This window comes from Streptomyces sp. NPDC001530, assembly GCF_042894545.1.
Classification (GTDB): Bacteria; Actinomycetota; Actinomycetes; order Streptomycetales; family Streptomycetaceae; genus Streptomyces.
In genome coordinates this window covers 55,952-113,196 of the sequence record NZ_JBIAVS010000013.1, presented here as the reverse complement: position 1 = coordinate 113,196, position 57,245 = coordinate 55,952, and the positions used below count along the sequence as shown (strand labels likewise).

Below are 57,245 nucleotides of genomic sequence, written 5' to 3'. Positions count from 1 at the left end.
GCCGAGCAGGCCCTGCTCCGTGGCAACATCAACGCGATCTTCACCAACCTCTCGCGCCGCAACCAGTCCCTGATCGAGGGCCAGCTGACCCTCATCACCGACCTGGAGAACAACGAGGCCGACCCGGACCAGCTGGAGAACCTCTTCCGCCTGGACCACCTCGCGACCCGTATGCGCCGCAACGGCGAGAACCTCCTGGTCCTCGCCGGCGAGGAGCCCGGCCGCCGCTGGGACCAGCCGGTCCCGCTGGTCGACGTGCTGCGCGCCGCCTCCTCCGAGGTGGAGCAGTACGAGCGCATCGAGCTCTCCGGCGTCCCGGAGGCCGAGATCCACGGCCGCGCCGTGACCGACCTCGTGCACCTGCTCGCCGAGCTCCTGGAGAACGCCACCACGTTCTCCTCCCCGCAGACCAAGGTCCGCGTCACCGCGACCCGTCTCCCGGACGGCCGCATCATGGTCGAGATCCACGACAAGGGCATCGGCCTCACCGCCGAGGACTTCGCGGACATCAACCACAAGCTGGCCAACCCGCCGACCGTGGACGCCGCGATCTCGCAGCGCATGGGCCTGTTCGTGGTCGGCCGGCTGTCCGACCGGCACGGCATCCGCGTCCAGCTGCGCCCCTCGGGCGAGCAGGCCGGTACGACCTCCCTGGTCATGCTTCCCGACGCGATCACCCACGGTGGTGGCGGCGGCGAACAGCAGCTGCAGCGCGACGAGTTCACCGTCTCGCAGATCATCCCGGAGCAGCAGTCGTTCCCGGGCGAGGACTTCGGGGGCCAGCAGCAGCCGCTGCGCACGGCCGCGGAGCTCGGCTTCGACGACAGCCGCTACGCCGAGGTCCCGGACGACATCCGCGAGTTGGACCCCGTGGGCCGCTCGCTGATGCGCGAGGAGCGCCGTGCGGCCCTGGAGGCCCAGGCACAGGGCCCGGAGGCCATCGAGGGCCCGCAGGGCTACCAGGACGACTTCGGGGCCCAGCAGCCCGCGTACGACAACGGCCCCGCGTACAACGACGGTCAGGGCGCCTACCAGGACCAGCAGGCGTCGTACGACCCGCAGACGGCGTACGACGAACCGCAGCAGCCGTCGTACGACGAGACGTACTTCCCGTCCAACGGCGGCTATCCGGAGCCCGCTTATGCGGAGCCGGTCCAGGAGGAGCACTCGGGTGCCCGGGGCGCCGCCTCGGAGACCTTCTCCGCCTTCGAAGAGCCGTCCTACCAGGACGACTGGCCGCAGCAGGACACGTATCAGGGCGCGTACCGGTCCGATTACGCTCCGGAAACGGAATCCTCGCAGGCCCCTGACGTGAGTGAGCAGGACCGCGTAGGCTTCACCCGTCCGGGACCGGCTTCCTCCGGCGCCCACGAGCTGACCGACGCCGGTCTGCCGCGCCGTGGATCCACCGCGAGCGGCAACCCCAACGGCAACGGCCAGCGCCCCGTGGACCACAGGGAGCAGGCGGCGCCGGCGGCCACGGCTTCGGCCGCGCAGAGCAACGGCGACTGGCGCTCGAACAACGACGACCGGTGGCAGCGCGCCGAGCAGCTCCGCAAGCCCAAGGCGGGCGGGGTCACCTCGTCCGGTCTGCCGCGGCGGGTGCCCAAGGCCAACCTGGTCGAGGGAACCGCGGAATCGACCCCCCAGGGCGGCCCCCAGGTCTCCCGCGCTCCCGAGGACGTCCGGGGCAGGCTGAGCAACCTGCGCCGCGGCGTACAGCGGGGACGCAATGCAAGTAGTGACACGAACGGCCAGGGCTTCGGTCCTGACAGCACCTACAACCAGGAGCGTTAGTGTGAGCCCGATGAGCCAGGCGGCACAGAACCTGAACTGGTTGATCACCAATTTCGTGGACAACACCCCCGGGGTGTCGCACACGGTGGTGGTCTCCGCCGACGGACTCCTTCTGGCGATGTCCGAAGGCTTTCCCCGTGACCGCGCCGACCAGCTGGCGGCCGTCGCGTCCGGCCTGACCTCGTTGACCGCGGGTGCCTCCCGCATCTTCGAGGGCGGCCACGTGAACCAGACGGTTGTGGAGATGGAGCGAGGATTCCTCTTCATCATGTCCGTTTCTGATGGTTCATCGCTCGCGGTCCTTGCACACCCGGAGGCGGACATCGGTCTCATTGGGTACGAGATGGCGCTTCTGGTGGACCGCGCGGGTACCGTCCTGACCCCGGACCTTCGAGCAGAGCTCCAGGGGAGCCTTCTCAACTAACAAACAGACGGTGCGTTTTGGCGTCCCGGGGCCGTAAGGTTTCGGGACGCGCTCCCACAGCGATGGGTGACCGGCGCAGTCGGAGGAGGAGAGAAAGTGGCAACACCCCCAGGCGGTTCGTCTTCGGGTAACTGGTCGTACGGCCCCGGCCAGGGGCAGGGCGGCCAGGGCGACGGTTCGCAGAACCCGAACCGGTACAACTTCCCCTCCGCGCCGAGCCAGCGGCGTCAGCCGTACGCGCCCCAGGGCCCCCAGGGTCCCGGTCCGTCGCCGTACGACCAGCCGCCGGCGCCGCGCATCCAGCCTGTGCAGCCGCAGCGACGCTCCCCCGAGCCGTCGCCCGCGGGGGCGTCGCACAACCCCCTGGTGCGCCCGTACGCCATGACGGGCGGTCGCACCAGGCCCCGGTACCAGCTCGCCATCGAGGCGCTGGTGCACACCACCGCGCAGCCGCACCAGATGCAGGGCCAGCTGCCCGAGCATCAGCGGATCTGCAACCTCTGCCGAGAGATCAAGTCGGTAGCCGAAATCTCGGCTCTGCTCACGATCCCCCTCGGCGTGGCCAGGATCCTCGTCGCCGACTTGGCGGAGGCGGGCCTGGTCGCCATCCATCAGCCCGGCGGCGACGAAAACGCCGGTGGCCAGCCAGACGTGACTTTGCTCGAAAGGGTGCTCAGTGGACTTCGCAAGCTCTAGCGGAGGGCCTTCCCGCTCCACCACGTCCGCGAAGATCGTGGTGGCGGGCGGCTTCGGCGTGGGCAAGACCACGTTCGTCGGCGCCGTCTCGGAGATCAACCCGCTGCGCACCGAGGCCGTCATGACGTCCGCTTCCGCGGGCATCGACGACCTCACGCACACCGGAGACAAGACGACGACCACCGTCGCGATGGACTTCGGCCGCATCACCCTGGACCAGGACCTGATCCTCTACCTGTTCGGCACCCCCGGTCAGGACCGCTTCTGGTTCATGTGGGACGACCTGGTCCGCGGCGCGATCGGTGCCGTCGTCCTGGTGGACACCCGCCGTCTCGCCGACTGCTTCCCCGCGGTCGACTACTTCGAGAACAGCGGCCTGCCGTTCGTCATCGCGCTGAACGGCTTCGACGGCAACCAGCCGTACAACCCCGACGAGGTCCGCGAGGCCCTGCAGATCGGTCCGGACGCCCCGATCATCACGACGGACGCCCGCCACCGCGCGGACGCCAAGTCGACGCTGATCACCCTGGTGGAGCACGCCCTGATGGCCCGCCTCCGCTAAGCGCTGCGGCGCGCGCTATCGCGCAAGCAGTTGGGGCCCCTCCGAGTCCGGAGGGGCCCCAACTGTTTGCGCCGCGACGGTGAGAAACCGAGACGGCGCATGACGGCGGCACCGAGTTCATCGGAACCCCGGACATGGGAAGAGGGCCCGCACTGTGAAGTGCGGGCCCCCTCCCCAACTGCTCAAGCGGCGCAGCCTTAACCGTGCCAGCTGTGCGGCGCCCGGAAGCCGGGCTCGCGCTCCAGTCGCCGCCAGCCGGCCTTCGCACGGCCGCGGTGGGTCGGGGTGGTGTCCGGCTGGGCGGCGGCGCGGGCCAGGAGGATGGCCGTTATGGCGGCGACTTCCTCGGGCTCGGCGTGGCCCTTCTCGACGCGAATGTCAGGGGTGCTCATAGGTGTCAGTCTCCGTGAGAGAGGTTTCCGCGGGGCTGCCGCGGAGGATCCGCAGGGTTACTGCGGGGGGTTGCCGTGCTTGCGCGAGGGCAGGTCCGCGTGCTTGGTGTGCAGCATCGCGAGGGACTTGATCAGGACTTCCCGGGTCTCCGCCGGGTCGATGACGTCGTCGACCAGGCCACGCTCCGCCGCGTAGTACGGGTGCATCAGCTCGGCCTTGTACTCCTTGACCATGCGCACCCGCATCGCCTCGGGGTCGGACGCCTCGGCGATCTGACGGCGGAAGATGACGTTGGCGGCACCTTCCGCGCCCATCACGGCGATCTCGTTCGTAGGCCAGGCGTAAGTGAGGTCGGCGCCGATGGACTGGCTGTCCATGACGATGTAGGCACCTCCGTACGCCTTGCGCAGGATGAGCGAGATCCTCGGCACCGTCGCGTTGCAGTACGCGTACAGCAGCTTCGCGCCGTGCCGAATGATCCCGCCGTGCTCCTGGTCGACACCGGGGAGGAATCCGGGGACATCCAGGAGGGTGACGATCGGAATGTTAAAAGCGTCACACATCTGGACAAAGCGCGCAGCTTTTTCGGAGGCCTCGATGTCCAGCACGCCCGCGAGGGTCTGCGGCTGGTTGGCGACGATGCCGACGACCTGACCGTCGAGACGGGCCAGCGCGCAGATGATGTTGCGCGCCCAACGCTCGTGGACCTCCAGGTAGTCGCCGTCGTCGACGAGCTCCTCGATGACCTTCGCCATGTCGTACGGGCGGTTGCCGTCCGCGGGGACCAGGTCCAGCAGGACCTCGCTGCGCCGGTCGGCCGGGTCCTCGGACGCGACGTGCGGCGGGTTCTCGCGGTTGTTCTGCGGGAGCATCGACAGGAGGTAGCGCACCTCGGCGATGCAGGTCTCCTCGTCGTCGTACGCGAAGTGGCAGACGCCCGAGGTCTCGGCGTGCACGTCGGCGCCGCCCAGGCCGTTCTGCGTGATCTCCTCACCGGTGACCGCCTTGACGACGTCCGGGCCGGTGATGAACATCTGCGAGGTGTCGCGGACCATGAACACGAAGTCCGTGAGGGCGGGGCTGTAGGCCGCGCCGCCCGCGCACGGGCCGAGCATCACGCTGATCTGCGGGATGACACCGGACGCCTTGGTGTTGCGCTGGAAGATGCCGCCATAGCCGGCGAGAGCGCTGACGCCCTCTTGGATACGGGCGCCCGCACCGTCGTTCAGGGACACCAGCGGCGCACCGGCCGCGATGGCCATGTCCATGATCTTGTGGATCTTCGTGGCGTGGGCCTCGCCCAGGGCTCCGCCGAAGATCCGGAAGTCGTGCGCGTAGACGAAGACCGTGCGGCCCTCCACCGTGCCCCAGCCGGTGATGACACCGTCGGTGTACGGCTTCTTGGCCTCCAGGCCGAACCCGGTCGCCCGGTGCCGGCGCAGCTGCTCGACCTCCTGGAACGAGCCCGCGTCCAGCAGCAGCTCGATGCGCTCACGGGCGGTCAGCTTGCCCTTGGCGTGCTGCGCCTCGGTGGCCTTCTCACTGGGGCCCCGCAGCGCCTCCGCACGGATCGCGTGCAGTTCGGCCACACGCCCGCGCGCGTCCGCGGGTTCGTCGGTGGCGCTCGTGGAGCTTGCGGATCCGGCCTCGTCCAAAACGGTCATGTAGTGACCTTACGAAGTGCACCAAGGAAAGCGAGCCGTTGACTCCGTACAGTCTCCGGCCCGTTTTCCTGGTGCCCCTGAACAGAACCGCGACCACATGCAGGCGATCTGACTGCTCAGAGGGCCTCTGGCTTGTAGAGGTCACACAAAGCAGTCAGCTGAGAGCCACCTCACATTCATGGGTTGCGCATGCCATCCTTGGGGTGACACGGACCCTCAGTCGGCGGCCCGTACCGAGTACTTCGACCGTCGGATCCGCGCTGACGACCCGGCGTACCGGCCGGTCCCAGACGATCTCCAGCGGCTCCCCGGTACGCGGCGGCTCGCTCACACACAGGGTAGCGGTGCACCGCCGACGCCGTACGAGCACGCTCGCGCCGGCGGAGGAGCTGAGCGGACCGGCCGTACCGGCCTCCCAGAAGTTCGCGGCCGTCAGGCCGAGCGCGGGCACCCGGATGGCTTGGCAGCGGCCGTCGTTGGCGAGGACGTACAGCCACCCGGGGTCCGCGGCACGAGCCGCGACGGCGTCGCGCGAGGCGCCGGGCATCAGGACATAGGCGTACGTCGCCCCGGTCGGATCCGTGCCGTGGTCCAGCCAGAGCGTCTGCCAGCGCCGGGTACGCCGTTCGGTGGTGCTGGTGGTGTTGATGCCGGACCAGGCGCCGGTGCGGTCCTCGCGGAGGGTGCGCAGCGTGGACGTACCCCCTGGGAACACCCATCCGCCGTCTCCGTCGAGATGAGCCCAGCCGTGCGGGAGGGTGAACACCTGCGTGCCGCCCTCCCCCAGGTTGCGGTTGTCGACCACCGTCTCGACGGGCACACCGTCGGCGGCCGTGATCCCCGCGCCCAGGCAGACGACGGAATCCGCAGTGCAGAACCACGACTTGCGGGCTTCGAGGGTGGAGCCGAGCCCCGGCTCGTTCGCGCCCGCTCCTTCTGGGCCGGCAGCGCGATCGCGGCGATCAGCGCCTGCCCGTGGAAGTGGTCGCTGCGCATGACGTGCCGGTCGTCGCTCTTCAGATAACCCCCGCTGATGGCCCGCCCGTTGACGCTGCAGGCCGACCCGGCGAGCAGCGCGAACAGCCGCTCTGGGTGATGCCGGAGGGTGGGTCGAGGGGGTGGCCCGGCCAGAGGAATGTGGGCGTGGGGGCCATGGTCGCCCGGAAGCCGCAGGCGAGTTCGCCGGTTTCGCGCAGGCGGGAGGCCTAGGGCTCGGCGGTGAGGGTCGTAGCCGGTGCCGAGGGCGAGGTCGATCCAGCGGCGCCGGAGGACGGCGTACTCGTCGTCCTCGTCGACGGCGCCGGCCGGGGGTGCCGCGGCCGCCAGCGGGCGGCCGCGAACAGGAAGGCGCGACGGGTGGAGCGGATTCTCATGGACGTCCAACCAACCCAAAGTAACTCCGCAAACACGTTGCGGATGATGTTGAAACTTGAACGGAATAGGTTTACAGTCGACGACGTTGACCTCGTTGAAGATTCAACAGAATCGACGACCCGTCCCCCAAGGAGCACGTCATGGGCATCTTCGGCCGCAAGAACAACACCACCGACTCCAGCGTCGCCGCGGCACCCGCCGCCGTGACCCCCGGTCTGGCCGCGCTGACCGGCGACTACACCATCGACCCGGCGCACTCGACGATCGGCTTCGTCGCCCGCCACGCGATGGTGACGAACGTCAAGGGCAGCTTCAAGGAGTTCGAGGGCACCCTGCACCTGGACGGCACGGACCCGTCCAACTCGACCGCCTCGATCGACGTCACGATGGACAGCGTCGACACGCGCTCCGCCGACCGCGACGGTCACCTCAAGAGCTCCGACTTCTTCAAGACCGACGAGTTCCCGACGATGACCTTCCGCTCCACCAAGGCGGAGGCCCTGGGCGGCGACGACTACCGGATCACCGGTGACCTGGAGATCCTCGGCACGACGAAGCCGCTCACCATCGACCTGGAGTTCAACGGCTCCGCGAAGGACCCGTTCGGCAACGAGCGCGTGGGCTTCGAGGGCAACGCCGAGATCCTGCGCTCCGAGTGGGGTCTCACCTGGAACGCGGCGCTGGAGACCGGCGGATTCCTCGTCTCCGACAAGATCAAGCTGAACTTCGACATTTCGGCGATCAAGAACGCCGGCTGAACCGGCTGAGCCTTTCGCTTCCGTCGGCATCCTGAGCGCGCCCGCCTTCCAACTCCCCTTATGCGGAGGGCGGGCGCTCCGGCATGTCCGGGCGGTCGCGCGTCGAGGCCGGGCGCTCCGGCAAGTCCGGGCGGGTGCCCGTCGAGGCGGCCGTCACCTCACACGCTGCCCCGCCGCCGGCTTGGCGATCACCGTGCGCAGCCGTGCCGCCCTGCTCTCGGGTGTCCTCGCCCTCAACAGGGCCACCACGGCGAGGTACTGATCGGTCTTGCCGAGCTCTGCCGCCGCCGACCGCGACGTCGAGCCCTCCGCACAACTGGGGCTCGGCGTCGCGGCGTTCAGGGTTCTCTCCCCCGCGATAACCCGGTGCGCGGTATCCCCCCAGCGGCTAGCCTCCGGGCATGACCTGGTTGCCCGGTGACTTCGTTCACCCGTTGCGAGTCGAAGTGCCCGGCGGGTATCACCTGCGCCCGATCAGCGGGGCGGACGCGGCCATTGACTACCCGACCGTCATGGGGTCGCGGGAGCGGCTGTGGTCCATTTTCGGGGAGGCGTGGGGGTGGCCTGCCGAGACGATGACGTACGAGGCGAATCTGAAGGATCTGGAGCGGCACGCGGCGGAGATCGCCGCTCACCAGTCCTTCAACTACGTGTTGTTCGACGACGCGGGCACGACCGAGTTCGGGTGCGTCTACATCGATCCGCCCGAGAAGGCCGGCGCCGACGCCGAGATCTCCTGGTGGGTGGTGGACGACAAGGTCGGCAGTGACCTGGAGCGCGAGCTGGACTCGCTCGTGCCCCGCTGGATCGCCGAGGCCTGGCCCTTCGAGCGACCGCGGTTCATCGGGCGCGACCTGTCCTGGAGCCAATGGCTCGCCCTGCCGGACGCCTAGGCGGCGGGCACGGCGCCGCCCAAATCCGCCGCGGCATCGTGCGGCTCAACCGTCGGCTGCGGCAGGAGCGGAGCGACGGTGGGCTCAGCCCGAATCAGCTGGGGGTGCTCGGGCATCCGCGGCGGCACGGGGCCGCGACGCCGGGCGAGGTCGCGGCGGCCGAGCGGCAGCGGCCGCAGTCGCTGACGCGGGTCTTCGCCGAAGCTGGAGGCGGAGGGGCTGATCGCCCGCGAGCCCGGCACGGCCGACCGGCGTCAGTCCGTACTCACGCTCACCCCGGACGGCCGCCGCGCGCTGGAGCGGGACATGGCCGAGCCGACGCCTGGCCGGCCACGGCGCTCGGCACGCTGAGCGAGACCGAGCGGGAGCTGCTGCGTCTGGCGGGCGCGCTGGTGAACCGCCTCGCGGACACGGACGTGAGCGCCTGAACCGCCGGGCCCCGTGCGGGGCTCACCTGGCGTCGTAGTCGGCCCGCGCCTCCTCGACCTTGTCCAGGTTGAGCGCCGCCCACTCGGCGAGGGTGGCGAAGAGCGGCGCCAGACTGCGGCCCAGTTCGCTGATCTCGTACTCCACGCGCGGCGGGACCTCGGGGTGGTACGTGCGGACGACGAGCCCGTCGCGCTCCAGCTGCCGCAGGCGTTGGGTCAGCACCTTGGGAGTGATCTTGTTGATGCGGCGTTCCAGCTCCACGAAGCGCTGGCGCCCGTATTCGTTCAGCGCCCACAGGATCGGCGTGGTCCAGCGACTGAAGACGATGTCGACGACCGGGGCGATCGGGCAGGCCACCTCCGGGTCGACCTCGATACCGGCGGGCACCCGCATACCGGCGGGCACCTGAAATGTGGCGTCGGTCACAAGAAGCCCCTCCCTCCATTACTTTCCTCTAGGTACCTACTATGCCAGCGAAGGTAGCTTCCGTTGTGACCACAGGGAAACGTGACACACGTGACGCATGGGACACAGGGGAGCGATCATGATCGTGGTGACTGGAGCTACGGGCAATGTCGGGCAGCCGCTCGTGCGGGCGCTGGCCGCGGCGGGCGAGCGGGTGACAGCGGTCTCGCGCGGGGCGGCGGCGCCGGACATGCCGACGGGGGTACGGCATGTCCGGGCCGACCTGAGCGAGCCGAAGAGCCTGGAGCCAGCGTTCGACGGGGCCGAGGCGCTGTTCCTGCTGACCTCCGGGGACTTCGTGTCGGCCGGAGGGAGCGTCGGTGACGTCCTCGATGTGGCGCGGGCGGGCGGGATCCGCAGGGTTGTCCTGCTGTCCTCCCAGGGCGTGACCACGGGACGCCATCCCTCGATCCTTGAGGACGCCGTCACCACGTCGGATCTGGCCTGGACACTGCTGCGGCCAGGAGGTTTTCACTCCAACACGTTCGCGTGGGCCGAGACGATCCGGGCGCGGCGCACGGTCGCCGCACCGTTCGGCGATGTCGCGCTGCCGACCGTCGATCCGGACGACATCGCCGAGGTCGCCGCCGTGGCGCTGCGGGACCCCGGCCATGCCGGCAAGGCCTACGAGCTGACCGGTCCGGCGCCGATCTCGCCTCGGCAACAGGCATCCGCGATCGGCGATGCGCTGGGCGAGCCGGTGCGGTTCGTCGAGCAGACCCGCGCGGAGGCCAGGGCGCAGATGCTGCGGTTCATGCCCGAGCCGGTCGTGGAGAGCACCCTCGGCATCCTGGGCACGCCCAAGGCCGCCGAGCAGCGGGTGAGCCCGGACGTGGAGCGGGTTCTCGGCCGCCCGGCCCGTACGTTCGCGGAGTGGGCGGGGCGGAACGTGGCGGCGTTCAAGTGAAGTGAGCCGTGCCCGGCCCTACGTGAGCAGGGGTGGCCCGCCCGGCAGAACTCCGGGCGGGCCGTACGTGAGCAGGAGTGCCCCGTCCGGAGTTTCTACCGGGCGGGCCGCGCCGGGTCCTCAGAAGCCGCCGCCGAAGTCCCCTCCCCCGCCGAAGTCGCCGCCTCCGCCGTCACCGAAACCGCCGCCGAAGTCGCCGGGCTCGAAGTCGGCGCCCGAGACGTCGCCGCCGTCGTAACCGGCGCCGCCGAAGTCGCCGTATCCGGAGCCGTAGTCGGCCGCGTACGAGGGGCTGGACATGATGCTGCCGAGCAGGGTGCCGACGAGGAGGCCGGGCAGCAGGCCGCCGCCGAAGTAGCCGCCCGCCCAGGGGCCGTAGGCCGGGCCCGCGTCCCAGTACGGGCGGCGGCCGTAGTCCGTCTCGACCTCACGGATCGCCGGGTCGGCGCCGTCGGCGAGGCGGGCCCGGTCCGCCGCGCAGACCGGGACCTCGCGGGACGCGCCGCCGGCGGGCGTCCAGGTCGCGTCGGCGACGGACGGGCCGTGGCGCGGGTCGAAGAAGCACGGGGCGCGGCGCTCGGGGATCGGGCGGCCCTCGCGGCGCGCGGCGAGGACCGCGAGCGAGAAGCGGCCGTCCTCCAGGGACTGGGTGACGCCTCGTACGTCCTCGGGGCGCTGGGCCGCGGCCATGTTCGACTTCGCTTGTTCATAGGCGTCCAGCGCGCGTTCGTAGTCCGCGCGCATCGTGTCGTCCGCGCCCGCCTCCGCGGGGTGGAAGTCGAGGCGGTCGAGTTCCTCACCGAAGGCGGTGATGTCCTCGTCCACGACCACGCGGAGCTTGTCGAGCGCCTCCTGTTGTTCCTGTGCCCTACGGTGGCGGTTGCGGCGTACGAGCGTGTACGCGCCGGCGCCGCCGGCCACGACCACCGCGGCGACCGCGATCAGGGCGCTGGTGGAGACGCCGCCGCTTCCTGTGTCATTGCCCCAGGTCGCGGGGGCCGAGCCGCCCATGTTGGGGAGTGCGCGGTCCGTGAAGTCGTTCAGCTGGGTCTTCGTCGTCTCGCCCTGGACGCTGGTGACGAGGTTCTGCACGGCGGTGCGGGACATCACCGAGGAGTCGGCCCTCGCGTCGAAGCGGTCGCCGAGCCGGATGGCGTAGAGGCCGGTGATGCCGGTGGCTGTGCGGAGGTTCTGGAAGAGGTTCTGGGTGGGGAAGTCGGCGGGGAGGACTGCCACGAAGATCGGCTTGTCCGCCTTTTCGATCTTCTTGGCGAGGGCGCCGGCGTCCGTGGGGGACAGCTGGGCGGAGGCGGCGGGGTCTACGTAGACCGGGCTCTCGCGGAGGGCTGCGGCGACTGTTCCGACGTCGGTGGTCGCCTGGGCGTGAGGAGTGGCGGCCGTGAGTGCCACCAGGGCGGCGAGGGTCAGTGCGATCAGCAGGCCTGGGAGTCCTCGGGCGAGTACGGCCTTCATGTCTTCGAAGCTACCTGAAGCTACGCAAATGTGGGCGTTATGGCTGGTGGGAGGTGGTTGCGGTGAGGTGTTTTTCGCCCCCTCCGCCCCTACCCGTCCCATTACCTGGGGGCTCCGCCCCCAGACCCCCGTACCGCGCTTCGCGCTCGTCCTCAAACGCCGGACGGGCTGAAATCAGCCCGTCCGGCGTAGGGGCGGCGGGGGCGAGAAAAGGTCGCCTCAGCCCGCTCGGTAGGCCTCCGTCAGGCTCGCCACTGCGTCGGCGTAGCGGCCGGTCAGGAGGAGGTGGTCGGCTTCGGCGAAGCGCTTGGCGGTTGTCGGGGTGAGGGTCGAGGCCAGTTTGTGTTGGACCAGGAGGCGGGCCTTGGTCACGGCGGTGCGGCCGGCTTCGGCAGAGCCTGTCCTGTCCGCCGCCGCGGCGAGGAGGGCGAGGGCCTTCAGGGTCGTCGCGCCGCCGGTCGGCACCTTCGTGAGAGTGGTGAGGCCCCAGCCGTACGGGAACTGCGGATCGTACGACGTGTCGCCGACGTTGATCGGCAGTTGGGACTCCGACTTCGGCCAGGTGACGGGAAGTTGCCCGGTGAAGCCCCGCTTCCCGTACAGCACGTCCGCGACGCCGTCGCCCTCCGTGCCCGGCAGCCAGGAGGCGACGAGCGCGTCGATCGAGCCCAGGCGATCGCCGATGAGCTGGGGGCGCCCGGAGACGATCAGTACCGCGCACTTCATGGCGGCGCACACCTTGTCCACGGCCGCCTTGTCGGCGGCGGTCAGCTCCAGGTCGTTGCCGTTACCCACGTCGCCGACGCCTTCGGCGTACGGGGTCTCGCCGACGACGACCACACCCACGTCGTAGCCGGCCGTGGGCTCCGAGGCGTCCTTCGAGTAGGTGACGTCACCGCCCGCGCGTCGCATGCCCCGCAGGATCGTCGTGCCGTCCGTGACGGGACCCGGCGAGCCCTGCCAGGTGATCGTCCAGCCGCCCGTCTGGTTGCCGATGTCGTCGGCGTTCGAACCGGCCACGTACACCTTCTGGGACTTCTTCAGGGGGAGTACGCCGTCGGCGTTCTTCAGCAGGACCTGGGACTTGGCCGCCGCCTCGCGCGCCACCGCCCGGTGCTCGGGCGAGCCGATCCGCGACGCGCCGCTCGTGTCCGCATACGGCTTCTCGAAGAGGCCGAGTTTGAACTTCTGGGTGAGGATGCGGGATACGGCGTCGTCGACGCGCTTCTCGCTGACGCGCCCCGCCTTCACCTCGTCGATCAGCGTCGTGCGGAAGTCCTTGTACGCGTACGGGACCATGATCATGTCGAGGCCCGCGTTGACGGACGTACGGACGTCGGACGCGTAGTCGCCGGGGATCTGGTCGATGGCCGCCCAGTCGCTGATGACGAAGCCGTCGAAGCCCATGCGGTCCTTGAGCACGCCGTTGATCATGTCGGCGCGGGCGTGCATCTTCACCGGGCCCTGGCCGTCGCCGAGGAGGTCGAGGGAGGAATAGGACGGCATGACCGAGCCGACGCCTCGGTCGACCGCGGTCTGGTAGGGGGCCAGGTGCACGGCCTCCAGCTGCTGCCGGGTGACCTTGGTGACGCCCTGGTCGATGGTGTACGAGCCCGTCGTGGACGAGCCGTACTCCGTGCCGCCGTCGCCGACGAAGTGCTTCGCGGTGGCCAGCACCTTGTCGTCGTCCTTCAAGTCCTTGCCGCTGCGGGCGCCTTGGAGGCCCTGGATGATCGTCTCCATGGACTTGACGAGCGCCGGGTCCTCACCGAAGGACTCGTACGAGCGGCCCCAGCGTTCGTCGCGGGTCACGCAGAGGCAGGGGGCGAAGTCCCAGGGGACGCCGGTGGCGCGGACCTCGGACGCCGTCACCGCGCCTGTCCTCTCCGCCAGTTGGGGATCGCGGGTCGCGCCGATGCCGATGTTGTGCGGCATGATCGTCGAGCCGATGAGGTTGTTGTGGCCGTGCACTGCGTCCACGCCGTAGATCAGCGGAATCTGGAACCGCGTTGCCTGGGCGCGGAGTTGGAAGGCGTCGATCATCTTCGCCCACGCCTCGGGGGTGTTGGGCGTCGGGGTCGAGCCGCCGCCGGAGAGGAGCGAGCCGAGGTCGTACGACGCGATGTCACCCTGCGCGGTGAGCGCGCCGCGCTCGGCCTGGGTCATCTGCCCGGCCTTCTCCTCCAGGGACATCCGGGACACGAGGTCGGCGACCCGCTTCTTCACGGGCAACTTCTGGTCCAGGTACGGGAGTCCATGGGCGTCGATGACGACCTGTGGGGTCTCGGCGGGGGCCTTCGCGCCGGTGACCGTGAGCTTGAGGGGGACCGTCTCGGCGGGTTCGGCGGACCTGTCCTTCACGGTGGACACCTGGATCGTGCGCGAGGTGCCGGACGCCGTGCCCGCCGGGAAGGTGAGCTCGCCCTTGACCGGGGTGTAGTCCTTGCCGGATTCGGCGGTGCCGCCGCTCGTCTCGTACGCGACGGTCACCGGCTCCTCGATCGGCGCGGAGCCCGTGGTGGCGACGGAGACCTTCACGGCGGCCTCGCCGCCCTCCTTCACCGGGTACACGGCGGAGTCCGTGACGACGGAGGCGCGCAGCGATGGGTCGGCTTTTCCGTACAACTCGACGCCGTCCATGGCGAATTGGCCCTTGATGCCGACCGGAAGCGTGACGGCGTATCCCCACATCTGGGTGAGGCCGAGAATCTGGTCGATACCGCCGACGGGCTGGTAGTCCGTGCGATACGTGAAGTCGGTGAAGGGGATTTCGATCTGTTTCCAGCCGGTCCAGTCGTCCGTGAAGGAGGTCGTCCACAGCTCGGAGGCCTCGCCGTTGGCGCCGCCGTCCTTGATCTCGAAGCTGACCTTCTTGGCGTTGTTCCGGCCGTCCCACCAGAAGCGGATGCCCTGGTGGGCGGACCAGTCGTGGGCGGGCCGGTCGAAGGCGAAGTCGTGGGTGAAGCCGCCGTACCCGCTGATGTCGTAGCTGCCGGTGAGGACCTTGGCGCCCTCGGGGGCGTCGGACCGTGCGGTCAGGGCGAGTGGGGGCGGGTCGTCGGCATCGCTTCCCCAGGCGAAGATGCCGTCCGCGGGCGGGTTCGCGAAGGGCACCTCGCCCTCGAAGGCGTCGACGGTCACGGGTGCCGGGTCGTCGGCCGCGGCGGCCGAGGCCGACGCGAGCGGCAGCAGCCCGGTGAGCAAGGCGGCGGACACGAGCAGGGCGGTTCTTCGCATGGACCTTCCCTCGACTCTCTCAGTCCTTTACGGCAGTTCTTTACGGCACTCACTCAGTCCTCTTACGACTTAGATCACGGCGTGAGTTAACTGGCGTCCCGGGGAGCCGTCAAGACTTCACGTCAGAACCGGTACACAGCCAACGTGCGTCCGGATCAGGGTCGTTGTTCCTTCAGCCTGTGAACGCGCAACCCCTTGACGCGCGTCCACAGCCGTCATTTACTCACGCCTCGCACGCCCCACTCCCCCACCCCCAGAAGGGCGGCGCACCATGAGGAGATCCATGCGGGCGGCCCGGCTTCTCGTCGCCGGGCTGCTGACGACCGCCGGGCTGACCACCGTCACGGCGGCGCCCGCGCACGCCGCGGGCGAGTCGGTCACGGCCTGGCTGACCACGACGGACGACGACGGCGGGCGCCATGTCGTCCGCGGACTGCAGGCCCAGACGCCGTTCGCCTTCCAGACGGGCAGCGGCGGAAGCGGCGAGAACATCACCGTCGACGAGAACACCCGCTACCAGACCTTCACCGGCGGCGGCGCCTCGTTCACCGACACCGCCGCCTGGCTGATGAACAGCAGCGGGGCGCTCACGCAGACCACGCGGGACGCGACGATGCGGAAGCTGTTCTCGCCGACGGACGGGATCGGGCTTTCCTTCCTGCGCAATCCGATGGGTGCCTCGGACCTGGCGCGGTACGGCTACACCTACGACGACGTTCCGGCCGGGCAGACCGACCCGAACCTCGCGCGGTTCTCGATCGCGCACGACCTGGCGGACGTGGTGCCGCTGACCAGGCAGGCCCTGCAGCTGAACCCCTCGCTGACCGTGATGGCCTCGCCGTGGACGGCGCCGGCCTGGATGAAGGACAGCGAGCAGCTCAACGGCGGCTGGCTGAAGGCGGAGGACTACGGGGCGTACGCCTCGTACTTCGTGAAGTACCTCCAGGCCTACCGGGACCAGGGCGTGCCCGTCGCGTATGTCACCGCGCAGAACGAGCCGACGTGCTGCTCGGGGTACCCCTCGATGAGCTGGAACGCCTCAGGTCTCGCGTACTTCACGAAGAGCGAACTGCTGCCGAAGCTCCAGGCGGCGGGGCTGTCCACGAAGGTCCTCGCGCACGACTGGAACTGGGACGTGTACGACGCGTACGCCGCCCAGACCGTCGACGACGCGGCGGTCCGCTCCCACCCGAACTTCGGTGGGATCGCCTGGCACGGGTACGGCGGGGACGTGACCAAGCAGACCGGCGTGCACCACCAGTATCCCGGCCTCGACGCCTTCGGCACCGAGCACTCCGGTGGCACCTGGATCGCCGACCAGCAGCGCGAGGACATGCTCAACATCGTGGACTACACCCGCAATTGGGCGAAGTCGGTGACGAAGTGGTCGCTGGCCGTGGACCAGAACCGGGGGCCGCACAACGGCGGGTGCGGGACATGTTCCGGGCTGATCACGGTCCACAACGGGGACGGGGCGAGTGGGACCGTCGACTACACGATCGAGTACTACACGATGGGGCATCTGACGAAGTTCGTACGGCCGGGGGCGCAGCGGATCGCCTCTACGGCGTCGTCGTCCGTGCCGAACGTGGCGTGGCGGAATCCCGATGGCTCCAAGGCGCTGATCGCGTACAACGACGCGTCGTCCGCGAAGACCGTCACCATCAACTGGGGGTCGCAGCACGCGACTTACTCGCTGCCGGGCAAGACGTCGGCCACCTTCACCTGGTCGGGTGCGCAGTCGGGCGGGGGCAGTCAGTCGGGATCCTTCGTCGGGCTCGCGGGCAAGTGCCTTGACGTGGCGGGCGGTACGAGCGCCAACGGGACGGCGGTGCAGCTCTATGACTGCAACGGTTCGGCGGCCCAGCGGTGGACCGTGATGGCCGACGGGTCGATCCAGGCGCTGGGCAAGTGCCTGGACGTGACCTCGGGTTCGACGGCGGACGGGGCGAAGGTGCAGTTGTACGACTGCAATGGGACCGGTGCGCAACGGTGGTCGTACAACTCTTCGACCGGTGATGTAGTCCATACGGCGGCGGACAAGTGCCTCGACGTGACGGACAACTCGTCGGCGAACGGAGCGCGGGCGCAGATCTGGTCGTGCACGGGTGCCGCCAACCAGAAGTGGCATCTGCAGTAGGGCACCGGGCCCTGCTGCCCGGCCGAGGGGGCAGGGGCCATGAGACGCAGGGGTTTGGCCGTGGCGGGAGTGCTGGCGGGGCTGGGGCTGCTGAGCGGATGCAGTCCGGCCGCGCTGTCGCTCTCCGCGGTGTGGCTGGGCACGGACGGGCAGCCGGTCGTGGCGGTGCGGCCGTGCGACGGCGATCACGCGACGCACCTGAACCTCTCCAGCTGGGCCGAGGACGCGTACATCGAGGACAAGAAGAACGGCGGGGTGGTCGCCAACCCCTCCAGCACGGCGTCCCCCGGGCAGGTGAACACCCGCTGGTGGGTGGGGAGCGGGGTCGAGGTCGGCAGGACCACCTTCCCACTGTTCTCTCCCCCGTCCGCCTGGCGCACGCAGAAGACGGGGGAGCAGCGGCTGCTGCCCGGTCGCTCGTACTCCCTGCACTTCATGGGCGCACGCCAGAGCTGGGACCCGTACGACGGTTACCTCAGCTTCAGCGCCGCCGACCTCGCCTCGCTGCGCCCCGGCCAGGCCTGGGCCGACGGCCGCGCGATGAGCCGGGCCGCCTTCGACGACCTCGTGGACGACCAGTGCTGAGGGGGCGGCCGGGCACAGGCACCCGTGTGCGCCGGCGATGGGCGGCGGTACTGGGCGTGTCGGCCGGGACGGTTCTGCTGAGCGGCTGCGCGGCGGTGGATCTGCCGCTGGCCGGGGTGCGGGTCGCGGCGGACGGGGTGCCGTACGCCCTGATACGGCCGTGCGGGGACGACCGCTACCAGGGGCCGTCGCTCGACGGGCGGGCGCGGGGCGCCGAGAACGGGCCGGCCACCACCGGCTGGGACGTGAAGAAGGACGAACTCCGCGGGGACGCCGACTTCCCCCTGTTCTCACCGCCGGACGCCTGGAAGGCCCGGCATCGGGGCGAGCAGCGGCTCCTGCCGGACCACGACTACGTCCTGCGCTTCGGGCACTACATCACAGGCGACTCGTACAACGGCATCGTCGAGTTCTCGGCCGAGGACATCGCCGCGCTGAAGCCCGGCCAGGTCTGGGCCGATGACCGGGCCATGAGCCTCGGCGAGTTCGAGAAGCTCGCCGAGGACTCCTGCTGAGCGTCGGCTACGCGGCGGGTTCGACCCCGGCCCGCAGCAGCCCGTACGTGTACGCGTCCTCCAGGGCCTGCCACGACGCGGCGATGACGTTCTCGGCGACGCCCACGGTGGACCACTCGCCGGCGCCGTCCGAGGTGGAGATCAGGACGCGCGTCGTGGACTGGGTACCGTGCTTGCCCTCGAGGATGCGCACCTTGTAGTCGACGAGCTCCAGCTGGGCGAGCTGGGGGTAGATCCTCTCCAGGGCGACACGGAGGGCGCGGTCGAGGGCGTTGACCGGGCCATTGCCCTCGGCGGTGGCGACGATGCGCTCGCCCTTGGCGAAGAGCTTGACCGTGGCCTCGTTGGCGTGGGTGCCGTCGGGGCGGTCCTCGACGATGGCGCGCCAGGACTCGACCTCGAAGTACGTGCGGGCCTTGCCCTCCGCCTCCGCCCGCAGCAACAGTTCGAACGAAGCATCCGCCGCCTCGTACGTGTAGCCCTTGAGCTCGCGCTCCTTCACCCGCTCCACGACCCGGCCCACCAACTCGCGGTCGCCGCCGAGGTCGACGCCGAGTTCCTTGCCCTTGAGCTCGATCGACGCGCGGCCCGCCATGTCGGAGACCAGCATCCGCATGGTGTTGCCGACCTGCTCGGGGTCGATGTGCTGGTACAGGTCCGGGTCGACCTTGATCGCGGAGGCGTGCAGGCCCGCCTTGTGCGCGAAGGCGGACACTCCGACGTACGGCTGGTGCGTGGAGGGGGTGAGGTTCACTACCTCGGCGATCGCGTGCGAGATGCGGGTCATCTCCTGGAGCGCTCCCTCGGGGAGCACCTTCTTGCCGTACTTCAGCTCCAGGGCCGCGACCACCGGGAACAGGTTCGAGTTGCCGACCCGCTCGCCGTAGCCGTTCGCCGTGCACTGGACGTGGGTCGCGCCCGCGTCGACCGCGGCGAGGGTGTTGGCGACCGCGCAGCCCGTGTCGTCCTGCGCGTGGATGCCGAGCCGGGCACCGGTGTCCGCCAGGACCGTGGAGACGACCGCCTGGACCTGGGCGGGGAGCATGCCGCCATTGGTGTCGCAGAGGACGACCACGTCCGCGCCGGCCTCCGATGCCGCCCGGACGACCGCCTTCGCGTACTCCGGGTTCGCCCGGTAGCCGTCGAAGAAGTGCTCGCAGTCGACGAAGACGCGGCGGCCCTGCGCGCGCAGGTAGGAGACCGTGTCGCGGACCATCTCCACGTTCTCGTCGAGTGTCGTGCGGAGCGCGAGTTCGACGTGGCGGTCATGGGACTTCGCGACCAGGGTGATCACCTGGGCGCCGGAGTCGAGGAGCGCCTTGACCTGAGGATCCTCCGAAGCCTTCGCGCCTGCCCGGCGGGTGGCGCCGAAGGCCACGAGCTGGGCGTGCTTGAAGTCGATCTCCTGCTGGGCGCGGGCGAAGAACTCGGTGTCGCGCGGGTTGGCGCCGGGCCACCCGCCCTCGATGAAGCCCACCCCGAAGTCGTCCAGGTGCCGTGCGATGGCCAGCTTGTCCGCCACGGTGAGATTGATGCCCTCACGCTGCGCGCCGTCGCGCAGGGTCGTGTCGAAGACGTGGAACGAATCGTCGAGCTCGCTGGTTTCGGTCATGGTGTTTCGGCTCCTGATGTCGGATCTCGGTCTGTACCGGAATGACCGGCTCCACCGTCCCCCCAATAGTCCCTCGCGCTCTCTTCCCGGCTTGAGGTGGGCCAGGAAAACGAAAAACCTCTCGCGGGTGCGAGAGGTCTGCGCGCGGGTCGAGGACGACGGTGTCCGCCCGTACGTGGTGGTACGTGGCGGTCACTGCGGACCGGCGCGCCTGCTGCCAATAATCATGGCGAACGAGAGCACGGGGGCAGTCTGGCACATACCGCCCCCGCGCTCACGGAGTGTCTCAGGATGCGAGCCGGGCGTCGGATTCCGAAGACGCCTTCCGGCCGGTTCCGATGACGCCTTCCGGCCGCCCCGAGGGCGCCTCCGACTCAGCTCAGGTGCCGTACGAACACGTCCGCCGTGCCGTTGGTGTCGTCCGCGACCAGGTCGTCGGCGTACGAGTCGAAGGCGACCGCCGTACCGTCCGGGCTGAGCGACGCGTTGCCGGCCGGGAGGTCGCCCGGGCCGCCCGCCGTGTCGACGCTGATGAGCTGTGCGGTACGGCTGCCGAGGTCGGCGAGCCACACACCCGCCAGGTCGGACACGTCGCCGAGCCTGCCGGATTCATAGGCGACGCGGAGCCCGTCGGCGCTGAGCGAGGCGCCGTAGGTGTAGTACTTCCGGCCCTGGCCCTTGACGAGTTTCGTGCGGCCCGTGTCGAGGTTGCGCACGAAGACGTTGGCACTGCCGTTGGTGTCGCCGGGTGCCAGGTTGGAGGCGTACGAGTCGAAGGCGACCGTGCGGCCGTCGGCGCTCAGGGCCGGGCCGGTGGACTCGCGGTCGGCGTCGCCGCCGTCCCGGGCGACGGAGGCTTTCTCCAGGCCGCCCGTCTCCATGTCGCGGACGTAGACGTCGCTGTAGTTGGCCGGGCCACCCGGGTGCGGAATCGTGTACTGGTACGCGATGTAGCGGCCGTCGGCGCTGATCGAGGGGCGTCCGGCGGCGCGTGAACCATCCTCGGAGGGCCGGCTGACCGGTGCGAGGGAGCCGTCGTAGACGCGGTAGCGGTAGACACGCGGCTGCGACACACTACCGTCGGTCGTGACCGGCGTGGCGACGAACGCGACCCACTGGCAGTCGGCACTGATCGTGGGCTGTCCCATCGCGGTGAGCGCGACGCCCTGATAGGTGGCCTGGATCGCGCCGATCTTGCCGACGCTGCGGTTGCGCAGGTAGATGCGCGGCTCGTGGTCGGTGCGGGGTGTCGTGGTGAGGTTCGCAGCCTCCGACACGAAGGCGACGAAGCGGCCGCCGGCGCAGACTGACGGATCGTACGAGCGGCCGTCGCCGCTGTGGCCGCCGACCGTCGCCGCATAGCTGACGAGGTGGGTGCCGGTGTTCGTCCGCAGGTACACATCGGACGCGCCGTTGTCGTCGCCGCTGAGCAGCGGTGCGTTCGAGGTGAACGCGACGGCTCGCTCGGCCGACGCCGGCCCGAAGGACGCCGCGCCGGCCTGACCACCGCTCCCGTCGACGCTGATGCGCTCGGTGTACGGCGGTACCGGGTCGTCGGCGTGCGCGGGCGTCATGGCCGCGCCGATCAGGGCGACGGTTAACAGGGATCCCGCAACGACTGTTCTCTTCTGCACGGACAAGGTGTCACTCCCCCGTTGAACGCATCTCCCCCGGCCCAGCGCCGAGGGCCCATCGGGATACAAGCGCACCACCAGGTACGGGTCAATCAGCCGTAATGCGTACAACCTGGACGCGGGTTCAGCCGTCCCCGGGGGCGCGCGGAAGGAGCCCCTCGTCCAGGAACTCCCGTACGTGGCCGAGAATCTGCCCCCGGTCCGTGCCGCGCAGACCGATCGCCACATGGATGGAGAAGCCGTCGAGGAGGGCGCGCAGCCGGGCGGCGAAACGGTCCGGGTCGACGGCCCGGAACTCGCCGTGCGAGATGCCCTCGGCGATCAGTGCCACGAGGTCCCGGTGCCAGGCGCCCTCGATGGCGACCTGCCGCTCACGGGCGTCGTCGTCGGCGTTCTGCGAGCGGTTCCAGACCTCCAGCCAGAGCGTCCAGTGCGGGTCGCGGTGGCCGTCGGGGACGTACAGGTCGACATAGGCGTCAAGGCGTTCGCGGGCCGTTCCCCGTGCGGCCAGCAGCCGGCTCCGCTCGGCGCCGAGTCGGCCCTCGCTCCACTCCAGGGTGCGCAGCAGCAGTTCGTCCTTGGAGCGGAAGTAGTAGAGCAGATGGCCGCTGCTCATGCCGACCTCGCGGCCGAGCGCCGCCATGGTGAGCTTCTCCAGACCGCGTTCGGCGATCATGTCCATGGCGGCGGCGAGCACGTCCTCCCGTGGTGGCGCGTTCCTTCGCGCACCGGCCATCCGTGACTCCTGTCGTTCTCCTCCGGCCTTCAGACCTTCGGCTGCTGCTGGGTGATGCAGTGGATGCCACCGCCCCCGGCAAAGATCGTACGTGCGTCCACCAGCGTCACCGTCCGCTCCGGGAACAGCCGGCGGAAGATGCCCGCCGCGATCTCGTCGCGCGGGTCGTCGAAGCCGCAGAGCACGACGCCGCCGTTGCAGAGGTAGTGGTTGATGTAGGAGTAGTCGGCCCAGTGGCCGTCGGCTTCCAGGACCGTCGGGGCGGGGACCTCGACGACCTCGATACGGCGCCCGCGCGCGTCGGTCTGCGCGCCGAGCAGCCCGACGATCTCCTTGCTGACCTCGTAATCGGGGTGCGCCGGGTCCTGCTGGGAGTGCGCGACGATCACGCCGGGGCGCGCGAAGGCGGCGACGATGTCGACATGGCCGAGCGTGCCGAAACCGTACGGAGGGTAGTCGCCGGTCAGCCCGCGCGGCAGCCAGATCGCCTTGCGGGTGCCGAGCTGGGCGTGGATCTCCGCCTCGACCTGCTCGCGCGTCCAGTCTGGGTTGCGCTCGGGGCCGAGCTGCACGGTCTCGGTGAGCAGCACGGTGCCCTCGCCGTCGACATGGATCGCACCGCCCTCGTTGACCAGCTTCGAGGCGTACGTACGCGCTCCGGCCAGGTCGCAGACGTACGCGGCGATCTTGGAGTCGTGCTCCCAGCGGGCCCAGTCCTGGGCGCCCCAGCCGTTGAACGTCCAGTCCACGGCCGCGAGTTCGCCCTTCCCGTTGGTGAGGAAGGTGGGGCCGATGTCGCGCATCCAGGCGTCGTCGAGTTCGCGTTCGACGGTGTGGATGCCGTCACCCAGCAGGGCCCGCGCTTCGGCCGACTGTCCGGGACCGCACACCACGGTGACCGGTTCGAAGCGACGGATCGTACGGGCCACCGCCGCCCAGGCCGCCCGCGACTCGGCGAGGTCGTCCGGGGTGTCGAAGGTGGGGTTGGCGCCCGGCCACGCCATCCAGGTGCGCTCGTGCGGGGTCCACTCGGCGGGCATGCGGAAGCCGTCGGCGGCAGCAGACATCAGTGATCCTTAGAGGCTGTGGCTTTTACAGGAAATACAGACGATTGAGGGAGACGGAGTCGGCGGGCTCGGAGCGCAACGGGTCGCCGTCGAGGGTGACGAGCCCCGTGCGCTGGTCGACATCCACCGCTCCGGTACGGGAGTTGAGCCGCAGGTCGGCGGGGCCGATGCCGCGCGTGCCGCGGACGGCGACCCGGCGGCGGCGCGTCGGCATACGGTCGTTGCCCTGGTCGAGCGCCGCCTGCGCGACGAAGGCCACCGAGATCTCGGCGGGCGTGGCGCCGTGCGCCCCGAACTGCGGCCCCAGGACGAGGGGTTCGCAGGTGTCGGTGGCGGCGCCCGGGTCGCCGACGACTCCGTACGCCGGGAAGCCGGACTTCAGCACGAGCTGCGGCTTGGCGCCGAAGTACTCGGGCCGCCACAGCACGATGTCGGCGAGCTTGCCGACCTCGAGGGAGCCGACCTCGTGCGAAAGGCCGTGCGCGATGGCGGGGTTGATGGTCAGCTTCGCCATGTAGCGCAGGACGCGTTCGTTGTCGTGGTCCTCGGGGGCGCCGAACTCGGCCTTCATCTTTCCGGCCATGGCGAAGGTCCGGCGTACGGTCTCACCGGCGCGCCCCATGCCCTGCGCGTCCGACGAGGTGATGCCGATCGCGCCCAGGTCGTGCAGCACTTCCTCGGCGCCCATGGTCCCGGCGCGGATCCGGTCGCGGGCCATGGCGGCGTCACCGGGCAGGTCGGTCTTCAGGTCGTGGACGGAGACGATCATCCCGTAGTGCTCGGCGACCGCGTCCCGCCCGAAGGGCAGGGTGGGGTTGGTGGAGGAGCCGATGACGTTCGGAACTCCCGCCATTTTCAAGACATTCGGCACATGTCCGCCGCCGCAGCCCTCGATGTGGAAGGCGTGGATGGTGCGCCCTTCCAGGACGCGCAGCGTGTCCTCGACCGACAGGCACTCGTTCAACCCGTCGCTGTGCAGGGCGACTTGGACGTCGTGCTCCTCGGCGACGCGCAGCGCGGTGTCGAGCGCGCGGGTGTGGGCGCCCATGTCCTCGTGGACCTTGAAGCCACTCGCGCCACCCTCGGCGAGGGCCTCGACCAGCGGTGCGCCGGAGGACGACGAACCCCGGCCCAGGAAGCCGATGTTGACCGGCCAGGCGTCGAAGGCGTTGAAGGCGTGGCGCAGCGCCCAGGGGGAGTTGACGCCGACACCCCACACCGGCCCGAACTCCTGGCCGATGATGGTGGTCACGCCGGAGGCGAGCGAGGCCTCCATGATGCGCGGCGACAGCAGGTGGACATGCGTGTCGACGGCTCCTGCGGTGGCGATGAGCCCCTCGCCGGACACGATGGACGTGCCCGTACCGACCACGACGTCGACGCCGTCGAGGGTGTCCGGGTTCCCGGCCCGCCCGATGGAACAGATCCGGCCTTCCCGGATGCCGATGGAGACCTTCCGGATCCCCTGCGCCGCGTCGATCACCACCACGTTGCTGATGACGACATCGCAGGTCTCGCGGACGGCGGCGGCCTTGAGGTGCAGCCCGTCGCGGGCGGTCTTGCCGAAACCGGCGAGGAACTCGTCGCCGTACCGCTGGGCGTCGGACTCGACGCGGATCGTCAGCCCGGAGTCACCGAGCCGGATGCGGTCACCGGCGCGCGGGCCATGGGTGGCGGCGTACTCGTACGGATTCACAGCTGAGCTCCCAGATATCCGCAGGCGGCGGCCCTGCGCAGGGCCTCTTCCTTCGCCCCCGGCGCGTCCAGCGCCCCGTCGACCAGACCGGCGAAGCCGATCGCGATCCGCTCGCCCCCGATCGGCACGAGCCCGACCTCGACGCTCTCGCCGGGTCCGAAGCGCACGGACGACCCGGCGGGTACGGCGAGCCGCATGCCGTAGGCCTCGGCCCGCGCGAAGTCGAGCCGCGGGTTGGCCTCGAAGAAGTGGAAGTGCGAGGTCACGGAGACGGGCACGGTGGCCGTGTTCGTGACGAGCAGCCGGACGACCGCCTCGGGCTCGGCGTGCTCCGGACCCGGCAGCAGCGCGCCCGGGGCCTGATCCCCGAGGCCTCCGCCGATGGGGTCGCTGACGACCGCGAGCCGCGAACCGTCGTCGAAGACCGCCTCGACGTGCACCTCGGTGACGACGTCCGCGACGCCCGGCAGGACGTCGTCGGGGCCGAGCACGGACCGGGCCGCCTCGATGGCCTGCGCGAGCCGGCGCCCGTCGCGGGCAGCCTCGCACACGGTGTCCGCGATGAGCGCGGTCGCCTCCGGCACATTGAGCCTGAGGCCGCGCGCCTTGCGGGCCCGGGCCAGTTCGGCGGCCGAGAACAGCAGCAGCCGGTCACGCTCCGTAGGGGTCAGTCGCACGCCACGAAACCTCCTTGCCTTCCTCGCTTTAGAGCATCACTCTAAACGGCAGATTCATGAAACGGAAAGATTGACGAGTCAGCTTCGAAGGCGCCACATTGAACGTCGCTCAAACTTCCAGGCGGCCGATCGAAGGAGACCAGCCATGCCGATAGAACAGCGCGGAGTCGACACTATCCCCGACGAGGAACGCACCAGCGGGCCGCGCGACCTCGTCTCGATCCTGCTCGGCTCCAACCTCTGCCTGGGAGTGATCATCTTCGGCTGGCTGCCGCCGTCCTTCGGGCTCGGCTGGTGGGCGTCCGTGAGCTCGATCGTGGCGGGCACGGTGATCGGCACGGCCCTCACGGCGCCGCTGGCCCTGGTGTCGCTCCGTACGGCCACGAATCTCTCCACCTCCTCCGGCGCCCAGTTCGGCGTACGCGGCCGCCTGGTCGGCTCGATCGTCGGCCTGCTCCTCGCCCTCGGCTACACCGCGCTGACCGTCTGGATCGGCGGCGATGTGATGGTGGGCGTGCTGCACCGCCTGTGCGGACTGCCGGTGTCGGGCGTCTCGTACGGCGCGGTCTACGGGGTGCTGGCCGCGGCGACGGTCGCGGGCGCGGTGTACGGCTACCGGGTGCTGCTGGCCATGTCCCGCGTCCTGGCGATCGGCATGACGGCCCTGCTGGTCGTGGGCGTGATCGCCTACGCCCCGCACTTCACCACCTCCGCCCTCCCGGAGACCGGCGGCTATCTGCTCGGCTCCTTCTGGCCGACCTGGCTGCTCGCGGCGGTGGCGGCGGGCCTGTCGGGCCCCATCGCGTTCATCACCCTGCTCGGCGACTACACGCGCTACATCTCGCCGGCCCGCCACACCTCCCGCACCGTCCTGCACGCCACCTGGCTGGGCCTGATCGCCGGTCTCCTCGTCCCCCAGCTCTTCGGCACCTTCACGGCGTACGCGGCGCGCGCGGCCCTCGACTACGCGGGGCCGCTGGTCTCCGCCTCCCCCACCTGGTACCTGATCCCGCTGCTGCTGGCCGCCTCCGCGGGCTCGGTCGGCAACGCGGGTCTGATGCTCTACTCCATGGGCCTGGACCTCGAGGCGATCCTGCCCCGCGCCTCGCGGGCCCGTGCCACCTACACCGTCGCCGTCGTCGCCACGGTCTGCGTCTTCGTCGGCCACTACGCCTGGGACGCCCAGTCCGCGATGACGTCCTTCGTCCTCCTGCTGACCGCCATCGGCACCCCCTGGGCGGTCATCACCCTCATCGGCTTCGCCCGCTGCCGCGGCACCTACGACCCAGACGCCCTCCAGGTCTTCAACCGCCGTTCACGGGGCGGCATTTACTGGTACCGCGGCGGCTGGAACGTCGCTGCCGTGGCGTCGTGGGCCCTCGGCGCGTTCATCGGCCTGCTGGCGGTCTCCCTCCCGTCGTACGAGGGCCCGCTGCTGTCGCTCACCGGCGGGGTGGACTGCAGCTTCCTGCTGTCGGGGGTGGTGGGCGGTGTCGTCTATCTGGCGCTGACCGCGCGGACGGCGCGGGTGCCGGTGGCCTCGGGCGCGGAGGAGCACGAGCGGGCTTCGGTGGCGTAGCGGGACAAAAGGCGGGGCCCGCGCCGGTGTTGTGCACCGGCGCGGGCCCCGCCTCCCACAGGTCAGCCCAGCGGATGCATCCAGCCGTGCTTGTCCTCGGTGACACCCCGCTGGATGTCGAGGAGTGCCTCGCGGAGCCTCAGCGTGACCTTGCCGGGCTCGCCGCCCGACTGCTGCCACTCGGCGCGAGCCCGCTTGACCGTGCCGACGGGGGTGATGACCGCTGCCGTACCGCAGGCGAAGACCTCGGTCAGGGTGCCGTTCTCGGCGTCGCGGTGCCACTGGTCAATGGAGACGCGGCCCTCCTCCGACTCGTAGCCCAGGTCGCGGGCGACGGTCAGGAGGGAGTCACGGGTGACGCCTTCCAGGATGGAGCCCGTCAGGGACGGCGTGATGATCTTGTCGCCGTACACGAAGTACAGGTTCATGCCGCCGAGTTCCTCGACCCACTTGTGCTCGACCGCGTCGAGGTAGCAGACCTGGTCGCAGCCCTTGGCGGCGGCTTCGGCCTGGGCGAGGAGGGAGGCGGCGTAATTGCCGCCGGTCTTGGCGTCGCCCATGCCGCCGGGGACGGCGCGGACGCGGTCCTCGGACAGCCAGATCGACACCGGCTTCACGCCGCCCGCGAAGTAGGCGCCCGCCGGGGAGGCGATGACCAGGAAGAGGTACTCGTTGGCGGGCTTCACGCCCAGGCCGACCTCGGTCGCGATCATGAACGGGCGGAGGTAGAGGGACTCCTCGCCGCCGTGCGCCGGGACCCAGGCGCGGTCCTGCTGGACCAGCACGTCGCAGGCCTCGATGAACGTCTCCACCGGCAGCTCCGGCATGCCCAGCCGGCGGGCGGAGGCCTGGAAGCGCTTGGCGTTCTTGTCGGGGCGGAAGGTGGCGACGGAGCCGTCGGGCTGGCGGTAGGCCTTGAGGCCCTCGAAGATCTCCTGCGCGTAGTGCAGGGTCATGTTCGCGGGGTCGAGGGAGAGCGGGCCGTACGGAACGAGCTGGCCGTCGTGCCAGCCGCGGCCCTCCGTCCACTTGATCGTCACCATGTGGTCGGTGAAGTGGCGGCCGAACCCCGGGTTGGCCAGGATCGCCTCGCGCTCGGCGGCGGAGAGCGGACTGGCGGAGGGCTTGAGCTCGATCGTGGGCTGCGTCATGAGTGGTTGTCCTTCACCGGTTGTGTGTGACGGGCCGCGCTCACGCCCCGAACTGCCAGTGGCCAGTGTTAGGACGTCCGAGCATTCCCTCATTCCGCGGCTCCGCGTTCGATTATCGCCTGCGGAGGACCGAGGACGAAAACGGCGTGAATGCGGCCCTTGGGATGGCCCAGGGATTGATGGTGGCACCCGGCGAGGGCATAGGAAAAGCCGCCGGGTGCGGATGCGACCCGGCGGCTACTTCGTTGCATAGGTAGCGCGGCGGGTCAGCCGGCTACTCGTACGGCGAGTGCGTCGCCGATTTCCTCGGTGCTGCGGGCGGGCTTGCCCCCGCGCTCCGCGAGGTCGGCGGAGACCGCGGCCTCGATGCGGGCGGCCTCGGCCTCGTAGCCGAGGTGGCGCAGCAGGAGGGCGACGGACAGGACGGTGGCGCTGGGGTCGGCCTTGCCCTGGCCCGCGATGTCGGGCGCCGAGCCGTGCACGGGCTCGAACATCGAGGGGAACTCGCCGCTCGGGTTGATGTTGCCGGAGGCGGCGACGCCGATGCCGCCGGAGACGGCCGCGGCGAGGTCGGTGATGATGTCGCCGAAGAGGTTGTCGGTGACGATCACGTCGAAGCGCCCGGGGTCCGTGACGAGGTAGATCGTCGCGGCGTCCACGTGGATGTAGTCCGTGGTGACCTCGGGGAACTCCTTGGCCACCTGGTTGAAGATGTTCGTCCAGAGGTGGCCCGCGAAGGTCAGCACATTGTTCTTGTGGACCAGCGTCAGCTTCTTGCGCGGGCGGGCCTGGGCACGGGCGAAGGCGTCGCGGACGACCCGCTCGACACCGAAGGCCGTGTTCACGGAGACCTCGGTGGCGACCTCGTGCGGGGTGCCCTTGCGGATGGTGCCGCCGTTGCCGGTGTACGGGCCCTCGGTGCCCTCGCGGACCACGACGAAGTCGATCTCCGGCTGACCGGCCAGCGGGGTGGCGACACCCGGGAGGAGCTTCGACGGACGCAGGTTGACGTGGTGGTCGAAGGCGAAGCGGAGCTTGAGCAGGAAGCCGCGCTCCAGGACGCCGGACGGGACAGAGGGGTCGCCGATCGCACCGAGCAGGATCGCGTCGTGCTGCTTCAGGGCGTCCAGGTCCGCGTCGGTGAGGGTCTCACCGGTGGCGTGGTACCGCTTGGCGCCGAAGTCGAACTCCTTGGTCTCCAGCTTCACATCCTGCGGAAGGACGGCGGAGAGGACCTTGAGCCCCTGGGCCACGACCTCCTGGCCGATGCCGTCACCGGGAATCACTGCGAGATTGATGCTGCGAGACATGACGGCACCGTACTCCTTGTCCCATGGGATGACACGCCATGTCCGCCATACGGACATGTCGGTGCCGGAGCACGTCTACCCGTCGACGTCCGTTCACCCGTATGTATGGCGGCCGTTGGGACTCACTGGGAAGTTTCCCGACATGACCGCTCCTTCCAGGGGGACACCCCCCGGACCCCCCGTCCCTGACGTCGGTATTCCGCCACAGCTCGCGCAGCGTATGAGCATGGCGGAGCAGCACGAGTACCTGCGGACGAAGCTCACGCGGCGCCGCGCGCTGGTCACGGCGGGCGCGTTCGCGGGCGGCGGGCTGCTGGCCGGCTGCGCCTCGGGGACGGCGACGAGCGCGTCCACCACGACGCCCAGCCCCGCGACCAGCCGCGTACCCGGCTCGGTCGTCGCGCCGTTCGGCCGCCACCTCGCCTTCGGCGCGGACCCGAAGACCCAGATGCGGATCTCCTGGCAGGTGCCGTTCGCGGTCAAGAAGCCCTTCGTGCGTGTGGGATTGAAGCCGTGGGGGCTGAGCCGGAAGATCGAGGCCGAGGTCCGCGCCCTGCACACGCCGGGCGTCACGGGGCAGCGGCTCGCGCTGGACCAGTACTACCTGCACGCGGCGCTCGACGGCCTGCGCCCCGGGACGACGTACTACTACGGCGTCGGCCACGAGGGATTCGACCCGGCGTCCAAGGAGCGGCACTCCACGATCGGTTCCTTCCGCACGGCGCCCGCCAGTCCCGAGAAGTTCGTGTTCACCGCCTTCGGGGACCAGGGCGTCACGCCCGACGCGCTCGCCAACGACAAGGTCATCCTCGGCCGGCAGCCGTCCTTCCATCTGCACGCGGGCGACATCTGCTACGCCGATGTGATCGGCGTCGGCAAGGACTCGGACGCGTACGACCCCAGCGCCTGGGACCTGTTCCTCAAGCAGACCGAGCCGGTGGCGAAGTCGGTGCCGTGGATGGTGACGACCGGCAACCACGACATGGAGGCGTGGTACTCGCCGAACGGGTACGGCGGCCAGTCGGCCCGCTGGACGCTCCCTGAGAGCGGCTTCGACGCGCGCAACGCCCCGGGCGTCTACTCGTTCACGTACGGCAATGTCGGCATCGTGGCGCTGGACGCCAACGACGTGTCGTACGAGATCCCCGCCAACAAGGGCTACACGGACGGCAGGCAGACGGCCTGGCTCGACAAGCGGCTCGGTGAACTGCGCAAGACGGTCGACTTCGTCGTCGTCTTCTTCCACCACTGCGCGTACTCGACGTCGACGCACGCCTCCGACGGGGGCGTCCGGGACGCCTGGCTGCCGCTGTTCGCCAAGCACCAGGTGGACCTGGTGATCAACGGACACAACCACGTGTACGAGCGCACCGACGCCGTCAAGGGCGGCAAGGTGGGCAAGAAGGTGCCGGTCGGCGCGTCGACCGATCCGACGCGGGACGGGATCGTGTACGTCACGGCGGGCGGCGCGGGCAAGAGCCTGTACAGGTTCCCCATCGGGGTCAAGGACAGCTACGAGGGGAAGGTCACGCACCGCGAGTCCATCGAGACCTTCCACTGGACGAAGTCGCAGCAGCAGAACCCCGACACCGTGGAGTGGTCGCGGGTGCGGTACACCGGCTTCTCCTTCCTCTCGGTGGAGGCGGAGGCGGGTACGTCTCCCCGGCTCAAGGTGTCGGCACTCGCGCAGAGCGGCAAGCGCATCGACTACTTCGAGGTGCGGCGCGGGGCGTAGGCCTCGCGCCGCACCCCGTGCGGGCGCGGCTCCCGGTATGGGGCGGGCCTCAGTGGCCCGACGCGTGTGCCGGGCTTCAGTGGCCCGACGCGTGTGCCGGGCTTCAGTGGCCCGACGCGTGTGCCGGGCTCAGTGACCCGTAGCGCCGCCGTTGTCCCTGCGGTCGAGGGCACGCTGGAGCGCGGCGGCGGCGTTCTTGCGCTCGGACTCGCTCGTACGGGAGATGTGGCGGACTCGGCGGCGGACGGTCGTCTCGGCCATGATGAATCGACTCCTTGCCTCCGGATGCGAGGGCAGCCGGAAGTGCGGTGAGGAAATTACGAGACGCCGGAAGGGGCGGGAAGCGGTGCCGCAGGGGTTGCCTGCCAGGGGCTCCGGCTCACGACCGCCATTCGCTGGGTCGAGCGAGACGTTCGGCTCCTACAAAGCTAAGCGAGGACCGGGTATCTGTCTCCACAATTACTCGGACTTCCTACTATCTGAGACGGCGGATTGGGTCACACGCCTCTGACCTGGGACGACCGTCCGTACGGCGTCACCCGCCGCGGGGTGCAGACGGAGGGCGCCCACCGTCGGAAGCAGGCAGAGCACGCCGAGCGCCACGAACGCGACGGCGTACGCCGAGCGCGGTGCGTCCGTCAGCGCCGCGCCCCCTCGCAGGGCGACCGAGGCGATCGCCACACCGAGGCCCGCGGCGAGTTGGTGCGCGGTCGCGAACAGGGCGTTCGCGTCCCGCAGCCGCTCCGGCCGCGTCTCGCTGAAGGCGATCGTCGAGTAGCCGGTGAGACCGACCGAACGGGCGACCCCGCCGAGCGCCGCGACGACCGCGATCACCGCGACCGGCGTCGCCGCGGTGAACAGCGCGCAGCCCGCGGTCGCGGCGGCGAGCCCCAGCGTGGAGACGATCAGCAGCGGCCGGAAGCCGAACCGGTTGATCAGATACGTCGTCGCGGGCTTGATCCCGATGTTGCCCACGAAGACGAAGAGCACCACCGCGCCCGACTTCACCGCGCTCCAGCCGAACACCTCCTGGAAGAGCAGGGGCAGGAGGAAGGGAACGGCGGAGACGACCGCCATGTAGAGCGAGCCGTCGAGCGCCGAGGCCCGGAAGGACTGGACGTCCAGGGTGCGGAGGTTGACCAGCGGGTGCGGGGTGCGCAGCAGATGGCGCCCGGCCGCCGCGAGCGCGACGACGGCGATCGCGCCGGTCACGGCCGCGTCCGCCGAGGTGCTCCGGGTCTCGGAGACCAGATGCCCGGTCCAGGTCAGAGCCGCGAGACCGGTGCAGGTCAGCAGAACTCCGGTCAGGTCGAGCGGCGGCGTGGCCTTCGGTGCGGTGCGCTCGATGAGACGGCGTGCGACGAGGAGGGCGAGGGCACCGAGGGGCACGTTCAGGAGGAAGATCCAGTGCCAGGAGGCGTACGTGGTGATCACACCGCCGAGCAGCGGCGCGACGACCGGGGCGGCGAGCCCGGGCCACACGATGTACGCGACCGCGCGCGGCAGATCCTGCTTGGCGGTGCCGGCGAGGACGACGAGCCGGCCGACGGGCACCATCATCGCGCCGCCGGCGCCCTGCAGGACACGCATCCCGACGAGCAGGCCGAGGGTGGGCGCGACGGCGCAGGCCAGGGAGGCGAGGGTGAAGAGCGCGATCGCGGCGAGGAAGACACGGCGCGGGCCGAAGCGGGCGGTGAGCCAGCCGGAGAGAGGGATGAGGACGGCGAGGGTGACGAGGTAGGCCGTGATGATCAGGCCCACGGAGGCGGGGGTCGTGTGCAGGTCGCCGGCTATCTGCGGAGCGGCGGTCGACACGATCGTGCCGTCCAGCATCTCCATGAAGAAGCAGCCCGCGACCAGGAGCGCGGTGCAGCGCTGGCGCGAATCCATCATGGGACCAGGTTCGAGGCGGACCACTGTTGCACACAAGGTCCGATTGCTTCACGTAGCATTGCGTCTTATGCAGCAATCGCGGGACGGAATGGCGTACGGGGTCGCACCCCTCCCCGACATGAATCTGCTCCCCGCCCTCGACGCCCTGCTCCGCGCGGGCAGCGTGGCGGGCGCGGCGGCCGAGCTGAACGTGTCCCCCTCGGCGATGAGCCGCACCCTGGGCCGGCTGCGCCGGGTGGTCGGCGACCCGCTCCTCGTACCGTCGGGGCGCGGCCTGACCCGCACGCCGCGCGCGCAGGAGATGCAGCCCCGGGTGCAGGCGGCGCTCGCGGACGCGGTGGCGGCGCTGCGTCCGCCGCGCGAAGTGGAACTGGCCACCCTGCAAAGGGAGTTCAGGATCCGCACGAACGACGGGATCGCCCTGTCGCTGGGCGCCCCACTGCTGGAGCTGGCGGCCCGGGAGGCGCCCGGCGTACGGCTGCGGCTGCTGCCGGAGGGCGACGAGGACCCGGCGGACCTGCGCACCCATGTCGACCTGGACGTGGGCGAGTTGCCGGATCCGCTGCCGCACGACGTGCGCAGCGCGGTGCTGCACGAGCACCGCTATGTGGCCGTCGCGCGCGCCGACGCCGCGTTCGCGCGCGGGCCGCTGACCGCCGCGCGGTTCGCCGCGCTGCCGCACATCACGGTGACCCGGCGCGGCCGCACGCACAGCGTGGTGGACGAGCGCCTCGCCGAACTCGGCCTGCGCCGCGATGTCCTGGCCACCGCCCCGACCTACGGCGCGGCCTGCTTCTTCGCCCTCCGCACGGACGCGCTCGCGCTGGTCCCGTCGGAGGTCGCGACCGAGACGTCCCGCGTGCTGCCGCTCGCGGTACTGGAGATCCCCCTGGACCTGCCGACGGTCGCGACGGGCCAGGCGTGGCACGTACGGGTGGACACGGATCCGGCACACCGGTGGCTGCGGGGGGCGCTCGCCCGGGTGGCCTCGGAGGTCACCCCCGCCGCGGATGCAGCGCCCGCAGCTCCCTGATCAGCGCGCGGACGGCGACCGTCGTGGCGAGCTCCGGCGTGGTGACGTACCCGACGGAGCGTGTGGGGCGCTCCGAACCGAGATCAGTGATCTCAATCGAGAGCGGTGCACTCGTGAGGGACAGCGCGGGCATGATGGCCATTCCGAGACCACTGCTCACCATCGAGAGCACCGCTCCGTCGTCCTCGGCGTGCACCGTCGCGCAGGGGATCCAGTCCTGCCCGGCCCACCAAGTCCGCGTGTAGGACGAGCAGTTCTCGGTCCAGTCGACCAGCGGGAGCGAGCGCGGGTCCGGATGCCCGACCGGGTGCACCAAGGCGTACGGCTCCTCCAGGAGTACGTCGCCGATCAGTTCCGGCGGCACCGGCGTGCTCGTGCCGAGTGTGGCGATCCCGACGTCCGCCCGGCCCTCGGCCACCTCCCCCGCCGTACCGGGCCCGACCTCCCGTACGACGCGCACCGTCGGCTCGATCCCGGGGTGCCGGGCCGCCAGCCGTTCCAGCGCGGGCGGCAGCAGGTGCAGCGCCGCGCTGCGGAAGGCGGCGATGCGCAGCGGCCCGGCGACCGTGTCCGCACCGCCGGGCCCCGCACCCGCGCCCCGCGCCTCCGCGACAAGCGTGTCCAGCATCCGCAGCACCCGGCGCGCATGCGCCACCGCCCGCTCCCCCGCGGCCGTGGGACGCGCCCCGCCCCGCCCGCGCTCGAACAGCACGACCCCCACCTTGCGTTCGATGCCGCGCACCGCGTGCGAGACCGCGGACTGTGTCATGCCGAGCGTGACGGCGGCCGCGGAGAAGCCGCCCTCGCGGGCGACGGCCACCAGGGTGCGCAGCTCCCGCGGGCTGAGATCAGCCGTCGCCGGTCTCTGCGGGGCGAGATCAGCTGTCGCCATGAAGGGCTCCCCACCTGCTGCTATGAACACGGCTCATGGAAGTGGCCGTTCCATGAACGCAACCCTCTGCCCGGGCGCGGCATTCCTTCCTACGGTCCCGTGCCATGAACGACATCGCGCTCACCGTCCAGCAGACCGCCCGCCCGACCGGCTTCCCGACCCCGGACCACTTCCGTTTTGCCGAGTCACCCGTGCCCGAGCCCGCCCCGGGCACGGCCCTCGTCGAGAACCTCTACTGGTCCGTCGACCCCTACCACCGCGAAATGATGGACGGCGACTTCGAGCTCAACGCCCCGCTGGAGGGCCGCACCCTGGGCCGCGTCATCGAGTCCCGCGACCCCGCGCTCCCCGAGGGGGAGATCGTCTTCCATCGCGAGGGCTGGCGCACCCACTCCGTCGTACGCCCGGCGCAGACCAGACGCCTCCCGCACCACTCCGGCGTACCGCTGTCCGCGTATCTGAGCGTGCTCGGCGGCACCGGTCTGACCGCGTACGTCGGGCTCACGCGCATCGCCCAACTCCAGGAAGGCGACAACCTGTTCGTCTCGGCGGCCGCCGGCGGGGTCGGCACGGCGACCGGACGGTTCGCGCGGCTGATGGGCGCCGGACGGCTGGTGGGCAGCGCGGGCAGCCCGGCGAAGGTGGCGCACCTGAAGGCACGGGTCGGCTACGACGAGGCCTTCGACTACCACTCGGGGCCCGCGTCCGACCTCCTGACCAAGGCCGCCCCGGACGGCATCGACGTGTTCGTCGACAACGTCGGCGGCGGCCAACTCGGCGCGGCGATCGGCGCGTTGCGCGAGCGCGGCCGGGTGGTGCGGGTCGGCACGGTCGGCCAGTACAACACTCCGGACGCCCCGCCGGTCCTCTTCAACCACGCCGATGTCGTGGAGAAGAGCCTCCGCATCGAGGGCTTCCTGGTGAGCAACTACCGGGACGTGCAGGAGGAGTTGTACGCGTTCGCCGTACCGCATCTGCTCAGCGGCCGGCTCGCGCTCGACGAGAGGGTCGTCGACGGCTTCGAACGGATCGTGGACGCGTTCCTGTCGATGCTGCGCGGCGGCAACACCGGCAAGATGATCGTGCGCGACATCCGCCACGCCCGACACTCCTGAGAGACCCTCAGAGCACGTCCCCGTCACGCCAGTCGAAGATCAGCTCGTGCGCCGGGTCGAGGGGGCCGGCCGACGCGGGGCGCACGAAGGTGGTGCCCTCCTCCTCGGGCAGCCGCACCACGCCGTCCGGGCCGAGCGCGCAGATCCGGCCCGGCCAGACCTGCCAGCCCCGGGCGGTGTACAGGGTGGCGCCCTGCTCGCTCGCGGAGAGCGCCCCGAGCCCGTAGGCCCCCTCGACGATCCGCTCCAGCTCGGCCATCACCCGCCCGCCGAGGCCCGTACGGCGCGCGTCGGCACGCACCCCGACCCCCTCCACGTATCCGACGCGCAGCGAGCGGCCGCGGTGCAGGACGCGCCGCTGGATCACCGAGCCGTGGGCCGCGAGGCCCCGCTCGTCGTGCACGAGGACGTGGATGCCCCCGAGTGTGTGGTCCCAGTCGTCGTCGCTGAAGTCCCCTTCGAAGGCCTCGTCCAGGAGGTCGCGGACGGCACGGAGTTCGGCGGGGGCGAGGTCCGCCGTGTGAGCGGTACGCAGTCGGGTGGCCATCCGCCCAGTATTCACGAACCGATTGCTCCTACCTCTCGTCCAGCAGGACACCTTGACAGGCCCACAGAGCGTCTCCACCCTCACAATCATCGGATGACTGCGAGAAGGAGGCTCTCATATGGCGGTCCGCTTACGGCCCCGCTCGACCCCATCCCGGCCCTCGGCCCCGGCGCGGGCCCGCACCCTCGTGTTGACGCTCTGCTCCGCACTGCTCGCCACCGCGGCCACCGCGCTTCCGACCCGCGCGGATGCGGCGGCGTCGAGCGCGACCTGGGAGGTGAGGGGTTCCCACGGCTCACCGACGGCGGTCGTGGCACTGGATCCGGTCGACGGGCACGTGACGCTCGCGGTGAGACGCGACGGCAGGACGGTCCTGGAGCCCTCCCCGCTCGGCCTGGTCACCGAACAGGCCGACTTCTCCCGGGGCTTGACCTTCGACGGACGCTCCGACCGCACGGTCGCCGAGCACTACACGAGCTCAACAGGCAAGTCCCGCAAGCGCGTTGTCCACATGACCGAGTCCCGCTTCCGCTTCCGTACGGCGGCCGGTGCCCGGCTCGACCTGGTGACCCGGGTCGCCCCGGACGGTGTCGCGTACCGCTACGTCCTGCCACGGGCCCGAGGCGACGCGCAGGCCCACGGCACCGTACTGCGCGAGACCTCGGCCTTCACCCTCCCCACCGGCTCGAACGCCCTCCTCGGCGGCTACCGCGCGGACAACGAACTCCGCTTCTCCCGCTACGACTCGGCGGCGACGGCTCCGGCGGGCGCGTACATGATGCAGGCGCTCTTCGGAACGCCCGGCGGTTACGCCCTGATCGCCGAGTCCGACGTCAACGGCACATACGCGGGCGCCCACTTGACGCACGCCGCGGACTCGTCGACGTACGGACTGAGCCTCTGGAACGACGAGCCGGTTCAGACGTCCGGCGCGCTCGCCACCCCCTGGCGCGCCATCGTCACCGGGGATCTGGCGACCGTCACCGAGTCGACCTTCACGGACGACCTCGCCCCGGCGTCCCGCGTCCGCGACACCTCGTGGATCAGGCCGGGCCCGGCCCTGTGGACCTGGCTGGCGGGTGGCAAGGAGGCGGGGCAGAGCCTGGCGGCCCAGGAGAAGTACGTGGACTACGCGGCCGAGCGCGGCTGGCCGTACGAAGTCGTCGACGCGGGCTGGTACTTCAAGACCGACGCCTGGGACGTGGTCGATCCGAACTGGCAGACGGACAGCTGGATGCCCGAGCTGGTGCGCTACGCGGCGGCGAAGGGGGTGGGCATCCACGTCTGGCTGCACTACAGACTGCTCACCGACCCCGTCGAGCGCGAGAAGTGGCTCGGGACGCTGGAGAGTTGGGGCGTCAAGGGGGTGAAGATCGACTTCATGGACTCGGAGTCCCAGGAGCGGATGCGCTGGTACGACGAGGTACTGGAGTCCACGGCCCGTCATCACCTCATGGTGAACTTCCACGGCTCGACGATCCCCAAGGGCATGCAGCGCACCTGGCCGCAGGTCATGACGATGGAGGGCGTCGGCGGCGAGGAGAAGCGCACGAACACTCCGGAGCAGTTGGCCGCGCTCCCCTTCACGCGCAACGTCATCGGCTCCATGGACTTCACACCGGGCGCCTTCCACCGCCCATACCGCCCCAACGTGGCTTCCGACGCGGGTGAGTTGGGGCTGACGGTCCTCTACGAGTCGGGCATCCAGAACCTCTCCGGAACCCCCGAGTCGTACGACGCGCGGCCCGAGGCCCGCCGCTACCTGGAGCAGCTGCCCGCCCGCTGGGAGGAGACCCGCCTCCTCACCGGCGACCCGGGCCGCTCGGCGGTCCTGGCGCGGCGCGCCGCCGACGGCCGCTGGTTCATCGGCGGCACCTTCACCGGCCCGGCCCGCACGGTCGACGTACCGATCCGCCTGGGCGCCGGCCGCTGGCTGGTGGAGACGGTAGCGGACGGCCCGTCGGGTCTCGTGCGCGAGACGCGTCTCGTCCGGGGCGGAGACACGCTCGCCGTACCGGTGCGGGCGGACGGCGGCTTCGCCGCACTCGCCTGCCGTCCGCACCAGGGCCGCACGACCTGCGAGAACTGACCCACCCACCCCTAACCTCTGAAACTCACTTGACTGGTTAGAGGCGGGCATGATGCACTGCCCACACCACCAAAGTGACTTTCAGGGGTTAGGAGAGCGCCGCTCATGAGCGTCCACGGGATCCATCACCGCACCGCCACCGTCCGCGGCCACGAGATCCACTACCGGGAGGCGGGGCCCGCGGACGCCCCCGTGCTGCTCCTGCTGCACGGCTTCCCGACCAGCTCGCACATGTTCCGGGACCTGATGCCGCTGCTCGCGGACCGGTACCGACTGATCGCCCCCGACCATCTCGGATTCGGCCGTTCCGCGGCACCGGCGGCCACCGGCTTCCCGTACTCCTTCGCCCAACTGGCCGAGATCACCGGCGAGTTCACCGAGCAGCTCGGCCTGAAGGAGTACGCGCTCTACATCCAGGACTACGGCGCCCCGATCGGACTGCGCCTCGCACTCGCGCACCCCGAGCGGGTGACGGCGATCATCACACAGAACGGCAACGCCTACGAGGAGGGGCTGGGCTCCGAGGCCTGGGCACCGGTCCGCGCGCTGATCGCCGAGCGCACCCCCGAGACCGAGGCGCCGGTCCGCGAGATCAGCAGGCCCGACGGCATCAAGTGGCAGTACCTGCACGGCGTTCCGGACCCCACCCTCGTCAGCCCCGACGCGTACGAACACGACGCGGCCCTCATGGCCCGCCCCGGGCAGCCCGAGATCCCGCTCGACCTGATCTCCGACTACGGCTCCAACTTCGCCCTCTACCCGGCCTTCCAGGAGTACTTCCGCACCAGCCAGGTCCCCCTGCTGGCCGTCTGGGGCGCGCACGACGAGATCTTCGTCCCGGCCGGCGCCCTCGCCTTCCAGCGCGACCTCCCGAAGGCCGAGATCCACCTGCTCCCCACCGGCCACTTCGCCCTCGAGACGCACGCGGGGCAGATCGCGGGGCTCATGCGGGACTTCCTCGACCGGCACCTGACGACGGCCCACGGCTGAGCAGCGGATCGCCCACACGACTGATCCTCCGCCCGGCATGCGACATCGGGCTCCGGCAAGGGGAACGGTGACGTCATGAGCGACACGGCCAAAGCACTGCTCGAGGGCGGACCGGATGATCTGCCCGAACGGATCGTCCCGATCCCACCCCCTGGAACGGATGTGAAGATCGAGTTGCGCAATGGATACGAACACTTCAGGGCGACCCCACGGCACGCGGACACGCCGGAGGGCAGGCTGCCCGTGTACGAGTGGTGGGAGCGGACGGAGTTCCCCGGGTAACGCCACGCCCCGGCGCGGCGAGGGACGGCGGATCAGCGCACCGCCGCCGTGACCGCCTCCCGGAAGCCCTGGGGATCCTCCACCCACGGCAAGTGCCCGGCCTCCGGCAGGATCACCCGCCGTACCCGCGGCAGGGCCCGCTCCAGCGAGTCCACCGCCGAGCGCGGCCGGATGTCGCGGGCGCCGTCGACGATCAGCACCCGCAGGTCGAGCGCTTGGCAGGCGGCGTACAGCTCGGGGGTGGCCCACGCCCGTTTCCGCTCGGCATTGAGGGCCTTGCCGCACTCGGTGTTGATCCCGAACCACGGGTCGGCCATGCGCCCGGCGTGTTCGAGTGCCCGCTCGCGGTCCTCGAACTCGCTCGACCACTGGAGCACCGCCCGCTCCCGCTCCTCCTCGTCGGCGAGGTGCGGACGGTGCGCCAGTTCCTGCCACCGGGCGAGCCGTTCGGGGTTCTCCCCGAGCCGGTCGTGGAGGTTCTCCAGGTACGCGGGGTACCAGTCCGCGTCGGGGCTGATGCCTGTACCGGCCACGTACACCAGCGCGCTGACCCGCTCCGGGTGCGCCAGCGCGTAGCTCAACGCCAACTGCGCGCCCCAGGAGTGGCCGAGCAGCGCCATCCGCTCCAGCCCGAAGTGCCGTCGTACGGCGTCCAGATCGGCCACGAACCGCTCACTCGTCCACGGGCCCGCGCACCGCTCCGACCGCCCGCACCCGCGCTGGTCCCAGCGGACCACCGTGGCCGGATCGGCCAGCAGCGCGGCCACGTCGCCGAACATGTCCCACAGTCCGGGCCCGCCGTGGCACAGCACCAGCGGCGTACCACCCCGGCCCGACCGGGTCGCCCACAGCCGTACGCCGTCGTCGGCCTTCACCGTCTCCGTCTCGCTCCCCCTCCAGATCATGGTGGAGAGTCTGCCGTCCGAGGAACGGCGCGGGCCAGGTCGCCGCCCCCGAAGGTCGGCTCCCTGGCCCGTCGTCGTCCGTCCGCGGTCTCAGCCCATGTGCGGGTACCCGTAGTCGGTCGGCGGGACCAGGGTCTCCTTGATGGCGCGGGTCAGTGTCCAGCGCATCAGGTTCTGCGGGGCGCCGGCCTTGTCGTTGGTGCCGGAGGCGCGGCCGCCGCCGAAGGGCTGCTGGCCGACGACGGCGCCGGTCGACTTGTCGTTGATGTAGAAGTTGCCGGCCGCGTAGCGGAGCTTGTCCATCGTGTACGCGGCCGCCGCGCGGTCGTTCGCGATGACCGAGCCCGTCAGCGCGTAGTCCGACGCCGACTCCATCTGGGTCAGCATCTCGTCGTACTGGTCGTCCTCGTAGACGTACACGGCGAGGAAGGGACCGAAGTACTCCGTCTTGAAGACCTCGTTCTCCGGGTCCGAGCACTCGACGACCGTCGGGCGCACGAAGTAGCCGACGGAGTCGTCGTACGAGCCGCCCGCGACGATCGTGCAGGTCTCGTCCGCCTTGGCACGGTCGATGGCGGCCTTGTTCTTGGCGAACGCGCGCTCGTCGATGACCGCGCCGATGAAGTTCGACAGGTCGGTGACGTCACCCATGGTCAGGTAGTCGACCTCGGCCGCGAACTCCTCGCGGAAGCCGCTGTTCCAGATCGACGCGGGGATGTACGCCCGGGACGTGGCGCTGCACTTCTGGCCCTGGTACTCGAAGGCACCGCGGGTCAGCGCCGTCTTCAGGACCGCGCGGTCGGCGCTCGGGTGCGCGACCAGGAAGTCCTTGCCGCCCGTCTCGCCGACCAGACGCGGGTACGAGCGGTACTTCTCGATGTTGGTGCCGACCGTCTTCCACAGGTACTGGAAGGTCTTGGTCGAGCCGGTGAAGTGGATGCCCGCGAGGTCGCGGTGCTCCAGGGCGACCTTGGAGACCTCGATGCCGTCACCGGTGACGAGGTTGATGACGCCCTTGGGCAGACCGGCCTCCTCCAGCAGCTGCATCAGCAGCACGGCGGCGTGGGTCTGCGTCGGGGACGGCTTCCAGACCACCACATTGCCCATGAGGGCGGGAGCGGTGGGCAGGTTGCCCGCGATGGCGCTGAAGTTGAACGGCGTGATCGCGTAGACGAAGCCCTCGAGCGGGCGGTGGTCGAGGCGGTTCCAGACGCCCGGCGAGTTGGCCGGGGGCTGCTCGGCCAGGATCTGGCGGGCGTAGGCGACGTTGAAACGCCAGAAGTCGACGAGCTCGCAGGGACAGTCGATCTCGGCCTGCTGGGCCGTCTTCGACTGGCCGAGCATGGTGGAGGCCGCGAGGGTCTCGCGCCAGGGGCCCGCCAGCAGCTCGGCGGCGCGCAGGATGATCGCGGCGCGGTCGTCGAAGGACATCGCACGCCAGGCCGGCGCGGCGGCGAGGGCGGCGTCGATGGCGTCCTGGGCGTCCTGCTGGGTGGCGTTGGCGTACGTGCCGAGGCGGGCCTTGTGGTTGTGCGGCTGTACGACGTCGAAACGCTGTCCGCCGCCCATCCGCTTCTCGCCGCCGATGGTCATCGTCAGGTCGAGGGGGTTCTCGGCCAGCTCCTTGAGCCTGGCCTCCATACGGGCGCGCTCGGGCGAGCCGGGGGCGTAGCCGTGCACCGGCTCGTTGACGGGGGTGGGGACCTGGGTTACAGCGTCCATGTTTTCCGTAACTCCTTTATGAGCGGGTGGTTCGGGCTCAGCCCTTGGTGAGGATCGAGCGGGCGAAGAAGAGGAGGTTGGCCGGCTTCTCCGCCAGGCGGCGCATGAAGTAGCCGTACCAGTCGGTGCCGTACGCGGTGTACACACGCATGCGGTGGCCCTCGGCGGCGAGCCGCAGGTGCTCCTCGCTGCGGATGCCGTACAGCATCTGGAACTCGTACTCGTCCAGCTTGCGCCCGGCCTTGCGTGCGAGCTCCTGCGCGATGGAGATGAGTCGCGGGTCGTGGGACCCGATCATCGGGTACCCCTCGCCCTCCATCAGGATGCGCAGGACGCGGACGTACGCCTTGTCGATCTCGGCCTTCTGCTGGTACGCGACCTCGGCGGGCTCCTTGTAGGCGCCCTTCACCAGGCGGACGCGGCTGCCGTTCGCGGCGAGGCGGCGGGCGTCGGCCTCGGTGCGGAACAGGTAGGCCTGGATGACGCAGCCGGTCCCCGGGAAGTCCTTCCGCAGCTCCTCGTGGATGGCGAACATCGAGTCGAGGGTGGTGTGGTCCTCGGCGTCCAGCGTGACCGTCGTACCGATGGCGGCCGCGGCCTCGACGACCGGGCGCACGTTGGCGAGCGCCAGCTCGTGCCCGTTCTCCAGCGCCTGCCCGAACATCGACAGCTTGACGGACATCTCGGCCTTGGTGCCGAGGTCCAGGTCCTTGAGGTGCTCGATGAGTTCCAGGTAGGCGTCCCGGGCGGCGAAGGCCTGCTCGCGGGTCGTGATGTCCTCGCCGACGACGTCGAGGGTGACCTCGAGCCCCTTGGCGGCGGCGTCCCGCACGATCGGAATGACCTGGTCGACCGTCTCGCCGGCGATGAAGCGGGCGACCACCTGCTTGGTGCCGGGGGCCGCCGACACGAAGCGGCGCATTTTGTCGCTGCGCGACGCGGCGAGAATCACGGGACCCAGCACGGGGCACCTCCACGGAAAGAACGGACGGCCGCGGCCCCTGAAGAGACTTTTCGGGTACGGCACGGAGAACCACCGTGAAACCTAAGGATCCCTCCGATCGTCGACCATCGACAGCTGTCACGCATCCGTGCCCTGGATCTCAGACATCTGTATGAGGCGGCAGGGAAAATGGGGCAGAATGCCCGTGTGACGGGCGATTTCAAGGTGGGGCGAGGGGCAGGGCGCGGCGAGTACCAGGAGCTGGTCGACGAGATCTCGGCGCTCCTCGGCGCTCCCGCGACGCTGGAGAACCGCGACTTCGAGCTGATCGCCTTCGGCGTGTACGACAGCGACAGCGACTTCGACGAGGCCTCCCTCGACCCCGTCCGCACCCGCTCGATCCTCACGCGCCGCTCCACGTCGGCGGTCCGGGCGTGGTTCGAGAGCTTCGGCATCGCGCGCGCGACCGGCCCGGTGCGCATTCCGCCGACTCCGGAGGCGGGGGTGTACCGGGGGAGGATCTGCCTCCCGGTACGCCATCGGGGGGTGGTGCTGGGATACGTCTGGCTCCTCGCCGACGACCCGGGGCCCACGCCGGAGCAGCTGACCGCCGCCATGGACGTCGCCTCCCGCATCGGCGACCTGCTCGCCGACGAGGCCCAGGCCGGCGCCGACCTCACCCGCGAACTGCGCGCCGTCCTCACCGCCGAGCGCGGCTGGCAACGCGACATGGCGGTCGCCGAACTCCGCACGGCCCTCGGCCCGCGCGCCGACGGCCTGCACACCGTCGTCTGCGTCGCACCGTGGCCCTCCGCCGACCCCGACGACGCCCCTTCCCCCCGTACGGTGCCCGGGGCGACGGCGCTGTGCACCGTGCCGTGGGGGGCCACGGGGCAGAGCCTGGCCCTGCTCGTACGGCTGCGGTCGGCGGATGTACTGACGCCGGCGCTGACAGCGGCTTCCCGCTTCGTACGGGAGGCGGACGGGGGACTCGGAACGGATCGGCCGGCGGCCACTGGGGTATCGGGCGGGGCCGAGCCCGGCGGGGCGGCCGGGGCCGCGGCGGGCGGAGCCAAGACCGGCGGGACGACCGGGGCCGCCGTGGGCAAGCCGGGCGGGACGACCGGGGTTGATCGCCCGCGGCGCGCCGCGGCCGGGGTCGCCACCGCCCGCGTCGGGCTCGCCGAGCTGGGTACGGCCTGGCAGGAGGCGTCCGCCGCCGCGCGCGCCGTACTGGCCGAGCCGCGCCTCGGCCCGGTCGCCGAGTGGGCGTCCATCGGGCCCTTCCGGCTCCTGACGTCGCTCCCTCCTGAGGCGGCCCAGGACCCTGCCGTACGGACCCTGTTGGCGCCCGCCCACAGCGAACTCGCCCGCACCGCCGAGGTGTTCCTCGACTGTGCGGGCCAAGCCGGGCGCACGGCGGCGGAGTTGGGCATCCACCGGCAGACGCTCTACTACCGCCTGTCCCGCGTCGAGCAGCTCACCGGCCTGGACCTGGACGACGGGGAGGACAGGCTGCTGCTGCACATGGCGCTGAAAGGAGCGCGACTCTAGGCGACTTAGACGGCTTAGGCGGCTCTGAGCGGCTCTGGGCGGCTTGAGGGGGGCTGGCTCTGGACGGCTCTGGACAGCTCTAGGGACAGGCGCCCGCGAGCAGATCCCCGATCGCCGCGATGCCCTCCGTGATCGCCCGCTCCCCCACATCGCCGAAGCCCAGCACCAGTTGGACCGGTGTCGTCGCGCGGGTGGAGCGGCACGGGCTCATGCCGTACAGGCCGACGGACCGTTCCCGCGCCGCGATGACGACGGCCTGCTCGTCGGCCGGGGCGGCGAGATGGGCGACCGCGTGGAACCCCGCGGCGAGACCGGTGAGCCGGACCTCGGGCGCGTGGGCCGCGAGGGCGGAGACAAGGGCCGTACGCCGGGTCGCGTAGGCCGTGCGCATACGGCGCAGATGGCGGTCGTAGCGGCCGGACTCGATCAGCTGCGCGAGGGCGAGCTGGTCGAGGGTCGGGGAGCCGCGGTCGGTGAGGCGCTTGGCCTCCGCGACCGGGCCGATGAGCGCGGGCGGGCAGAGCAGCCAGCCGATGCGCAGGGCGGGGGCGAGGGACTTGCTGACGGTGCCGATGGAGATCACCCGGTCCGCGGCGAGCCCCTGGAGCGCGCCCACGGGCTCCCGGTCGTAGCGGAACTCGGCGTCGTAGTCGTCCTCGATGACGTACGCGTCCCGCCGCATGGCCCACTCGATGAGGGCGAGCCGGCGCGCGGGGGCGAGGACGACTCCGGTGGGCCACTGGTGCGCGGGGGTGACGATGACGGCCCGCGCTCCGGTCGCGTCGAGCGCCCGTACGTCGATGCCGTCCTCGTCGACCGGTACGGGCACCGCCGTCAGGCCCACGGCCTCCGCGGCGGCCGTCGCCGTGGCGGGCGCGCCCGGGTCCTCGTACGCCACAACGCGCACGCCGCCCCGGGCCAGACTGCGCAGGGCAAGGCCGAGGCCCTGCGCGTAACCGGAGCAGACCACGATCCGCTCGGGGTCAGCCGCGGCGGCCCGCACCCGGCGCAGATACCCGGCCATGACCTCGCGCAGGGCCGAACTCCCGCGCGGATCCCCGTAGTCGAGGTCCGCCGTCGGCATGGCGCGGCCCGCCTCACGCAGCGCCCAGAGCCAGTCGGCGAGCGGGAAGCTGCCCAAGTCCGGTACGCCGTGCCGGAAGTCGGCGATCAGGCGCGGGGCGGCCGGGTACGGGGAGGCGGGCGCGGGAGGCACATGGGCGCCCGCCGCGACCCGGGTGGCGGAGCCGACGCGCGTCACGAGGTAGCCCTCCGCCTGGAGTTGGGTGTAGCAGTCCTGGACAAGTCCCCTGGACAGGCCGAGCGCACGTGCGAGTTCACGGGAGGACGGCAGGCGCTCCCCGGCACCGAGCCGACCGGTGCGAATCGCGTCGCGCACCTGCCGTTCCAGCTGCGCGCGCAACTGCTCACCGCTGCTCCGGTCGACGGACAGGAGCAGCTCGGGCGACAAACCGGCCCACTGCGGAGGCATGGAATTGGAGCTTACCGGCGGTCCGGCGGGAACCTAGCGTCGTTCGCATGACGACCGACGCGACGACGCCCCCGCCGACTCCCTCGACCACTCCCCCGCCGGCGACACCCCGCCCGCCCCTCCTCACCCGCCTCCTGATGCTCCGCTTCGTGAGCATGATCGGCGCGTCGCTGAGCTTCTTCCTGCTCCTGTCGGTCGTCCCCCGCTACGCGACGGCATCGGGCGCGGGCCTGGCCACCGGCGCCCTGATGCTGTCCACGGTCCTCGGCGAACTGGCCGCTCCCCGCTTCGTGGCCCGCCACGGATACCGTGTCGCGCTGATCATCGGGCTCGCCCTGCTCGGCGCACCGGCGCTCGTCCTGACCGTCTCCCACGACATGGCCTGGATCGTGGCGGTCTGCCTGGTCCGCGGCCTGGGCTTCGCGCTCACCCTGGTGGCGGGCGGCGCGCTCACCGCGTCGCTCATTCCCGCCCAGCGCCGGGGCGAGGGCCTGGCACTGGTGGGCATCGTCACCGGCGTACCGTCGCTGATCGCGCTGCCGCTGGGCGTGTGGCTCGCCGCGCACGTGGGGTACGCCCCCGTCGCGGTGACCGCGGGCGTGGCCGCGCTGGCCGCGATCGCCTCCGTACCCGGCCTGCCGGACCGGGAGTTGGCGTCGGGGAAGCCGGTGGGCATGGTGGCCGGGCTGCGGACCGGCGCCCTGGCCCGGCCCGCGATCGTCTTCGCGACCACCGCCCTGGCGACCGGGATCATCGTCACGTTCCTGCCGCTCGCCGTGCCCGCCGCGTACACCGGGGTCGTCGCGGTGGCCCTCTTCGTGCAGCCCGCCGCGTCGACCGCGGCCCGCTGGCTGGCCGGCCGCTACGGCGACCGGCACGGCCCCGCGCGCCTGGTGCTGCCGAGCCTGGTCCTCTCCTCCGCGGGCCTGCTGATCACGGCGCTGACCGGCAGCCCGGTCGCCGTCCTCGCCGGAGTGGCCGTCTTCGGCATCGGCTTCGGCATCGCCCAGAACGCCACGCTGACCCTGATGTACGCGAGGGTCCCGGCCTCCGGATACGGCACCGTCAGCGCGCTGTGGAACCTCGCGTACGACGGCGGCATGGGCGTCGGCGCGGTCGGCTTCGGCGCGCTGGCCGGGCGGACGGGTTATGCGCCGGCGTTCGCCATCACCGCCGTACTGATGCTGGTAGCGGTCATCCCGGCGCTCCGAGACCGCCGGACGAACGCAGCGAAGGAGGATTGACCGCGCTGTACGTCGCGCTGGCCCGCGGCGATCACGAGACGGCGGTGGCAGAGGCCCGCGCGCTGCTCGACGGGCCCTTCGACTGGATGGCGACGCTCGTCGCGAGCATCGTCCTGACCGATGCGGCGGCGCTGCGGGGCGATGCGGAGGCGGTGGCGATCGCCTGCCGCGAGGGCCTGATCGAGCCGGGGACGACTGCCTCCTCCTGACGCCGTCATACGGCTGAGGGCCGGGCCACCCCAAGGTGTCCCGGCCCTCGACAGTGCACGTCAGACGAGGTTCACCGATCGCGCCGACGTCGCGCCGATCTCCTCGGCGACCTCGGAGAGGACGGCCTGCGGGACCGTGTCGTCGACGGTGAGGACCGCGAGGGCCTCGCCGCCGGCGGCCGCACGGGCGACCTGCATGCCGGCGATGTTGATGCCCGCCTCGCCGAGGATGCGGCCGACGGTGCCGACGACGCCCGGACGGTCCTCGTAGCTCAGCACGACCATGTGGTCGGCGAGCGCGAGGTCCACGTCGTAGTCGCCGACGGCGACGATCTTCTGCAGGTGCTTGGGGCCCGCGAGCGTGCCGGAGACCGAGACCTCCTGGCCGTCGCCGAGCGTGCCGCGCACGGTGACCACGTTGCGGTGGTCCGGGGACTCGCTCGACGTGGTCAGGCGGACCTCGACGCCGCGCTCCTGCGCGAACAGCGGGGCGTTGACGTACGACACCGTCTCGTCGACGACGTCCTCGAACACGCCCTTGAGCGCGGAGAGTTCGAGCACCTTGACGTCGTGCTGGGTGATCTCGCCGTAGACCTCGACGTCGAGGCGGACCGCGACCTCGCCCGCGAGGGCGGTGAAGATGCGGCCGAGGCGCTCGGCGAGCGGCAGACCCGGCTTGACGTCCTCGGCGATGACGCCGCCCTGGACGTTCACCGCGTCCGGGACCAGCTCACCGGCGAGGGCGAGGCGCACCGAGCGGGCGACGGCGATACCGGCCTTCTCCTGCGCCTCGTCCGTGGAGGCGCCGAGGTGCGGGGTGCAGACGACCTGGTCGAGCTCGAAGAGCGGGGAGTCGGTGCAGGGCTCCTTGGCGTACACGTCGAGGCCGGCGCCGGCGACGCGGCCCTCCTTGAGCGCCGAGTACAGCGCCTCCTCGTCGACGATCCCGCCGCGCGCGGCGTTGACGATGCGCACCGACGGCTTGACCTTGTGCAGCGCCTCGTCGCCGATGAGACCGAGGGTCTCGGGGGTCTTCGGCAGGTGGACGGTGATGAAGTCGGAGACCTCGAGCAGCTCGTCGAGGGACAGCACCTTGACGCCCATCTGCGCGGCCCGAGCAGGCTGGACGTAGGGGTCGTAGGCGACGACCTTCATGCCGAACGCGGACATGCGCTGCGCGACCAGGGCACCGATGCGGCCGAGGCCGACGACGCCGAGGGTCTTCTCGGCGAGCTCGACACCGGTGTACTTGCTGCGCTTCCACTCGGCGTTCTTCAGCGCCGAGTTGGCCTGCGGGATGTTGCGCGCGGTGGCCAGCAGCAGACCGCAGGCCAGCTCGGCGGCGGTCACGATGTTCGAGGTGGGGGCGTTGACGACCATCACGCCGGCCTTGGTGGCGGCGGAGACGTCGACGTTGTCCAGGCCGACGCCGGCTCGTGCGACGACCTTCAGCTTCTTGGCGGCGGCGACGGCCTCGGCGTCGACCTTGGTGGCCGAGCGGATCAGGATCGCGTCGACGTCGGCGATCGCGGGCAGCAGCTCCGCGCGGTCCGCGCCGTTGGCGTGCCGGATCTCGAAGTCCGGGCCCAGGGCGTCGACGGTCGCGGGCGACAGCTCTTCAGCGATGAGTACGACAGGTTTCGAGCTCACGTGAGTCCTCACAAGTCCAATGCGGACGGCCGTCCCGACGGCCGCAGGCGGTGGAGGGTTGCTAGCCGCGTGGAAGACGCACGACGCTGTGGGCCTGACGCGTATGTTGTGCAGCAGTCTAGTGCTGCTACGGGGGGCGTCTTGCGCCTCCACGGAAGGATCACCCGGACGTGGCTGGCCTCAATGGACAACAGCGTTACCCAGGGTTCGACGATGGGGCCGGAACGTCGCGTTCCGGCCCCATGGTCGTCAGGCTTACGCCTCGTCGTCGTTGACCCAGCTCATGAGCTTGCGCAGCTCCTTGCCGGTGGTCTCCAGCAGGGACTCGGCGTCCTGCTTCTTGTACTCGTTGTACTTCTTCAGACCGGAGTGGTACTCCTCCATCCAGTTACGGGCGAACGTGCCGTCCTGGATCTCGGCGAGGACCTTCTTCATCTCGGCCTTGGTGGCGTCGGTGATGATGCGCGGGCCGGTGACGTAGTCGCCCCACTCGGCGGTCTCCGAGACGGACCAGCGCATCTTCTCCAGGCCGCCCTCGTACATCAGGTCGACGATGAGCTTCAGCTCGTGCAGGCACTCGAAGTACGCGATCTCCGGCTGGTAGCCGGCCTCGGTCAGCGTCTCGAAGCCCGCCTTGACCAGCGCGGCCGTACCACCACAGAGGACGGCCTGCTCACCGAACAGGTCGGTCTCGGTCTCCTCGGTGAAGGTCGTCTTGATGACGCCGGCGCGGGTGCCGCCGATGCCCTTGGCGTACGACAGCGCGAGCGCGAAGGCGCTGCCGGTCGCGTCCTGCTCGACGGCCGCGATGCAGGGAACGCCGCGGCCCTCCTCGTACTGGCGGCGCACCAGGTGGCCCGGGCCCTTGGGGGCGACCATGCAGACGTCGATGCCGGCCGGGGGCTTGATGAAGCCGTAGCGGATGTTCAGGCCGTGGCCGAAGAACAGGGCGTCGCCGTCCTTCAGGTTCGGCGCGATGTGCTCCTCGTAGACCTGGGCCTGGATCGGGTCCGGCACCAGGATCATGATGACGTCGGCCTCGGCGGCGGCCTCCGACGGCGTCACCACGCGCAGCCCCTGCTCCTCAGCCTTCGCCTTGGACTTGGAGCCCTCGTGCAGACCGACGCGGACGTCGACACCCGAGTCGCGCAGCGACAGCGCGTGGGCGTGGCCCTGGCTGCCGTAGCCGATGACCGCGACCTTGCGGCCCTGGATGATGGACAGGTCGGCGTCGTCGTCGTAGAACAGCTCGGCCACTGGGGTTCTCCTTGTTTTCCGGTATTGCCGGTGTTGCGTCCCACCGTACGGCGGGCGGGGGGAGGGAAGTTTTCGGGTCTCGGTATACGGGCGGACTGTGTGCGCTGTCCGCCCGTATCACGATCGTTCACGGACTCGACTGGATCGCTTGCGGACCCAGGTCGACCGTTTACAGACTTACGCGGATCGGTCGAGCGCGCGCAGCGAGCGGTCCGTGATCGAGCGCGCCCCGCGTCCGATCGCGATCGTGCCGGACTGGACGAGCTCCTTGATGCCGAACGGCTCCAGCATCTTGAGCATGGCCTCCAGCTTGTCACTGCCGCCGGTGGCCTCGATGGTGACGGCCTCCGGGGAGACGTCCACGGTCTTGGCGCGGAACAGCTGGACGATCTCGACGATCTGGGAGCGCGTCTCGTTGTCGGCGCGCACCTTCACCAGAACGAGTTCGCGCTGCACGGCCGAGGACGGCTCCAGCTCGACGATCTTCAGGACGTTGACGAGCTTGTTGAGCTGCTTGGTGACCTGTTCGAGCGGCAGTTCCTCGATCACGTTCACCACGATGGTGATGCGCGAGATGTCGGGGTGCTCGGTGACACCGACGGCGAGCGAGTCGATGTTGAAGCCGCGCCGGGAGAACAGGGCGGCGATCCGGGCGAGGATGCCGGGCTTGTTCTCGACGAGGACGGAGAGGGTGTGCTTGCTCATGGTTCTGACTCGGCTCTCTCTCAGTCGTCTTCGTTGTCGCCGAAGTCCGGGCGGACGTCCCGGGCGGCCATGATCTCGTCGTTCGAGGTGCCGGCGGCGACCATCGGCCACACCATCGCGTCCTCGTGGACGATGAAGTCGATCACGACGGGGCGGTCGTTGATCGAGTTCGCCTCTTCGATGACCTTGTCGAGGTCGGCCGGGGACTCGCAGCGAATCGCGTGGCAGCCCATGGCCTCCGACAGCTTCACGAAGTCGGGGACGCGGGTGCCCGCGCTCGGCTCCTTGCCGGTCGCCTCGGGGCCCGAGTGCAGCACGGTGTTGGAGTAGCGCTGGTTGTAGAACAGGGTCTGCCACTGGCGGACCATCCCGAGGGCACCGTTGTTGATGATGGCGACCTTGATCGGGATGTTGTTCAGGGCGCAGGTGGTGAGCTCCTGATTGGTCATCTGGAAGCAGCCGTCGCCGTCGATCGCCCAGACCGTACGGTCCGGCTGACCGGCCTTGGCGCCCATCGCGGCCGGGACCGCGTAGCCCATCGTTCCGGCGCCGCCGGAGTTCAGCCAGGTCGCGGGCTTCTCGTACTGGATGAAGTGCGCGGCCCACATCTGGTGCTGGCCGACGCCCGCGGCGAAGATCGTGCCCTCCGGCGCGAGCTGTCCGACGCGCTCGATGACCTGCTGCGGCGAGAGCGAGCCGTTGTCGGGCTGGTCGTAGCCGAGCGGGTACGTCTCGCGCCAGCGGTTCAGGTCGTTCCACCAGGCGGTGTAGTCGCCGGCGTGACCCTCGCTGTGCTCCTTCTGCACGGCCTGGATCAGGTCGGCGATGACCTCGCGGGCGTCACCGACGATCGGCACGTCGGCGGCGCGGTTCTTGCCGATCTCCGCCGGGTCGATGTCGGCGTGCACGATCTTGGCGTACGGGGCGAAGCTGTCCAGCTTGCCGGTGACGCGGTCGTCGAAGCGGGCTCCGAGGGCGACGATCAGGTCGGCCTTCTGCAGCGCGGTGACGGCGGTGACCGCACCGTGCATGCCCGGCATTCCCACGTGCAGCGGGTGGCTGTCGGGGAATGCGCCGAGCGCCATCAGGGTGGTGGTGACGGGCGCTCCGGTGAGTTCGGCGAGGACCTTCAGCTCGGCGGTGGCGTTCGCCTTGAGGACGCCGCCGCCGACGTACAGGACGGGCCGCTTGGCCTGGGTGATCAGCTTGGCGGCCTCGCGGATCTGCTTGGCGTGCGGCTTGGTCACCGGGCGGTAGCCGGGCAGGTCCTGGGTGGGCGGCCACTGGAAGGTGGTCTGTGCCTGGAGGGCGTCCTTGGCGATGTCGACGAGGACGGGGCCGGGGCGGCCGGTGGAGGCGATGTGGAAGGCCTCCGCGATCGTCCGCGGGATGTCCTCGGCCTTGGTCACCAGGAAGTTGTGCTTGGTGATCGGCATGGTGATGCCGACGATGTCTGCCTCCTGGAAGGCGTCCGTGCCGATCGCCTTCGACGCGACCTGCCCGGTGATCGCCACGAGCGGCACCGAGTCCATGTGCGCGTCGGCGATCGGCGTGACCAGGTTGGTCGCGCCGGGGCCGCTGGTGGCCATGCAGACGCCGACCTTGCCGGTGGCCTGCGCGTAACCGGTGGCCGCGTGGCCCGCGCCCTGCTCATGACGGACGAGCACGTGCCGCACGCGCTTCGAGTCCATCAGCGGGTCGTAGGCCGGGAGGATCGCGCCGCCGGGAATGCCGAATACCGTCTCGGCCCCGACCTCCTCGAGAGAACGGATGAGGGACTGCGCACCCGTGACGTGCTCGGGCGCGGACTGCTGTCCTCCGGAACGGGGCCGCGGCTGCGGATGGTGGGCCCCGGTGGCCTGCTCGGTCATCGGCATTCTCTTCTCGATGCTGAGGGTTTTTGCGAGTTTTGTGCGGTGTACGACGGGTGCCTGTGCAACAAAAAACCCCTCGTGCCGTGAGGCAAGCGAGGGGAGCGCGCCGGGTGCGGTCGCTGGGTGTTCCGGGTCGGTCCGGTGGTCACCAGCTTCAGCCGACGCGCTTTCCAAGTACGAGAATTCGGGTGCGCATGGCATTGACCCTCTCCCCGGCACGCAGTCACTGTCAAGTAGGTGGGACGGGAGTCTCATTATGTGAACGAAGGGCTGTTCCGCCCCCGAAAACAGCGGGCACACCACTCGTATACACCCCTGCGCCGCCGCCCGCGAACGCCGGCTCCACCGGTTCGTGCGGCACCGGATAGTGGCCGGAAGACAGCGCTCGGCGCAGCCGGTACTCGTCGAGCGGTCCCGAGAAGGCCATGCCCTGTCCATGCGTGCAGCCCATCGCGCGCAAGGCGATGACCTGCTCCGGAAGGTCCACCCCGTCGGCCATGGACTGCAGCCCCAGGTCGGTGGCGATCCGCAGCAGTCCGCTGGTGATCTTGTGCAGCCGGGCGGACTCCACGACACCCTCGACGAGACTTCTGTCGAGCTTGAGTACGTCGATGGGGAGCCTTCTGAGTGCCGTGATCGCGGCGTAGCCGCTGCCGAAGCCGTCCAGGGCGACCCGGACGCCGAGCCGCCTGAGCGCGTTCAGCCTGCGCTCCAGCTCGTCCAGGGAGACCCGGGGGTCGGTGTCGGACAGCTCGACGATCAGGGCGCCGGAGGCGAGGCCGTGCCGGGTCAGCAGGGCTTCCACGGAGCCGAGCGGCAGCGAGCGGTCCAGCAGCCGCCGGGCGTTCATCCGGACGGCGACGGGCACCGCGACGCCCGCGGCGGCGCGCTGGGCGGCCTGCTCGACGGCTTCCTCGAGCATCCAGCGGCCCAGCTCGGCGGTCTTGTCGCTGTCCTCGGCGACGCGCAGGAACTCGGCGGGCGTGAAGAGCACCCCTTGGGAGGAGCGCCAGCGCGCCTGCGCGGTGACCGATGTGATCCGGCCGTTTTCCAGCGACACCACCGGCTGGTGCAGCAGAGCGAACTCGCCGCCCTGAAGAGCCGAGCGCAGCCGGGTGGCCAGCTCCGCTTTGCGTACGACGTCCTGCTGCATCTGGGGCGCGTACAACTCGACGCGTCCCTTGCCGGCCGCCTTGGCGCGGTACATGGCGAGGTCGGCGTTGCGCTGCAGCTCGCCGGCGCCCAGGCCCGGTTCGGCGAAGGCCACACCAATGGACGCGGCCACCCGGACATCGTTGCCGTCGATGGCGTAGGGCTGCGAGAGCCTGACCCTGAGCCGGTCGGCGAGCTCCAGGATGTGGTGTTCGCGCGCGGCACGGTCGCGGGTGCCGTCGCCGACGATCAGGGCCGCGAACTCGTCGCCGCCCAGGCGGGCGGCGGTGTCGCCCTGCCGTACCGAGTCCTGGAGTCTGCGGGCGGCCTGGACGAGGAGCTCGTCGCCGGCCTGGTGCCCGATCGTGTCGTTGACGGCCTTGAAGCCGTCGAGGTCGATGAAGAGGACGGCGGTGCCGCGGTCGGAGGAGCGGCGGCCGGACAGCGCCTGCTGGACGCGCCGGGTGAACAGCGCGCGATTGGGCAGGTCGGTGAGCGGGTCGTGCTCGGCGTTGTGCTGCAGCTGGGCCTGCAGACGCACCCGCTCGGTCACGTCACGGCTGTTGAAGATCAGGCCGCCCTGGTGCCGGTTGACGGTGGACTCCACATTGAGCCAGCCGCCGTCGCCGGACCGGAAACGGCACTCGATGCGGGTGGTGGGTTCCTCGATGTGGCTGGCCGCCAAGAAACGTCGTACTTCGTGAACTACACAGCCAAGGTCTTCGGGGTGGATGAGCGAGGCGAGCTCGGAGCCGACGAGTTCGTCGGCGTCGCGTCCGTAGACCCCGGCGGCGGCCGGACTGACGTACCGCAGGATCCCATTGGGTGCGGCGATCATGATGACGTCGCTGGAGCCCTGCACCAGGGAGCGGAAGTGGTTCTCCTTCTGGGCCAGCTCGTGGGTGAGGGTGATGTTGTCGAGCAGCATGATGCCCTGGCGCACGACGAGGGCGAGTACGACCAGACCGGCGGTGATGAGCACCACCCGGTCCACATTGCGACCGTTGAGGACGTTGTAGAGGATCCCCAGCGTGCAGACGGCGGCGGCCAGATAGGGCGTGAGGGCCGCCAGTGATCCGGCGATCGGGCGCGTGCCCGGGTACCGGCTGTGGCCACCTTCCTGGAGGAGCACGTGCATGTGTCCTCCCTGCTGTCCTTCGGGCCGTTTCGCCTGCTGTCCGTGCTGCTCTTCTTGGCCGTGTTGTCCGTGCCGGCCCCGATGCCCTTCTTGGCGCTGTCCCGGGATGTGTTCGTGCACCACGCGCGCGTGCCCGTCGTCATCCGGCCGGCCATGTCGGCTGCCGACCCAGGGGGCGTACGCGAGGAGCAGCGAGCCGGCGAACCAGCCCGCGTCGAGGAGTTGACCCGAGTGGTAGCTGTTGTGCAGGAGAGGTGAGGTGAACAGGGCGTCGCACATCACGGTCAGGGCGAGTGCCCCGATCGCCGTGTTCACCGCCGATCTGTTCACCGACGAGCGCCGCAGGTGCAGCGCGAGCACCATGCTGATCAGCGCGATGTCCAGCAGCGGGTACGCCAGCGACAGCGCGGTGTGCGCGACGCTCGGTCCGTCGAACTTCGCGGCCTGGGCGAGCGCGAGGCTCCAGGACAGCGTGAGCAGCGAGCCGCCGATCAGCCAGGCGTCCAGCGCGAGGCACACCCAACCCGCCTTGGTGACGGGCCTCTTGGCGAGCACGAGCAGTCCTACGATGGCGGGCGGCGCGAAGCACAGGAAGAACAGGTCGGCATAGCTCGGGCTGGGCACTGGGCGGCTGAGGACGACCTCGTACCACCCCCAGACCAGATTGCCGAGCGAAGCCATGGCGGAGGAGAGCGCGAACAGCAGCCACGCGGGTCGAAAGCGGCTGCGTCGGCTGCGGGCGTGGAGGAAGCAGGAGACCGCCGCGGTGCCCGCCGCGGCACTCAGCCCGAAGTCGCCCATGACCAGAGCGAGGCTCCCGGAGCCCCAGCCGAGCGCGGAACCGACGGCGTATCCCGCGCACACCAGGGCCAGTACGAGTTGCGGGAGCAGGCCCGTCCCGCTGCCGAAGACCGGCCGGCGGGCCAGCAGCGCCCCTGGGGAGCTCACCGGGCCCACCCGGTCCGCACCCCGGGGTCCCGCTGGTCCCCGTGCGCTGGGTGCGCATGCCTCCGACGGCCGCTGTGCCCGCGGGGGTGATGGCCGCCAGGG

The 57,245-nt window shown here is 70.5% G+C and carries 47 protein-coding genes and 1 pseudogene (1 of these 48 cut by a window edge); 21 read left to right on the top strand and 27 right to left on the bottom strand.

What is annotated here, in order from left to right:
* The 4 genes from ACFY0T_RS26765 to ACFY0T_RS26750 all read left to right on the top strand — a co-directional run.
* Positions 1–1,797 carry the 3' portion of a nitrate- and nitrite sensing domain-containing protein gene (locus ACFY0T_RS26765; RefSeq protein ID WP_388875459.1) on the top strand. The gene continues 1,443 nt to the left of window position 1, outside the view, so only the last 1,797 of its 3,240 coding nucleotides appear in the window; the start codon falls outside the window, past its left edge; the stop codon is at positions 1,795–1,797.
* Between the two features lie 10 nt (positions 1,798–1,807).
* Positions 1,808–2,221, top strand: coding sequence for a roadblock/LC7 domain-containing protein (locus ACFY0T_RS26760; protein WP_054219305.1), 414 nt, complete (start codon positions 1,808–1,810; stop codon positions 2,219–2,221).
* A 96-nt stretch (positions 2,222–2,317) separates the two neighbouring features.
* On the top strand, positions 2,318–2,917 hold the full coding sequence (locus ACFY0T_RS26755) for a DUF742 domain-containing protein (protein ID WP_388875456.1): 600 nt from the start codon (positions 2,318–2,320) through the stop codon (positions 2,915–2,917).
* On the top strand, positions 2,898–3,479 hold the full coding sequence (locus ACFY0T_RS26750) for an ATP/GTP-binding protein (protein ID WP_381247640.1): 582 nt from the start codon (positions 2,898–2,900) through the stop codon (positions 3,477–3,479). Before ACFY0T_RS26755 ends, ACFY0T_RS26750 begins: the two co-directional genes overlap by 20 nt.
* 197 nt (positions 3,480–3,676) lie before the next feature.
* On the opposite strand, the gene ACFY0T_RS26745 is transcribed toward ACFY0T_RS26750, so the two are convergent.
* The 3 genes and pseudogenes from ACFY0T_RS26745 to ACFY0T_RS26735 all read right to left on the bottom strand — a co-directional run.
* Positions 3,677–3,871 carry an acyl-CoA carboxylase subunit epsilon gene (locus ACFY0T_RS26745; RefSeq protein ID WP_388875451.1) on the bottom strand — a complete coding sequence of 65 codons (195 nt, stop codon included), beginning with the start codon at positions 3,869–3,871 and terminating at the stop codon, positions 3,677–3,679.
* Between the two features lie 57 nt (positions 3,872–3,928).
* Complete coding sequence (locus ACFY0T_RS26740; RefSeq protein WP_388875447.1) at positions 3,929–5,536, bottom strand: acyl-CoA carboxylase subunit beta; 1,608 nt, start codon at positions 5,534–5,536, stop codon at positions 3,929–3,931.
* 154 nt (positions 5,537–5,690) lie between these two features.
* Positions 5,691–6,464: pseudogene (locus ACFY0T_RS26735) on the bottom strand (polysaccharide lyase family 8 super-sandwich domain-containing protein); the annotation flags it as partial.
* A 586-nt stretch (positions 6,465–7,050) separates the two neighbouring features.
* Between ACFY0T_RS26735 and ACFY0T_RS26730 the strand changes: the two are divergent.
* From ACFY0T_RS26730 to ACFY0T_RS26720, 3 genes are all read left to right on the top strand, one after another.
* Complete coding sequence (locus ACFY0T_RS26730) at positions 7,051–7,668, top strand: YceI family protein (RefSeq protein WP_388875443.1); 618 nt, start codon at positions 7,051–7,053, stop codon at positions 7,666–7,668.
* Positions 7,669–8,069: 401 nt separating this feature from the next.
* The gene (locus ACFY0T_RS26725) at positions 8,070–8,561 is read left to right on the top strand and encodes an N-acetyltransferase (RefSeq protein WP_388875440.1); all 492 of its coding nucleotides are present in this window, start codon (positions 8,070–8,072) and stop codon (positions 8,559–8,561) included.
* A complete protein-coding gene (locus ACFY0T_RS26720) occupies positions 8,537–8,989 on the top strand; it encodes a MarR family transcriptional regulator (RefSeq protein WP_388875437.1) in 453 nt (150 codons plus the stop codon). The genes ACFY0T_RS26725 and ACFY0T_RS26720 overlap by 25 nt, the downstream gene beginning before the upstream one ends.
* Positions 8,990–9,011: 22 nt before the next feature.
* Here the strand turns inward: ACFY0T_RS26720 and ACFY0T_RS26715 are convergent, their stop codons facing one another.
* Positions 9,012–9,383, bottom strand: coding sequence for a winged helix-turn-helix transcriptional regulator (locus tag ACFY0T_RS26715; RefSeq protein WP_388875965.1), 372 nt, complete (start codon positions 9,381–9,383; stop codon positions 9,012–9,014).
* A gap of 151 nt (positions 9,384–9,534) precedes the next feature.
* On the opposite strand from ACFY0T_RS26715, the gene ACFY0T_RS26710 reads away from it, so the two are divergent.
* Positions 9,535–10,362, top strand: a complete 828-nt coding sequence (locus ACFY0T_RS26710; RefSeq protein WP_388875433.1) for an NAD(P)H-binding protein — start codon at positions 9,535–9,537, stop codon at positions 10,360–10,362.
* A 120-nt stretch (positions 10,363–10,482) separates the two neighbouring features.
* Here ACFY0T_RS26710 and ACFY0T_RS26705 read toward each other — a convergent pair whose 3' ends face one another.
* Entirely contained in the window at positions 10,483–11,835 is a 1,353-nt protein-coding gene (locus ACFY0T_RS26705; RefSeq protein ID WP_388875430.1) for a hypothetical protein, read from the bottom strand.
* A gap of 219 nt (positions 11,836–12,054) precedes the next feature.
* Positions 12,055–15,072, bottom strand: a complete 3,018-nt coding sequence (locus ACFY0T_RS26700) for a glycoside hydrolase family 3 N-terminal domain-containing protein (RefSeq protein WP_388875427.1) — start codon at positions 15,070–15,072, stop codon at positions 12,055–12,057.
* Between the two features lie 271 nt (positions 15,073–15,343).
* Between ACFY0T_RS26700 and ACFY0T_RS26695 the strand changes: the two genes are divergently transcribed.
* The 3 genes from ACFY0T_RS26695 to ACFY0T_RS26685 are packed head-to-tail and all read left to right on the top strand — an operon-like array spanning position 15,344 to position 18,312.
* A complete protein-coding gene (locus tag ACFY0T_RS26695) occupies positions 15,344–17,212 on the top strand; it encodes a lectin (protein ID WP_388875424.1) in 1,869 nt (622 codons plus the stop codon).
* 39 nt (positions 17,213–17,251) lie between these two features.
* A complete protein-coding gene (locus tag ACFY0T_RS26690) occupies positions 17,252–17,797 on the top strand; it encodes a hypothetical protein (RefSeq protein ID WP_388875421.1) in 546 nt (181 codons plus the stop codon).
* 26 nt (positions 17,798–17,823) lie between these two features.
* Positions 17,824–18,312, top strand: a complete 489-nt coding sequence (locus tag ACFY0T_RS26685) for a hypothetical protein (protein WP_388875418.1) — start codon at positions 17,824–17,826, stop codon at positions 18,310–18,312.
* Between the two features lie 7 nt (positions 18,313–18,319).
* Here ACFY0T_RS26685 and cimA read toward each other — a convergent pair whose 3' ends face one another.
* From cimA to ureA, 6 genes are all read right to left on the bottom strand, one after another.
* Positions 18,320–19,924: a citramalate synthase gene (gene cimA / locus ACFY0T_RS26680; protein ID WP_388875415.1), complete on the bottom strand. Its 1,605-nt coding sequence runs from the start codon at positions 19,922–19,924 to the stop codon at positions 18,320–18,322.
* Between the two features lie 374 nt (positions 19,925–20,298).
* Complete coding sequence (locus tag ACFY0T_RS26675) at positions 20,299–21,558, bottom strand: hypothetical protein (protein ID WP_388875412.1); 1,260 nt, start codon at positions 21,556–21,558, stop codon at positions 20,299–20,301.
* 124 nt (positions 21,559–21,682) lie between these two features.
* Positions 21,683–22,294 (bottom strand): TetR/AcrR family transcriptional regulator, encoded by a 612-nt coding sequence (locus ACFY0T_RS26670; RefSeq protein WP_388875409.1) that lies wholly within the window; start codon positions 22,292–22,294, stop codon positions 21,683–21,685.
* Between the two features lie 29 nt (positions 22,295–22,323).
* Complete coding sequence (locus ACFY0T_RS26665; RefSeq protein ID WP_388875406.1) at positions 22,324–23,361, bottom strand: agmatine/peptidylarginine deiminase; 1,038 nt, start codon at positions 23,359–23,361, stop codon at positions 22,324–22,326.
* Between the two features lie 25 nt (positions 23,362–23,386).
* Entirely contained in the window at positions 23,387–25,057 is a 1,671-nt protein-coding gene (locus tag ACFY0T_RS26660) for an urease subunit alpha (RefSeq protein WP_388875403.1), read from the bottom strand.
* Positions 25,054–25,734 (bottom strand): urease subunit gamma, encoded by a 681-nt coding sequence (gene ureA, locus ACFY0T_RS26655; protein ID WP_388875400.1) that lies wholly within the window; start codon positions 25,732–25,734, stop codon positions 25,054–25,056. Before ureA ends, ACFY0T_RS26660 begins: the two co-directional genes overlap by 4 nt.
* Positions 25,735–25,879: 145 nt before the next feature.
* On the opposite strand from ureA, the gene ACFY0T_RS26650 reads away from it, so the two are divergent.
* Positions 25,880–27,313, top strand: a complete 1,434-nt coding sequence (locus ACFY0T_RS26650) for a cytosine permease (protein WP_388875397.1) — start codon at positions 25,880–25,882, stop codon at positions 27,311–27,313.
* Positions 27,314–27,375: 62 nt separating this feature from the next.
* On the opposite strand, the gene ACFY0T_RS26645 is transcribed toward ACFY0T_RS26650, so the two are convergent.
* Together ACFY0T_RS26645 and ACFY0T_RS26640 are read right to left on the bottom strand one after the other, a co-directional pair.
* Positions 27,376–28,464, bottom strand: a complete 1,089-nt coding sequence (locus tag ACFY0T_RS26645) for a branched-chain amino acid aminotransferase (RefSeq protein ID WP_388875394.1) — start codon at positions 28,462–28,464, stop codon at positions 27,376–27,378.
* Between the two features lie 266 nt (positions 28,465–28,730).
* A complete protein-coding gene (locus ACFY0T_RS26640) occupies positions 28,731–29,774 on the bottom strand; it encodes a 3-isopropylmalate dehydrogenase (RefSeq protein WP_388875391.1) in 1,044 nt (347 codons plus the stop codon).
* 226 nt (positions 29,775–30,000) lie between these two features.
* Between ACFY0T_RS26640 and ACFY0T_RS26635 the strand changes: the two genes are divergently transcribed.
* Complete coding sequence (locus ACFY0T_RS26635; protein WP_388875388.1) at positions 30,001–31,509, top strand: purple acid phosphatase family protein; 1,509 nt, start codon at positions 30,001–30,003, stop codon at positions 31,507–31,509.
* Positions 31,510–31,638: 129 nt separating this feature from the next.
* Here ACFY0T_RS26635 and ACFY0T_RS26630 read toward each other — a convergent pair whose 3' ends face one another.
* Together ACFY0T_RS26630 and ACFY0T_RS26625 are read right to left on the bottom strand one after the other, a co-directional pair.
* Entirely contained in the window at positions 31,639–31,770 is a 132-nt protein-coding gene (locus tag ACFY0T_RS26630; protein ID WP_388875385.1) for a hypothetical protein, read from the bottom strand.
* Positions 31,771–31,968: 198 nt separating this feature from the next.
* A complete protein-coding gene (locus ACFY0T_RS26625) occupies positions 31,969–33,402 on the bottom strand; it encodes a DHA2 family efflux MFS transporter permease subunit (protein WP_388875382.1) in 1,434 nt (477 codons plus the stop codon).
* Positions 33,403–33,469: 67 nt separating this feature from the next.
* Between ACFY0T_RS26625 and ACFY0T_RS26620 the strand changes: the two genes are divergently transcribed.
* Positions 33,470–34,435 (top strand): LysR family transcriptional regulator, encoded by a 966-nt coding sequence (locus ACFY0T_RS26620; RefSeq protein ID WP_388875378.1) that lies wholly within the window; start codon positions 33,470–33,472, stop codon positions 34,433–34,435.
* On the opposite strand, the gene ACFY0T_RS26615 is transcribed toward ACFY0T_RS26620, so the two are convergent.
* Positions 34,398–35,327, bottom strand: a complete 930-nt coding sequence (locus ACFY0T_RS26615) for a LysR family transcriptional regulator (protein WP_388875375.1) — start codon at positions 35,325–35,327, stop codon at positions 34,398–34,400. The two genes, ACFY0T_RS26620 and ACFY0T_RS26615, sit on opposite strands and share 38 nt — an antisense overlap.
* Positions 35,328–35,431: 104 nt before the next feature.
* On the opposite strand from ACFY0T_RS26615, the gene ACFY0T_RS26610 reads away from it, so the two are divergent.
* Complete coding sequence (locus ACFY0T_RS26610) at positions 35,432–36,442, top strand: NADP-dependent oxidoreductase (RefSeq protein WP_388875373.1); 1,011 nt, start codon at positions 35,432–35,434, stop codon at positions 36,440–36,442.
* Between the two features lie 7 nt (positions 36,443–36,449).
* On the opposite strand, the gene ACFY0T_RS26605 is transcribed toward ACFY0T_RS26610, so the two are convergent.
* Positions 36,450–36,989, bottom strand: a complete 540-nt coding sequence (locus ACFY0T_RS26605) for a GNAT family N-acetyltransferase (RefSeq protein WP_388875370.1) — start codon at positions 36,987–36,989, stop codon at positions 36,450–36,452.
* A 118-nt stretch (positions 36,990–37,107) separates the two neighbouring features.
* Between ACFY0T_RS26605 and ACFY0T_RS26600 the strand changes: the two genes are divergently transcribed.
* The 3 genes from ACFY0T_RS26600 (at position 37,108) to ACFY0T_RS26590 (ending at position 40,350) form a co-directional block, all read left to right on the top strand.
* Positions 37,108–39,078: a glycoside hydrolase family 97 catalytic domain-containing protein gene (locus ACFY0T_RS26600; protein WP_388875366.1), complete on the top strand. Its 1,971-nt coding sequence runs from the start codon at positions 37,108–37,110 to the stop codon at positions 39,076–39,078.
* A gap of 105 nt (positions 39,079–39,183) precedes the next feature.
* Complete coding sequence (locus ACFY0T_RS26595; protein WP_388875363.1) at positions 39,184–40,068, top strand: alpha/beta fold hydrolase; 885 nt, start codon at positions 39,184–39,186, stop codon at positions 40,066–40,068.
* A 75-nt stretch (positions 40,069–40,143) separates the two neighbouring features.
* Positions 40,144–40,350: a DUF5988 family protein gene (locus tag ACFY0T_RS26590; RefSeq protein ID WP_388875361.1), complete on the top strand. Its 207-nt coding sequence runs from the start codon at positions 40,144–40,146 to the stop codon at positions 40,348–40,350.
* Between the two features lie 32 nt (positions 40,351–40,382).
* Here ACFY0T_RS26590 and ACFY0T_RS26585 read toward each other — a convergent pair whose 3' ends face one another.
* The 3 genes from ACFY0T_RS26585 to ACFY0T_RS26575 form a co-directional block, all read right to left on the bottom strand.
* A complete protein-coding gene (locus tag ACFY0T_RS26585) occupies positions 40,383–41,255 on the bottom strand; it encodes an alpha/beta fold hydrolase (protein WP_388875358.1) in 873 nt (290 codons plus the stop codon).
* A 90-nt stretch (positions 41,256–41,345) separates the two neighbouring features.
* Positions 41,346–42,977 (bottom strand): L-glutamate gamma-semialdehyde dehydrogenase, encoded by a 1,632-nt coding sequence (pruA, locus tag ACFY0T_RS26580; protein ID WP_388875355.1) that lies wholly within the window; start codon positions 42,975–42,977, stop codon positions 41,346–41,348.
* A gap of 37 nt (positions 42,978–43,014) precedes the next feature.
* On the bottom strand, positions 43,015–43,941 hold the full coding sequence (locus ACFY0T_RS26575) for a proline dehydrogenase family protein (RefSeq protein WP_388875352.1): 927 nt from the start codon (positions 43,939–43,941) through the stop codon (positions 43,015–43,017).
* Positions 43,942–44,109: 168 nt separating this feature from the next.
* Here ACFY0T_RS26575 and ACFY0T_RS26570 point away from each other — a divergent pair, with 168 nt between their 5' ends.
* Positions 44,110–45,474 carry a PucR family transcriptional regulator gene (locus tag ACFY0T_RS26570; protein WP_388875349.1) on the top strand — a complete coding sequence of 455 codons (1,365 nt, stop codon included), beginning with the start codon at positions 44,110–44,112 and terminating at the stop codon, positions 45,472–45,474.
* Between the two features lie 79 nt (positions 45,475–45,553).
* Here ACFY0T_RS26570 and ACFY0T_RS26565 read toward each other — a convergent pair whose 3' ends face one another.
* Positions 45,554–46,966 (bottom strand): PLP-dependent aminotransferase family protein, encoded by a 1,413-nt coding sequence (locus tag ACFY0T_RS26565; RefSeq protein WP_388875346.1) that lies wholly within the window; start codon positions 46,964–46,966, stop codon positions 45,554–45,556.
* A gap of 47 nt (positions 46,967–47,013) precedes the next feature.
* On the opposite strand from ACFY0T_RS26565, the gene ACFY0T_RS26560 reads away from it, so the two are divergent.
* Together ACFY0T_RS26560 and ACFY0T_RS26555 are read left to right on the top strand one after the other, a co-directional pair.
* Positions 47,014–48,210 (top strand): MFS transporter, encoded by a 1,197-nt coding sequence (locus ACFY0T_RS26560; RefSeq protein WP_388875343.1) that lies wholly within the window; start codon positions 47,014–47,016, stop codon positions 48,208–48,210.
* Positions 48,207–48,419: a hypothetical protein gene (locus ACFY0T_RS26555; RefSeq protein WP_388875996.1), complete on the top strand. Its 213-nt coding sequence runs from the start codon at positions 48,207–48,209 to the stop codon at positions 48,417–48,419. Before ACFY0T_RS26560 ends, ACFY0T_RS26555 begins: the two co-directional genes overlap by 4 nt.
* 60 nt (positions 48,420–48,479) lie before the next feature.
* On the opposite strand, the gene serA is transcribed toward ACFY0T_RS26555, so the two are convergent.
* The 5 genes from serA to ACFY0T_RS26530 form a co-directional block, all read right to left on the bottom strand.
* Positions 48,480–50,069, bottom strand: coding sequence for a phosphoglycerate dehydrogenase (serA, locus tag ACFY0T_RS26550; protein ID WP_388875341.1), 1,590 nt, complete (start codon positions 50,067–50,069; stop codon positions 48,480–48,482).
* Positions 50,070–50,324: 255 nt separating this feature from the next.
* A complete protein-coding gene (ilvC, locus tag ACFY0T_RS26545) occupies positions 50,325–51,326 on the bottom strand; it encodes a ketol-acid reductoisomerase (RefSeq protein WP_388875338.1) in 1,002 nt (333 codons plus the stop codon).
* 177 nt (positions 51,327–51,503) lie between these two features.
* Positions 51,504–52,031, bottom strand: coding sequence for an acetolactate synthase small subunit (gene ilvN / locus ACFY0T_RS26540; RefSeq protein WP_388875336.1), 528 nt, complete (start codon positions 52,029–52,031; stop codon positions 51,504–51,506).
* Positions 52,032–52,051: 20 nt separating this feature from the next.
* Entirely contained in the window at positions 52,052–53,908 is a 1,857-nt protein-coding gene (locus ACFY0T_RS26535) for an acetolactate synthase large subunit (RefSeq protein WP_388875333.1), read from the bottom strand.
* A gap of 226 nt (positions 53,909–54,134) precedes the next feature.
* Positions 54,135–57,143 (bottom strand): putative bifunctional diguanylate cyclase/phosphodiesterase, encoded by a 3,009-nt coding sequence (locus ACFY0T_RS26530; RefSeq protein WP_388875330.1) that lies wholly within the window; start codon positions 57,141–57,143, stop codon positions 54,135–54,137.
* Positions 57,144–57,245: the final 102 nt, after the last annotated feature.

Coding starts and splice junctions, on each gene's coding strand:
- ACFY0T_RS26760 (WP_054219305.1), top strand. CDS start 1,808: ATGAGCCAGGCGGCACAGAACCTGAACTGGTTGATCACCAATTTCGTG.
- ACFY0T_RS26745 (WP_388875451.1), bottom strand. CDS start 3,871: ATGAGCACCCCTGACATTCGCGTCGAGAAGGGCCACGCCGAGCCCGAG.
- ACFY0T_RS26740 (WP_388875447.1), bottom strand. CDS start 5,536: ATGACCGTTTTGGACGAGGCCGGATCCGCAAGCTCCACGAGCGCCACC.
- ACFY0T_RS26730 (WP_388875443.1), top strand. CDS start 7,051: ATGGGCATCTTCGGCCGCAAGAACAACACCACCGACTCCAGCGTCGCC.
- ACFY0T_RS26725 (WP_388875440.1), top strand. CDS start 8,070: ATGACCTGGTTGCCCGGTGACTTCGTTCACCCGTTGCGAGTCGAAGTG.
- ACFY0T_RS26720 (WP_388875437.1), top strand. CDS start 8,537: ATGGCTCGCCCTGCCGGACGCCTAGGCGGCGGGCACGGCGCCGCCCAA.
- ACFY0T_RS26715 (WP_388875965.1), bottom strand. CDS start 9,383: ATGCGGGTGCCCGCCGGTATCGAGGTCGACCCGGAGGTGGCCTGCCCG.
- ACFY0T_RS26710 (WP_388875433.1), top strand. CDS start 9,535: ATGATCGTGGTGACTGGAGCTACGGGCAATGTCGGGCAGCCGCTCGTG.
- ACFY0T_RS26705 (WP_388875430.1), bottom strand. CDS start 11,835: ATGAAGGCCGTACTCGCCCGAGGACTCCCAGGCCTGCTGATCGCACTG.
- ACFY0T_RS26700 (WP_388875427.1), bottom strand. CDS start 15,072: ATGCGAAGAACCGCCCTGCTCGTGTCCGCCGCCTTGCTCACCGGGCTG.
- ACFY0T_RS26695 (WP_388875424.1), top strand. CDS start 15,344: ATGAGGAGATCCATGCGGGCGGCCCGGCTTCTCGTCGCCGGGCTGCTG.
- ACFY0T_RS26690 (WP_388875421.1), top strand. CDS start 17,252: ATGAGACGCAGGGGTTTGGCCGTGGCGGGAGTGCTGGCGGGGCTGGGG.
- cimA (WP_388875415.1), bottom strand. CDS start 19,924: ATGACCGAAACCAGCGAGCTCGACGATTCGTTCCACGTCTTCGACACG.
- ACFY0T_RS26670 (WP_388875409.1), bottom strand. CDS start 22,294: ATGGCCGGTGCGCGAAGGAACGCGCCACCACGGGAGGACGTGCTCGCC.
- ACFY0T_RS26665 (WP_388875406.1), bottom strand. CDS start 23,361: ATGTCTGCTGCCGCCGACGGCTTCCGCATGCCCGCCGAGTGGACCCCG.
- ACFY0T_RS26650 (WP_388875397.1), top strand. CDS start 25,880: ATGCCGATAGAACAGCGCGGAGTCGACACTATCCCCGACGAGGAACGC.
- ACFY0T_RS26645 (WP_388875394.1), bottom strand. CDS start 28,464: ATGACGCAGCCCACGATCGAGCTCAAGCCCTCCGCCAGTCCGCTCTCC.
- ACFY0T_RS26640 (WP_388875391.1), bottom strand. CDS start 29,774: ATGTCTCGCAGCATCAATCTCGCAGTGATTCCCGGTGACGGCATCGGC.
- ACFY0T_RS26635 (WP_388875388.1), top strand. CDS start 30,001: ATGGCGGAGCAGCACGAGTACCTGCGGACGAAGCTCACGCGGCGCCGC.
- ACFY0T_RS26630 (WP_388875385.1), bottom strand. CDS start 31,770: ATGGCCGAGACGACCGTCCGCCGCCGAGTCCGCCACATCTCCCGTACG.
- ACFY0T_RS26625 (WP_388875382.1), bottom strand. CDS start 33,402: ATGATGGATTCGCGCCAGCGCTGCACCGCGCTCCTGGTCGCGGGCTGC.
- ACFY0T_RS26620 (WP_388875378.1), top strand. CDS start 33,470: ATGCAGCAATCGCGGGACGGAATGGCGTACGGGGTCGCACCCCTCCCC.
- ACFY0T_RS26615 (WP_388875375.1), bottom strand. CDS start 35,327: ATGGCGACAGCTGATCTCGCCCCGCAGAGACCGGCGACGGCTGATCTC.
- ACFY0T_RS26610 (WP_388875373.1), top strand. CDS start 35,432: ATGAACGACATCGCGCTCACCGTCCAGCAGACCGCCCGCCCGACCGGC.
- ACFY0T_RS26605 (WP_388875370.1), bottom strand. CDS start 36,989: ATGGCCACCCGACTGCGTACCGCTCACACGGCGGACCTCGCCCCCGCC.
- ACFY0T_RS26600 (WP_388875366.1), top strand. CDS start 37,108: ATGGCGGTCCGCTTACGGCCCCGCTCGACCCCATCCCGGCCCTCGGCC.
- ACFY0T_RS26595 (WP_388875363.1), top strand. CDS start 39,184: ATGAGCGTCCACGGGATCCATCACCGCACCGCCACCGTCCGCGGCCAC.
- ACFY0T_RS26590 (WP_388875361.1), top strand. CDS start 40,144: ATGAGCGACACGGCCAAAGCACTGCTCGAGGGCGGACCGGATGATCTG.
- ACFY0T_RS26585 (WP_388875358.1), bottom strand. CDS start 41,255: ATGATCTGGAGGGGGAGCGAGACGGAGACGGTGAAGGCCGACGACGGC.
- pruA (WP_388875355.1), bottom strand. CDS start 42,977: ATGGACGCTGTAACCCAGGTCCCCACCCCCGTCAACGAGCCGGTGCAC.
- ACFY0T_RS26570 (WP_388875349.1), top strand. CDS start 44,110: ATGGGGCAGAATGCCCGTGTGACGGGCGATTTCAAGGTGGGGCGAGGG.
- ACFY0T_RS26565 (WP_388875346.1), bottom strand. CDS start 46,966: ATGCCTCCGCAGTGGGCCGGTTTGTCGCCCGAGCTGCTCCTGTCCGTC.
- ACFY0T_RS26560 (WP_388875343.1), top strand. CDS start 47,014: ATGACGACCGACGCGACGACGCCCCCGCCGACTCCCTCGACCACTCCC.
- ilvN (WP_388875336.1), bottom strand. CDS start 52,031: ATGAGCAAGCACACCCTCTCCGTCCTCGTCGAGAACAAGCCCGGCATC.
- ACFY0T_RS26535 (WP_388875333.1), bottom strand. CDS start 53,908: ATGCCGATGACCGAGCAGGCCACCGGGGCCCACCATCCGCAGCCGCGG.